This window comes from Nonomuraea sp. B1E8, assembly GCF_039871515.1.
Taxonomy (GTDB): domain Bacteria; phylum Actinomycetota; class Actinomycetes; order Streptosporangiales; family Streptosporangiaceae; genus Nonomuraea.
Genome location: NZ_JBDPLS010000013.1, coordinates 164,320 through 221,108 on the forward strand (window position 1 = coordinate 164,320; position 56,789 = coordinate 221,108).

Below are 56,789 nucleotides of genomic sequence, written 5' to 3' on the forward strand. Positions count from 1 at the left end.
TCCGCTGGCGCTGCTGCTGGGGGCGGCCGCGGCGGTGAAGCACGGCGGGGCCGGCCGGCGGTGGACGCCGGATCAGGACGTGGTGGGCACGTTGCTGGATCAGCTGGTGGGCGAGGTGCCCTCGGCGGCGCATCGGCACGCTCTGGAGGTCTGCGCGCATGCGCGGGTGACGACGGAAGACCTGCTGCGGGCGGCCTTGCCGCAGGACGCCGGGACGTTGTTCGGCTGGTTGCGGCGGTTGCCGTTCGTGGAGTCGTGCGGTCTCGGGCTGTTCCCCCATGACGTGGTGCGCGCGGTGGTGGAGGCGGACCTGCGGTGGCGCGATCCCGAGGGGTACGCGGCGATGCACGACCGGCTGCGTGCGCATCTGGCGGAGAGGGTGCGCGCGGCGAGCGACGTGGACGTGCCCGGCGCGGTGGCGGCTCTGCTCCACCTGCATCGCGGCGACGGGACGCCGGCCGGTTCGCGCCGCTGCCGCGACGAGGACGAGTTCCAGGAGGAGCTGGTGCGGCCGGAGGACGTCGGTACGCTGGTCCGGGTGGCCACGGCCGCGGAGGGCGCGGCGTCGGCCGGCTGCGCCGCCTTCTGGGCCGAACGGCAGCCGCAGGCGTTCCGGCTGTACCGGCGGGCCGGAACCGGCGAGCCCGTGGCGTTCTCCGCCTGGCTGCGCCTGGCGGAACTCGATGAGCGGGAGCTGGCGGCTGATCCCCTCGTGGCCGCGGCGTGGGCGCATGCGCGTGCCACCACACCGTTGCGCGCCGGCGAACACGTGGCGGTCGGCCGGCTGTGGGCGCCGCCGCCGTATCGCGAGCACGCGCCGCTGCCGGAGGCGATCCGGTGGCGGATGATCGCCAACTGCCTGCGGGCCGAGCGCATGGCATGGTCCGCCATCGCGCTACGGCATCCGGACCAGGAGTGGGTGGAGCAGTTCCGGCGTTACGGGATGCGTACCGTCTCCGAGGAGCCGCGGCTGGGCGATGACGCCTACACCCTGTTCGTCCATGACTGGCGCGCGGTGCCGGCGCGGGCATGGCTGGAGCGCATGAACCACCCGCCCCTCGCGGGCCCGGCCGGCGGCCCGAGCGCCGCCCCGGCGGAGCTGGCGGTGTTGTCGCAGGCGCAGTTCGCCGAGGCGGTGCGCAAGGCGTTGCGCCGGCTGTCGCGGCCGGACGCGCTGGCCGCTTCCCCGCTGACGCGCACCCGGGTGATCGCCGAGCGGGCCGGGCAGGATCCTGCCGCGGCGCTGGGCGACGTGCTCCGCCAGGCGATCGACGAGTTGCGTGAGGATCCGCGTGCGGTCAAGTTCCACCGGGCGCTGTCCGTCACGTTCCTCCGCGGGACTCCCACCCAGGAGCTGGCCGCGGAACGGCTCGGCCTGCCTTTCACCACCTACCGCCGCCACCTGGCGGCCGGCATCGAACGCGTCTGCGCCGGCCTGTGGCACCGGGAACTGTACGGCGCCGGCGCGCCGGCGTACCGGTCCATCTGACCCGCCGCATCGTGCCCGCGCCGTACGGGATCAGCCGGCGAGCGCGAAGGCGGCCGCCGCCTCCGCGTGCAGCCGAGCGCTCGGCAGCACCGGGACGGCGCTGTCCTTCTCGCCGACCAGCAGCTCGATCTCCGTGCAGCCGAGGATGACGCCTTCGGCGCCGTCGTCCGCGAGATCCTCGATGATCTGGGCGTACGCGTCCCTGGACGATTCCCGGAGCACCCCGCGCACCAGTTCGTCGAAGATCACGCGATGGACCAGGTCGCGCTGCGCACGCCGCGGGACGACCACGTCGAAGCCGTGGGCGGCCAGCCGGTCACGGTAGGAGGGCTGCTCCATGGTGAACCGGGTGCCCAGCAGGCCGACCTTGCGCATGCCCCTGGCGCGGATCTCGGCGCCCAGCGCGTCGGCGATGTGCAGCACGGGCACGCTCACGGCCCGCTCCACGTCGTCGCTCACCCGGCTGAAGGTGTTGCTGCAGATGAGCAGGAGGTCGGCGCCGAGATGCGCCAGTTTCCCGCCGGCACCGGTCAGCAACGTGCTCACCTCGTCCCAGCGGCCCGCGAAGATGAGGTCCTCGACGGTCGTATAGTCGACCGACCAGATGAGGCTGTTGGCGGAATGGCTGCCGCCGAGTCGCTCGCGTACCCGCTGGTTGATGATCTGGTAGTAGATCACCGTCGATTCCCAGCTCAACCCGCCGATAAGACCGATAGTGCGCATGAAACCCCGTTTCGCCAGCTTGTGCCGGCAGGCTAGACGGGGTGCCTGCTCATTCTGAAGGCCAGAAGGTGTCCAGCCGTCCGGACCCGCGTCGATGCCACCGGGGCGAGCACGCCTCGTGACGTGCGGACGCGCCGGACGGCGTCCACGTCCGCGCCGCGACCGGTCAGGCGCCGGCCAGCGCGCGGGCGCACGCACCGAGCCCGATCTCGCTGGAGGCCTTGACGAGCACCACGTCTCCCGGTTCGAGCAGCGCGGTGGCCAGGCTGAGGGCTCCGGGCACGTCCTCGACGGTGTGGACGGCCATCTCCGGGTTCGACGACTGCGCCGCCTGCGCCATCGCGAGCGGATCCCCTGCTCCGACCGCGATCAGCACGTCGAAGCGGAGGCCGGCGACGAGCCGGCCGATCTCCGCGTGCCGGGTGCGCGAGGCGTGCGCCTGCTGCCCCATCGCGCCGAGCACGGCGACGGTACGACGGGCGCCGGCCAGCGCCTTCACCGCCCGCAGCCCGGCCCGCATGGATTCGGGGCTGGCGTTGTAGGCGTCGTTGACGATGGTGATGCCGTCAGGCCGTTCGGCGATGTCCAACCGGCCCGCCGAGCGCCGCCGTGCGGCGCTCAGCCCGCCGGCGATCTCGTCGGCGCCCAGGCCGAGCACGGTGGCGACGGCTGCTGCGGCCACGGCGTTGCTCACCTGGTGCTCGCCTATGAGGTCGAGCTCGACCGGGGCGCGGCCGGAGGGCGTCACCAGCTCGAACGCGGTCCGCGCCCCGCCGGTCATCCGCACGTTCCCGGCTCGCACCTGCGCCTGCGCCGACCTGCCGTACCACAGGATCCGCGCCCTGGTACGGCCGGCCATCCCCCTGACGTACGGGTCGTCGGCGTTGAGCAGCGCGAACCCGTCCGCCGCAAGCGCCTCGACCAGCTCGCCCTTGGCCTCGGCCACGTCGGCAGGCCCGGCTCCCATGCGCTCCACATGTGCGGTGCCGACGTTGAGCACCAGCCCCACCTGCGGCGGCGCGAGCCCGGTCAGGTACGTCAGGTCGCCCTTCCGGCCCGCGCCCATCTCCAGCACCAGGTACCGGGTGGCGGCATCGGCACGCAGCACGGTGAGCGGCAGCCCGAGCTCGTTGTTGAACGACCTGTCGGTGGCGACCGTCGCGGCGTGCCGTTCGAGCACCTGGGCCAGCAGGTCCTTGGTCGTGGTCTTGCCCACCGAGCCGGTCAGGCCGATCACGGTCGGGCTGATGTGGTCGAGCAGGTGCCTGGCCAGCAGGCCGAGCGCGACCTGGACGTCCTCGACCACGAGGGCGGGCACGCCGACGGGCCTGGAGGCCAGCACGGCGACGGCGCCGCCCGCGATCGCGCCGGCCGCGTAGTCGTGACCGTCGACGTTGGCGCCGGCCGTCGCGGCGAACAGGCCGCCAGGCAGCACCTCGCGGGAATCGACCGCCGAGGGCGCCGTCACCGTCGCCTGCGGGTCGCGCACGTCGTGGACGCTCGCGCCGACGACCCGCGCGATCTCGTTCAGCGTCATGGGGATCACGAGCGGCTCCTGGCGAACGCCAGGTCGATGAGGCGGCGCAGCAGGTCCGGGTACGGGACACCGCTGGCGGCCCAGGCCCTGGCGTAGACGGAACGGGAGGTGAAACCCGGCATGGTGTTGATCTCCAGCACGTACAGGCGTCCCGTGTCCTGCTCGTAGAGGAAGTCGACACGGGACAGGCCGTAGCCGCCGATCGCCCGGAACGCGCGCAGGGCCAGCTCGCGCACGTCCTCGGCCACGCGCTCCGGCAGCGCGGCAGGGATGGTCGCGATCTCGGCCCCGCTGAGGTATTTCGCCTCGTAGTCGAGCCAGTCGCCGGGCACGATCAGCTCGCCGGGCACCGAGGCGTCCGGCGCGTCACGGCCGCCGAGCACGCCGCAGATGATCTCGCGCGCCGTCACTCCCTGCTCGACGACGACCATCCCGTCGTAGGCCAGCGCCAGGTCCACGCCCGCGCGCAGCTCCTCCATGGAGGTGACACGCGAGATGCCGATGGAGGAGCCCATGCCGGCCGGTTTGACGTACATCGGCCAGTCGAGCGACTTCACCAGACCCCAGGGGTCGGTGGTGGTGCGCCACTCATGCTCGGTGAACCACACGTGGGGAGTGACCGGGATGTCCTCCGCCAGGAACGCGCGCCGCATCGCGACCTTGTTCATGCCCACGGCCGAGGCCAGCACGCCGCAGCCCACGTACGGGATGTCCAGCGTCTCCAGGAGGCCCTGGACGACGCCGTCCTCGCCGAACGGCCCGTGCAGCACGGGGAAGACCACGTCCGCCAGATCGGGCCGCACCTCCACCGGCCATCTGCCCTGCCGGTCGATGATGACGGGGACGGGCTCGTACAGATCTTTCGGCAGGGCGTCGAGCACGGCCTGCGCCGACTGCAGCGACACCTCATGCTCGGCCGACGGCCCGCCCGCCAGCACGGCCACGCGCACGCGTTCACTCACGATCGATCAGCCTTCCCAGTGGCAGGACCAGCCCGCCGAGTGTCGGCTTCTCGCCTGACCGGTTACCAGGCCATTCGCTGTCCGCTTCCCGACCGGCCGGGCCGGTTCAGGACGCGCCCGGCCGTCAGGACGAGCGCCGAGGCGCGGGCGCGAGCAGGCGGGCCGGAAGGCGCAGTGCGCCCTTTCGTGGCGGACTCCCGCTGGTCACGGGCTGTTGTGCGGCACTCCCGTCAGCCGGTCACAGCGGTGGACCCGCACGCTGGACAGTGACGTGGTCAGCCGCGGTAGTAGTCGGCCAGCGCGGTGAAGGCGGCCTTGGGTTCCCAGGCCATGTCGGGGTAGGCGTCCCCCGGGCGGCCCTCGAGGATTTTGACGATGCCCGGGCTGGCCAGGTCGAGGTCGTCGCGGGGATCGCCGCCGGGGCGGTGCGGGAAGTTGTCGAGCGCGAAGAGGAAGACAAAGGCGGCGTCGACACCGGCGGCGTCGTAGATCTCCAGCAGTTCGCGCAGGTAGGTGGCCTGGCCGGTCTCGTCGCGGACGTACTCGCTGTCCAGCCGGAGCGGCGTGCCGGTGTCCTCGCTGAACTCGACGACCTCCAGGACGCGGCCGCCCCTGTCGCCCGCGCCGTGGTACGCGGCGGTGCCGAACTCGGTGATCGCGACCGGCTTCCCCTGCGCGACAAGGGTGCGGACGCCCTCGGCGAACCGATCGGCGACCTCGGCCGACCGGTAGAGATCCACGCCGAGGATGTCGAAGGGCGCCCAGTCGACACGCTCGAGCGGTAGGGAGGCGTAGGTGATCCTGCCGCCGAACCGCTCGCGAACAGCTGCCACGGCGTCGCCGAGGAAGTCGTTGACCCGCGCGCTGAGCTCGCCGACCCGCTCGGCCAGCCGATCCCGCTGGTTCAGCAGCAGTCCGAGCCGGTCCTCCTGGGTGTCGCCCGGCAGGAATCCCTTGTTCATCAGGCTCAGCTCGGCGCCGGCGACGAACACGACCTCGGCGCCCCGCTGCCGGAGCCGCTCCGCCCGCTCGGCGCAGTCGGTGAACAGCGGCACCATCTCCTCGATGGTCAGCTCCAGCGGATAGGGCGAGAACCAGACCTCCAGCCCGAGGTCGGCGGCGTAGGTCGCGGCCAGCTCCAGCCGCCCGGGATCGCCGCCGATGACGCGGACCGCGGTGCAGTGCAGGTCGTCCCTGATGACGCTCAGCTCGCGCTTGACCACGTCCGGGTCGAAGCCCGGGCGGGAGAACTCTCCGTCGCGGACGAAGCCGGTGTCGTAGCTGATGCCCTTGGCTCTCATCGTTTCGGTCCTTCCTTGCCGGGGTGGGACGCCAGGCTAGGCAGAAAACTTGCGTGTACGCAAATTTGCGCGCACGCATCAAGGCTGGCATGCTGGGGCCGTGACGACACGGCGGACGGGGTTGCGCGAGCAGAAGAAGCAGGCCACCCGGGAGGCGTTGAGCGCTGCGGCCCTGCGGCTGGCGCTCGAGCGCGGACCGGACAACGTGCGCGTCGACGACATCGCCGAGGCGGCCGGCGTCTCACCGAGGACGTACAACAACTACTTCTCCAGCCGGGACCAGGCGATCGTCGCCGCCGTCGCCGGCGAACGGGAAGCGCGGGTCGCGGCGGCCGTGGCCGGCCGGCCCGCCGGCGTGGGCCTCGCCGACGCCGTCATCGAGGCGATCGTGGATCAGTACACCGACCCGGGCGAGCCCGGCCGGGACGCGCTGCTGCTGATCACCACCCGGCCCGCGCTGCGCGACGCGTTCGTCGCGACCACCACCGCCATCGAACATCCCCTCACCGGCGCGATCGCCGGACGCCTCGCCGAAACCGGCCCGCACACCGCCCGCGTGCTCGCGGCGAGCGTGGCCGCCGCCGTTCGCGTGGCACTCGAGCAGTGGCTGCAGACGGCCGCCGCGCCGGTCACGACCAGCGGGCTCGTCGTGCCGTCCGGCTCGCTCCCCGATCTGCTGCGCGCCGCGCTCGCACCGCTCGTCCCCGCACTCGACGCCGCCGAGCACCGAGCACGCCGCCGCCGGCACCACTGAACTGCCCGCCTGGCCGCCGTCGGGAAGATCGCCGAGGGTACGCGTCGTGCTTCCCGCCGCGCGGCCTCCCGGGCCGTCGATCTTGACTAGGGTGCAGTCGGGTGGGTGCTCAGGTCCGTCGTCCCCTACGGATCCTGTCCGCCCCCTTGCCCGCTCCGGAGGCCGATCCGCAGAGCCGCGCGCCGTCGCGCTCGGCGCGACTGCGCGGCCATGGCGAGAATCGAGGTCGGCACCCAGGTGGAAGCCGCAGTAAAGTGTCCTGACATGTCGCGCGGTGCGCGCCTGACCGCCCACAGTTCCGTCTCCACGGCCCTGGCCCTGCGCAGCGATCGCGCCCTGCGCGAACTCGTGGACACGGCCGTCCCGATCGGATCCGGCATCGGCGGGACGTCGGCCCTGCTGGAGGTCGCCGGAACCCCGGTCTTCGTGAAGCGGGTTCCCCTGACCGATCTGGAGAGGCAGCCCGAGCACGTCCGGTCCACAGCGAATCTCTTCGACCTGCCCCTTTTCAGCCATTACGGCGTCGGCATCATCGGCGGCCCGGGCTGGGGGGCGTGGCGGGAGCTCGCCGTGCACACCATGACGACGAACTGGGTGCTGGCGGCGGAACACGAGGGCTTCCCCCTGATGTACCACTGGCGGGTGCTGCCGGACTCCACGCCCCTGCCCGAACAACTGGCCGACATCGACCGGGCGGTCGCCTACTGGGGCGGCGGACCACAGATACGCCGCCGGATCCAGGCCCGGCGGGAGTCCTCGGCGAGCGTCGCGCTGTTCCTGGAGTACATCCCGCAGAACCTGCACCAGTGGCTGGGCGCCCAGGTCGAGGCAGGAGGCCGAGCCGCCGGCCAGGCCTGCGCCATGGTGGACAGGGAACTGGCGGCCGGCGTCTCGTTCATGAACAGCCGCGGGCTCCTGCACTTCGACGCGCACTTCGAGAACATCCTGACCGACGGCCGGCGCCTCTACTTCGCCGACTACGGCCTGTCCATCGCCTCCGGGTTCGAGCTGTCGCCGGACGAGGCCGGCTTCTTCGACCGGCACCAGACCTACGACCGCTGTTACAGCGCCGCCTACCTGATGAACTGGCTGGTCACCGCTCTGTACGGACTCCGGAGAGAGGACAGCGAGGGACGCTACAGGCTGGTGCGCGCCTACGCGGAGGGCGAGCGCCCCACAGGAATCCCCGAGGAGGCCGCGGCCATCCTCGTCCGGCACGCGCCGGTCGCCAAGGTGATGTCCGACTTCAACCGCGCGTTCCAGCGCCGGAGCAGGCAGACCCCGTACCCGCTGGAGGCGATCCGCCGGCTCGGCGGGATGCGGAACGCATCATCATGCTGACGCGTCGCGGTACAGGTCACGCCTCTCGGGCAACGGCTCGAGGCCGGCCGACTGGTAGGTGGCGACGGCGCCGGTGTTGGAGCTCGGGGTGCACACGTCCACGCTGGACGCGCCCGCCTCCTGGAGCGCGCGCGCCGCGGCGACCGTGATGGCCCGGCCGTAACCGTGACCGCGGTGCGCGCGGTGCACCCCCAGCGGCTCGATCAGCCCCGGCCTGCCCTCGCCCGCCGACCACACCGTCACGGCCGCCACCGCCTCGCCCTGCTCATCGCGTACGGCCAGGCACCGCGCGCCGGCGTACGGCGCGCCTGCCGCCATCGCGTGCCAGCGCTCGCCAGTGAACGTCGACCCGTCGAACGACGCCCGCAGGACCGCGGCCCACTCGTGCGCCTGTTCCGGCCCGATCACCTCGACGCGGACACCGGGATCCGGCACAGGCAGGCCGAGGTCACGCCGGAGCGGCGTCCACGGCTCGCCGCTTTCCCAGCCGTCCCCGGACAGCACGTCACGGACCAGCGCGCCCACCGGCGCCTCGACGTACACCTTGCCCTCGGGCAGCACACCGCGCTCAGGCGCCGACACGTCCTCGGCCACCCGCCGCGCCAGTTCCTCGTCCTGCCACGCCTGCGGCGCGAACGCCAGCCGCACCAGGTCCGCACCGTCGAGCAGCCCGACCGCCAGAATGTCCCCAGCCCGGCTCCAGGTCCGCGTAGCCCGCGCCGTCCGCTCCGCGCCGAACCGCCAGAACCACCCCACATCCCCCGGATGCACCTGCACGGGCTGCCCGTCGTGCTGCCACTCCCCCAGCACCCGCACCACGTCACCGAGCCCGTCGGCCCCCGGCCCGGCCATCTCGATCGTCATCCCCCGATCACACACCACCCCGCCGGCTTTCCGCATCCGGATTTCCGGCCCACGGCCGACCGCGCCCGGCCGCTCCGCGTCAGGCCGGGCCGAGGACGCAGAACTCGTTGCCCTCCGGGTCGGCCAGAACCGTCCACGGGACGTCGCCCTGGCCCACGTCGGCGGGCGTCGCGCCGAGAGCCCGCAGCCTGGCCACCTCCGCCGCCTTGTCGCCGCCGCGGTCCGGCAGGAGGTCGAGATGGACGCGGTTCCACACGGTCACGCGGGGCGTGCGATGGAACGTCAGATACGGGCCGGCACCCTCGGCGGAGCGCAGCAGCGCGTGATCGTCGGTGACCTCGAGCAGGGTCCAGTCCGTCGCCTCGTCCCAGAACCGGGCCATGGCCCGCGGGTCGGCGCAGTCGACCACCACCGCGGCGATCGGCCCGGTGTCCCGGTGGCTCTCCCGGGGTTCCAGCACGCAGAACACGTTGCCCTCCGGGTCGGCCAGGACCGTCCACGGGACGTCGCCCTGGCCCACGTCGGCGGGCGTCGCGCCGAGTTCCGTCAGGCGCGCGACCAGCTCCGCCTGATGGGCCGCAGAGGTGGTGGCGAGGTCGACGTGCACGCGGTACTTCACCGTTTCGGGGTCCGGGACCCTGACGAGATCGATGTAGAAGCCGCCGGGGTCCGGCCAGTCGAAGCCCTTGGGTTCGAGGTTCGTCACGCCGGGTGCCTCGCTGGAAACGCGCCAGCCGAGCGCCCGCGCCCAGAACCGGCCGAGCGCCGAGTCGTCCCGAGCCTTGATGTTCACCTGAACCGGTCGCAATGCCATGCCGCCAACACTATGCCCAGCCGGACGCGGCGCTTTGACACCTCCTATGGATAACCGCTATCTATTAGCCAACCGTTAGGGAGGTGACATGCAGGACGCAGTGCTGGCGATGCTCGCCAAGGAGCCGTCGCACGGATACCACCTGCACGCTCGGCTGCGGCGCAGTCTCGGCCCGCTGGGCGAGTCGATGAACCGCGGCCAGATCTACGTGACGCTGAACCGGCTGGAGCGAGCCGGACTCGTGGTCTGCGAGCGGGCGGACGGCCTGCCGGAGCGGCCGGAGCGCAAGATCTACGCGCTGACGCCGGCCGGGCAGCAGCGGGTGGCCGCCTGGCTGGCCGAGGTGGGCTGGCCGAAACCCGACCTGGCGGAGTTCCATCTCAAGCTCGCCGCCGCCGCGGCGGCCCGGCTCGCCGACCCGGTGGAGCTGGTGGCGGCGCAGCGCCGCGAGCTGCTGCGCCGGCTGCGTGAGGCGCAACAGGCGGCGCTGGCCGAACCGGCGGGGTCGGGCGCCGGCCTGCTGCTGGAAGGGGTCGTGCTGCGCCTGCAGGCCGACCTGCGCTGGCTGGACGCCTGCGAGCGGGCCTGGTCCACGGTCGATGACGAAGTCGAGGACGGATGAACATGTCGAGTGCCGCGGTCCGGGCCTGCGGCCTGGTGAAGACGCACGGTCAGGGGCAGAGCCGGGTCCGCGCGGTGGACGAGGTCGACCTGGAGGTACCTCAGGGACAGACACTCGCGGTGATGGGGCCCAGCGGCTGCGGGAAATCCACACTGCTGCACCTGCTGGGCGGCCTCGAACGGCCAACCGACGGGCAGGTGTGGGTGGCCGGGCGGCGCATCGACACGCTGAGCGAACGAGCACTGGCGCGCATGCGCCGCCGGTCGGTGGGCTTCATCTTCCAGGCCTTCCACCTGGTGGAGGAGCTGTCGGCGGCCGAGAACGTCGAACTGCCCGCGCTGCTCGCCGGACGCTCGCGCCGCCAGGCCAGGCGGCGCGCCGGCCTGCTGCTGGAACGGGTCGGGCTCGCCGCGCGCTCCCGGCACCTGCCCTCGCAGCTGTCGGGCGGGCAACGCCAGCGGATCGCCGTCGCCCGCGCCCTGGTCAACGACCCGCTGGTCGTCCTGGCCGACGAACCGACCGGCAACCTCGACACCGCCGCGACCCTCGACGTGCTGAGGATCTTCCAGGAACTGCGTTCCGCCGGGCAGACCTTCCTCATCGTCACGCACGACGAGCGGGTGGCGGCCACGGCGGACCGGCTCGTCACGATGCGCGACGGGATGTTCGTCGACGACACCCGGCTGGCCGGCTCCCACCCCCGCGGGCTCGGCGGGCTCATCGGGCTGGAGGGCTGAACGTCATGGGTGCCCTCGTGCTCGTCCTGCGCCTGGTGCTCGCCGACCTGCGCAGGCACCGGGCCCAGGCCGCGATGCTCCTGCTCGCCGTAACCGTGGCCACCGCCACGATGGCTCTCGGCCTGTCCATGCGCGGCGTGAGCGACACGCTGTACGAGCAGACCCGCACGGCCACCGCCGGGCCCGACGTCGTGGCCCTCTCCGGCGCCACCGGCCCCGCCGTGACCTCGGCCCTGACCTCGCTCGCGAGCGCTCCCGGCGTGATCGCCCACCACGGCCCCTACCGCATCGTCTACGCCGACCTCACCACGCGCGATGCCACGCCGTCCCGCGTCGTGGTGCACGGCTTCGCCGACAAACCCGGCCCCGTCAACCGGCCCCTGGTGACCTCCGGCCAGTGGGTACGCTCCGGCGGCACAGTCCTCGAACGCGGCTTCGCCACCGCCCTGGGCGCCGGCGTCGGCGACCACGTCACCATCGCCGGCCGGTCCTACCCCGTCGTCGGGATCGCCGTGACCGCGGCCACCTCCATCTACCCCGGAGCAGCGCAGATCGGCCCGGGCGGCGGCGGTAGCGACTACAGCGGCCTGGCCTGGATGACCCGACAAGACGCCCGCACCCTGGCGTCGTCCCGCGACCTCCCGGTCACCACGGCCATGGACCTCAAACTGCGCGACCCCACCGCCACCGAAGCCTTCCGCGACGCCCACCGCGACCCCGCCACACCCATCAACCTCCACTCCTGGCAGTTCACCGCCGCAGCGGACATGGGCCTGCTCAAGAACAGCCAGCCGATCCTCGTCGTCGGAAGCTGGCTGCTCAGCTTCCTGGCCATCACCGGAGTGACCACGCTCGCCACGGGACGCGCCGTCCAGCAGACGCGCCGGGCCGGGCTGCTCAAGGCCGTCGGCGCCGCACCGGCCCTGATCGCCGCCGTCCTGCTCACCGAATACCTCGCACTGGCGCTGGCCGGCGACGCACTGGGGCTGCTGATCGCCCGCCTGGCCGCGCCCGTCATCGCCAGCCCCACCGCCAGCCGGATCGGCGAGGCGGCCGGGCCGAGCGGCGCCACCGTGGCCACGGCGACCGTCCTCGCCGTGGCCGTGGCCGTCCTGTCCACACTGCGCCCCACACTGCGTGCCCTGCGCACGGCGACCGTCACGGCGCTGACCGCCACCGCCCACCAGCCCCGTCACCGGCCCCGGCTCACCTCGCTGTCGGCACTGCTGCCCACGCCGCTCCTGCTCGGGCTGCGGCTGACCGCCCGCCGGCCCGGCCGCGCCGTGCTGCAGGCATGCTCCACCGCCACCACGGTGATCGGGGTCGTCGCCCTGCTGACCCTCCACGCCCAGCCCGAAAGAGGCTACGGCCTCAACGGCTCCGCCGTCCTGCCCAACCTGCGGGGCGAACACGACCGCCTGCTGATGCTCGCCGTCACCATCCTGCTGATCGCCCTCGCCGTCGCGAACACCATCACCTTCACCTGGACCACCGCCATGGAAGCCCGAGCGACCATGGCCGTCGCCCGCACGCTCGGCGCCACCCCGGCACAGATCTCCGCCGGGCTGTCCGCCGCCCAACTCCTGCCCGGCCTGCCCGGCGCCATCATCGGCATCCCCCTGGGCACCGGCCTGCTCTCGCTCTTCGCCGCCAGGAACGCGGTGGACCCTCCCTCCTCCTGGCTGCTCGCCGCCGTACTCGCCACCCTCCTCGCAACGGCGGCACTCACCGCCCTGCCCGCACGCCTGGCGGCGCGCCGCCCCGTGGCCCGGGCACTCAGCGCCGAAACAGCGTGATCCGACCCGCCCGTCAGGAGCGGCGCTCAACGGGCCGAGGCCCGCGCAACCCGGAAAGGAACGTCTGGACCTGCGCGTGCTCGGCAGTCCGCGCGATCTGTCGGGTGCGCTGGTCCGCGCGGGCGTGTCGAAAGCCGCCGCGCCTCACCGCCGTGTGACATCCGTGATCGTGGCGCATGTCACACGGCGGCGCTGTCACGGGGAAAGGGCCGCCGGCGCCTCATGTTTGGTCAGGACGCCGCGCGAACGTTCCGCGCGGCACACATCTCCAGCAGTGATCGCCCGGCCTGGCGCGCGGTGACCGCCGCACGACTACCGCGGCAGGGGCGGGAACGGAAGGACATCATGAGCAAGGTCTGGTTCATCACCGGCTCGTCGCGCGGGCTCGGCCGTAATTTCGTCGAGGCCGCCCTGTCCCGCGGCGACCGGGTCGCCGCGACCGCCCGCATCAGGGCGAGCCTGGACGACCTGGTCACCGCCTACGGCGACGCGCTGCTGCCGCTGGAGCTGGACGTGACCGACAAGCCGGCCGTCTTCGACAGCGTGAAGCAGGCCAAGGAGCACTTCGGCCGCCTGGACGTCATCGTGAACAACGCCGGCTTCACCCAGGTCGGCGCGGTCGAGGAGCTGAGCGAGCAGGAGCTGCGCGACCAGATGGAGACCAACCTGTTCGGCGCGGTGTGGGTGATCCAGGCCGCCCTGCCCCACCTGCGCGAGCAGCGCTCCGGGCACATCATCCAGCTCTCCTCGGTGGCCGGGATCGTCGCCATGCCGCTCGTCGGCGCCTACCACGCCTCCAAGTGGGCGCTGGAGGGCCTCAACGAGGCTCTCGCCGGCGAGGTCGCCGCGTTCGGCGTCAAGGTGACCATCATCGAGCCGGACGCCTTCGCCACCCGGGACGGCAACGACCCTCTCGACTACGGCCACATGGCGCAGATGGACCCGGCCTACGACGAGCTGCGCCGGCGTCTCGGTGCCACCGCGCAGCAGCCCACGGGCGACCCGGCCGCCGCCGCCCAGGCGCTGCTCACCCTCGCCGACACCGACGACCCGCCCCTGCGCGTGCTGTTCGGCCACGACTTCTACCCCATGATCCAGCAGGCGTACGCGGACCGGCTCAAGACCTGGACCGACTGGCAGGACCTGTCGGCGCGGGCGCACGGCCCGCTCGGCGCCTGACCTCCACGGCCTTCCTGCGCCGCCCGCCCGGCAGGCCCAGCTCAGCGCCCCCGCCGGAGGGCCGACTCAACTATTCTCCGAGGATCAACTGGCGCAGCTGCGCTCGACGTCGGAGCCGACGGCCGGAAGGCGGCCGGTCCCGGCCATGCCCGCAGCCAGCGTTCCGAGCAGTACGAAGCCGGCGAGGACGCCATAGGAGGCGACGTAACCGCCCATCACCTCGGTCAGCAACGCTCCCGCCCCCGGCGCCAGCGCGGTCGCAGCGGTGACGGGTGCGGTGAACACACCGTTGATGCGGCCGAACGCCCGGGTTCCCCACCTGTCGGCCACCGCAGTGGCCTGCAGAAGGGTGAACAGTCCGCGGATCGCCCCCGCCAGCACTGAGACCACGATCAGCAGCGCCGTGGGGCCGGGAAGGAGCCCGAGCGCGAGCACGGACACGGCAGCGGCGGCGAGCAGTCCGACCGTACGCGGCCGTGATCCGACCCGGGCCGACAGAGCCCCGTAGCCCAGCCTCCCGAGCAGTTGTCCCGCGCCGCACAGGCCCAGGGTGACGGCGGCCAGATGGGTGTCCATCCCCCGCCATGTCAGGAGTGGCACGAGGTTGACCGTGGCCGCGAACATGCCCAGCGCGGCCGCCGACATGGCCGCGGTGAGCATGATGAAGGCACGGCTGCGCGCAACGGTCGCCGGGTAGGGGTCCTGCCGGTGCGCGACGCGGCTCACCCCGGGCCAAGGCGGCGTCAGTGCCAGCGCGTGCAGCGGAATGGTGACGGCTCCCAGAAGCACGGCGAGCAGCAGGAGAACACCCCGCCAGCTCATGAAGTCCAGCAGGTACGCCGTCAGCGGGGCGAACACCGTGCTGGCCAGACCCCCCACCAGGGTCAGCGTGGTCAGTGCCCGCAACCGGTGCGGGCCGTACCACGAGGTCAGCGCCGCGAACGCCGGAGGGTAGAGCACCGCGGCCTGGGCCACGCCCGACAGCGCCCAGGCGGCGTAGAAGGCCGGCAGGCTCGGAGCCGCCGCGATCGCCAGTACGGATACGACGCCCACCACCGATCCGGCCGTCATGACCTGCCGGGGCCCGCGGACGTCGATGAGCCTCCCGACGACGATCCCGGCCACGGCTGACACGACGGCGCCGAGGGAGAAGGCGCCCATCGAGGCGGCGGCCGACCAGCCGGTGTCGGCGCTCACCGTGCTCACCATCACCGGGAAGGCGTAGTACAGCACGCCCCACCCGGTGATCTGGGTGACGCACAGCGCGATCAGGGCGCGTCGCAGTCCACGCTGCACACCCGTCATGCGACCGGCTCATGTCTCATCGCGGCAAGGCCGCAACGTGCGAGGTGGCGGCCGGCCGGGGGCCCAGATTCGGCGGGCCCCCGGCGAGAGCGCGGGCGCGCTCGCCGAATGCCGCCAGGGGCAGCAGGCCGGCTCTGCGAAGACCTGCCCGGCCTGTTGGACAGGACGGTCGACAGAGCACACATCGCGTACCTTCCATCAGAGTCCGATGGTGCCGGCCGCATCGCGGATGTAGGCGGCGAGCTGACCGGCGACGTAGTCGGCGTCGCGGCTCACCCCGCGCACGGTGTTGGAGGAGAACGAGCGCTGGAACTCCAGCCCCAGGTAGACCAGCCCGACGTGGGTGGTGGAGATCCCGTGAACGTGTGCGGGCAACCCTTCGGCGTCCAGAGCTCCCAGTGAGCGCAGGTAGCCGAGATCGGGCCGGTAGCCGGTGGCGAACAGGGCTACGTCGACCTTCTCCCGCCTCCCATCCGGCCAGACGACCCCGTCGCCGTCGAATGTGGTGAACATCGGCTGCCGGTCGAACCGGCTCGACTCCAAGGCATCGTGGTAGTCGCCGGTGTCGAGCACGAGCGGGCCGGGCAGGAGGTGCCCGAGCCATGAGCCGGACAGCAGGTCGAAGCCGCTGGTCTCGAGCCAGTGATGCAGATCCTGCCCGCCGATCCGCTGCTGCATGAAGGAGATCGGCTGCAGGGTCGCGATGGTCACCGAAGCGACCTCGGCCAGCTCGTAGGCCACCTGGACGCCCGAGTTGCCGCCTCCTACGACGACGACTCTCTGGCCGGCGTACCGCTTGGGGTCGCGGTACTGCGCCACATGCAGGATCTCTCCGGTGAAGTCCTCCTGGCCTGGCAGGACGGGCCGGTACGGCGTGCCGAAGGAGCCGCTGGCGGCAACGATCCCGGCGGCAGGAATGGCCTGGCCGTCGGCGGTCCGGACGACGAACCCCCGGCCACGGGATTCGACGTCGCTGACCCGTGTCCCGGTGCGGATCTCCACGCCGAGGTGGGCGGCGTAGCTCTCCAGGTAGTCGGCGACCTCGTCGCGCGTCGGATAGCGATCGGGATCGCCCGGGAAGGGGAAGCCGGGCATCGCGCTGTAGCGGGCGGGAGAGAACAACGTGAGGCTGTCGTAGTAGCCCGGCCAGGAACCCGAGGGGCGATCGCCGGCCTCCAGGACGAGGGGCCGCATACCCGCATCACGCACGGCACGCGCTGCGGCCAGGCCGGACTGCCCGGCTCCGACGATGACGACTGGATCGGTTGGTGTGGTCATGTCCTGGAATATATATCTGTGATTAGAGATATGTCAAAATATAGATATACTGATTGAATGTCCCGGGAAGGGAGGACCCATGCCGCAAACCTCGACCACGACCGCCGGCCCGGACGCCGGTAGGCGTGCCTGCGCAGCGCCCGACACAACAGCGTCCGACACAACAGCGCCCGACGCGCAGGAAGAGCCGGTCGAGCTCAGCCCTGCCGTGCACGGCTTCCTCAAGGCACTGGCCAGCCCGACCCGGCAGCGCATCATGCTGCTGTTCGCCCGGGGCGCGGAGCTGTCGGTGAACCAGGTGTCCCAGCTCGCCGGAATCGGTCAGCCCCGGGCCTCCGAGCAACTCGCCGAGCTGAAAAGGGGCGGCATCCTCACCTCCCGCAAAGAAGGCAAGGTCGTTCTGTACCGGGCCGATAAGGAGACCGTCGCCTCTGCCCTGTCCAACCTGCAGGCCTATCTCCAGCACTGCTGCTGATCACCGAGCGGACCCGGCCGATTCACCGGCTCGGTTCAAGCCGACGATGTCGCCACGCCGCATGCCGGCGCGTTGGAACGCGGGGCGGCCCGCCCAGCCCTGACGATGGGCTGAGCGGCGGCCGAGCGTTGTGAGGGTGGGCGGCCTTACCCGGCCAGGGCGGCGAGCTTGAGGGCGGCGGCCGGTTCGACGCCCAGTTCGTGGGCTGCGGCCATGACCGCGTCGGCGGGGTTGGTGTGCTGGGCGAGGTGGCGGGTGGTGGCGGCCATGAGCTTGGCGGGGGTGTCGGGCGGCAGGCCGAAGTCGTCGGTGATGGCGCGCACGGCCAGGGTGATCGAGCAGACTCCGGTCTCGGGCAGGTCGAGCTGGACCTCTCGCGCCGCTGCCCAGTCGCCGTCGAGCGCGGCGATGACGGAACGGGCCTGCTCATGACCGGTGGCCAGCAGGAAGGTGGGGGCGCGGCCGTAGCTCTTCATCCCGATGGCGTAGTAGCCGGGCTCGGGGTGGGCCAGCTCGTCCACGCCGTGGGGGCGTACGGTGCCGCAGGAGTGGTCGTTGGGGTCGATCAGCGGGGCGAGCAGGCGGGTGGTGCCGAGGATGGGGTCGAGGTCGAGCCGCAGTTCGGCGGCGATGGAGTGGTCCGGCCGGTAGCCGGTGGCGGCCACGACGTGATCGGCCCTGAGGGTGCGATCGGAGCCTGCGGGCTGTCGGGAGCGGAGCTCGACGGCGCCGTCGGTCAGGACGCGGACGGCGTTGACCTTGAAACCCGCCACCATGTCGACCAGGCCCTTGTCGGCGAGCAGGCGCAGGCCCGAGCCGAGGGAGCCGCGGGCGGGCAGGGCGTCCGCTTCGCCGCCGCCGTAGGCGCGGTCCGGCGCGTCGGAGCGGATGGCCCAGGTGATGCGGGTGCCTGGCGCCTGCTCGGCCAGGTCGGCGAGCGTGAGGAGCGTGGTGGCGGCCGAGTGCCCGGCTCCGACCACGATCGTGTGGCGGCCGGCGAAGCGGTCACGGTCGGCGCCGAGCACGTCGGGCAGGGCATGGCAGATCCAGTCGGCCGCCTGGCGCTCACCGTGGGCGGGCAGCCCGTTGGCGCCGAGCACGTTCGGTGTGGCCCAGGTGCCGGAGGCGTCGATCACCGCCCGCGCCGTGGATCTCGCTGTCGTCCTCCAGCCGTACGACGAACGGCGCGTTCTCGCGGCCCGCCGTACGGAGCCGATCGACGTGTACGCGGCTGATCGCTGACACGCGCGCCCCGTAGCGGACGTGCGGAGCGATCGAGGGGTGGCCGGCCAGCGGCTCGAGGTAGGCGGAGACGAGGTCATGGCCGGTGGGCAGCGTCTCGGGGTCGGGCGGCGTCCAGCCGGAGGCGCGCAGCAGGCGCACCGCGGCGGCGTCGGTGTTGTAACGCCATGGGCTGAACATGCGCACATGCCCCCACTGGCGCACCGAGGAACCGGCGACGGGCCCGGCTTCCAGGACGGCGAAGGGCAGGCCGCGTTCATTCAGGTGGGCTGCGGCGGCCAGGCCCACGGGGCCGGCGCCGATAACGGCCACGGGCAAAGCGGTGTTCATCGGGCGAAGTCCTTTCCAAGGCGAGCGGTCAGCATCGCCACCACCTGTAGGCCAATGGTGAGCATGGTCGCCACCAGCAGCAGGAGGAGTCCCAGCGTGACCAGTGGAGACCCCATGTCACAGGCCGTAGGCTGTCAGGACGCCGCCGGCGTAGGCGGCGATCGGCGCGGCCACGTGTTCGGCGTCGCGGTGGACGCCGCGCAGGGTGTTGGAGGCAAAGGAGCGCTGGAACTCCAGGCCGACGTAGCCGAGCCCGAGGTGGGTGGTGGACAGGCCGCCCGCGTGCAGGGGCAGCCCCGTTTCGTCGAGGGCGCCGAGCGGAGCCAGGTAGTCCAGGTGCGGCAGGTAGCCGGTCGCGTAGATCACCGCATCGACGCGTTCGCGCTCGCCGCCGGCCCACACCACCTGGTCGCCGTCGAAGGCGGTGAACATCGCACGGCGCTGCAGGCGGCCGTCGGCCAGGGCGGCGGCGTAGTCACCGGTGTCCATGACCAGGGTGCCGCTGGCGACGCGGGCCAGCCAGGCGGGCGGGAGCTGGTCGAAGCCGGTGGTGGTGTGCCAGTAGTGCACGTCCTTGCCGCCGACGATCTGCGGCATGAGCTGCAGCGGCTGGCGGGAGGCGATCGTGACGTCGGCCACCTCGGCCAGTTCGTAGGCGACCTGGACGGCGGAGTTGCCGCCGCCGACCACCACGACGCGCTGCCCGGCGTAGAGCTTGGGGCTGCGGTAGCCGGCCACGTGCAGGGCCTGCCCGGTGAAGCCGTCCTGGCCCGGCAGGGCGGGGATGCAGGGGTTGCCGAAGGAGCCGCTGGCCGCGATCACGCCCATGGCGCGCAGCGTCTCCCCGGCGGCGGTGTGCACCAGGAAGCCGCCCGCGCCGTCGGCTTCCACCGCGGTGACGCGGATGCCGGTGCGGATCTCGGCGTCCAGGCTGTCGGCGTAGCGCTGCAGGTAGGCGACAACCTCGTCGCGGGTGGGGTAGTGGTCGCCGTCACCGGGGAAGTCCTGGCCGGGCATGGCGCTGTAGCGGGCGGGCGAGAACAGGGTGAGGCTGTCGTAGTAGCTGCTCCACGAGCCGGTGGGCGTCGGGCCGGCTTCGAGGATGACGGGCGTGCGACCGGCGGCGCGCAGGGCGCGGGCGGCGGCCAGGCCGGACTGGCCGGCGCCGATGACGATGGTGTCCATGCCGCCGAATCATATCCTCATATCCAGAAATGACAATACGGTAGAGTCGTGTCATGCACACGGCAGGCAGCGGCATCCAGCTCACCGACGCGGCGCGCGGCTTCCTCAAGGCGCTGGCCAGCGACACCCGCCAGCAGATCCTGTTCCTGTTCGAGGGCGGGGTGGAGCTGACCGTGAGTCAGGTGGCCGAGCGCCTGTCGCTGGCCCAGTCGGCCACCTCCACGCACCTGGCGACGCTGCGCGAGGGCGGCGTGCTCACCTCCCGGCGCGAGTGGAAGACCGTCTACTACCGCGCCAACCCCGACGGGGCGCGACAGGCGCTGGCCGACCTGCAGGCCGCCTTGGCCGCGTGTTGCCCGCCGGGCGATGACCCCTCCGCCGGCGGTTGCGGCTGACCGGGCCGGAAGCGGCCACACGTCCCAACCTAGAGGCTCATCTAATTTGACAATCCTCTAATCATGGGTTCAGGATCCGAGCCGTTCAGATGCCCCACCGGCGTATGGCGGATGCCATGCATGCAATACAGATGTTCATCCATGCATCCCGAAGGGCGATTGGCGTTTGCTCATAGATATATGTCAATATGGCGTATCGACAGTCGTCTATGCAGGGAGCTTGGCGTGGAACCGCTGCACATCCTGGAGTGCGGCCCGCCGCTGGTGCGCGAGGAGCTCGACGCCGCGCAGAGCGCCGAGATCGCCCGCGTCTTCAAGGCGCTCGGCGACCCGGTACGGCTGCGGATCCTGTCGATCGTGGCCGCCCGGCAGGGCGGTGAGGCCTGCGTGTGCGACATCACCGACGCCTTCGAGTTGACCCAGCCCACGATCAGCCACCACCTGAAGGTGCTCAAAGACGTCGGCCTGCTCACCTCCGAGCGGCGCGGCACCTGGGTCCACTACCGCCTCGTCCCTGACACGCTGTCGCAGCTGTCAGCCCTGCTGAACATCCCCGCCACGGTCTGAACCAAGGAAGGAAACGATGTCCTCACGTGCCGCCCGCACGCAAGGGCCAGCGCAGGAGGAGGCAACCGCGGCCGTCGTCGGCCGGCTGCCGGTCCTGGACCGGTTCCTACCGGTGTGGATCGGGGCGGCAATGACGGCCGGACTCCTGCTCGGCCGCCTGGTGCCAGGCCTGAACACCGCGCTGGAAGCCGTCAAGATCGGCGAGATCTCCCTGCCGATCGCGCTCGGCCTGCTGCTCATGATGTACCCGGTGCTGGCCAAAGTCCGCTACGACCGGCTCGACACCGTCACCGGCGACCGGCGGATGCTCGTGGCGTCCCTGGCGCTCAACTGGATCGCCGGCCCCGCGCTGATGTTCACCCTGGCCTGGACATTCCTGCCCGACCTGCCCGAATACCGCACCGGCCTGATCATCGTGGGGCTGGCCCGGTGCATCGCCATGGTCCTCATCTGGAACGACCTGGCCTGCGGCGACCGCGAATCGGCCGCCGTCCTGGTCGCCCTCAACTCGATCTTCCAAGTCGTCGCGTTCGGCGCCCTCGGCTGGTTCTACCTACAGGTCCTGCCCGGCTGGCTCGGCCTGTCACAGGCCGCCCTCGAGGTGTCGATGTGGGACATCGCCCAGTACGTGCTCATCTTCCTGGGCATCCCGCTGCTGGCCGGCTACCTGTCACGCACCTGGGGCGAGCGGGCCAAGGGCAGAGCCTGGTACGAGGGCACGTTCCTGCCGAAAGCCGGCCCGCTGGCCCTGTACGGGCTGCTGTTCACCATCGTCATCCTGTTCGCCCTCCAAGGCCACACGATCAGCGAACGACCCCTGGACGTGGCCCGCATCGCCCTGCCGCTGCTGGCCTACTTCGTGCTGATGTGGGGCGGCTCGTTCCTCCTGGGCAAAGCCATCGGCCTGCCGTACGAGCGCACCACCACGCTGGCCTTCACCGCAGCCGGCAACAACTTCGAGCTGGCCATCGCCGTGGCGGTCGGCGTCTTCGGCGTCACCTCGGGCCAGGCCCTGGCCGGCGTGGTCGGCCCGCTCATCGAGGTACCCGTCCTGGTCGCCCTGGTCTACGTGAGCCTCGCCGGGCGCCGCCTGTTCACCACCGCGCCCAAGGAGCCGATCCGTGGCTGAGAATCCTTCCGGCAAGCCGAGCGTGCTGTTCGTCTGCGTGCACAACGCCGGACGCTCCCAGATGGCCGCCGGGTGGCTGTCACACCTGGCCGCGGGCCGCATCGAGGTCCGCTCGGCCGGGTCGGCACCCGCCGACCAGATCAACCCGGTCGCCGTCGAGGCAATGCGCGAGGTCGGCATCGACATCACCACCGAGCAGCCCAAGATCCTCACCATTGACGCGGTCGAGGCGTCCGACGTGGTCGTCACCATGGGCTGCGGCGACGCCTGTCCCATCTTCCCCGGCAAACGCTACGAGGACTGGAAGCTCGACGACCCGGCCGGTCAGGGCATCGAGGCGGTCCGCGTGATCCGCGACCAGATCCGCACCCGCATCGACAAGCTCATCGGCGACCTGACCGGCTGACCACCAAAGAACCGGCAAGGGGGCGGGCATACGCCTGCTGATCATCGGCGGCAGTGACGCGGGAATCCTGCCAGGCTGTTCGCGGCGCTGGACACGCTGCGCGTGCGCCGCCTCCCCGACGCGGCGCACGCCCTCGCCCGAACGCAGTGCTCTTCTTCGGTGGAGTACGGGCGAAGCCCGTGCCTTTTGAAGAGCAGAGAATGGACTCCAGCGAGCGCCTTTACATTGTAGATCAGTCGAGGATCTCGACGTAGCCGCCGGTTCCGTGAACGCGGATCCGCTGCCCGTCCCGGATCAGCCGGGTGGCCTGCTCCACACCCACCACGGCCGGCAGGCCGTACTCCCGCGCGATCACCGCCCCGTGCGTCATGAGGCCGCCCACCTCCGTCACCAGGCCGGCGACGGTGACGAACAGCGGGGTCCAGCTGGGGTCGGTGTAGGCGGTGACCAGGATGTCGCCCTCCTCCAGGTCGGCCCGCGCCATGTCCATGACGACACGGGCACGGCCCTCGACGGTCCCGGCCGAGACCGGAAGGCCGGCCAGCGCGCCGGGCGGGGCGTCCTCGCTCCGGTACCGGCCCGTGATGACCTCGCCGTCCGACGTGAAGACCCGGGGCGGGGTGAGCGGCTCGTACGAGCGGAACGCCGCGCGCCTTTCCAGAACGAGCTCGGCGTCCACGTCGTCGGTGCGCACGACTTCCCGCAACTCCTGGAACCTGAGGAAGAAGATGTCCTCCCTCTCGCGCAGAACGCCGGACGCGACGAGGCGATCGGCTTCTTGCAGCAACGCCTGCTTGTAGACGAAATAGCGGCGGATCATGCCGTACTTGGGATATTCCCGGTAGCCGGCGAAGGTACGGATGCGGTCGATCATCCGCTTGGCCTCCTCCGCCTTCTGCTCCCCGTGGGGCAGGGCGCGCAATCTTGTCAGCAGTTCCTGCTCCTTCCGCTGCGCCTCTCGGCGTCCCTGTTCGAAGCGTCGTTTGCCGGCGCCCGGCTCGAAGTTCTTGATGTTGCCGAGAATGGTGCGCACGAGCATGGCGGGATTCTCGCTCCAGCGCGTCCTGGTGATGTCGATCTCGCCCGCGCAGCGCATGCCGTACTCGTCGAGGTAGTCCCGGATGGCGTCATGTGCTTCCTGCCCGCCGGGCAGCCCGGGCAGTTCGTTCAGGAAGCCGTCACCCTCGCGGCCTTCGTCCACGACGCGGTGCAGGAACCTCACGACGTCCGCGTGCGGCCGGATCGTGTCGGCGACGTCGAGGAGCGCCAGCCCCATCTCCGACGTGACGTTGTGGGGGACGGATTGCGTGAGCGTGTCGGCCGCGTTCTTCTCGCCCAGCCACTCCTCCAGGCGGTCGTTGAGCCACCAGGCCGCCTCGAACCCCGTCATGATCACCTGGTGGCTCCGCGGGTCGAACAGGACGCGCTTCAGCTCCGCGATGTCGGCCAGGATGAAGTCGAGCAGCGCGGGCCCGGACAAACCCTGGATCTTGCCCTGCAGGGTGGCGACGGACTCCTGATTGTCCCGGATCAGCTGGGTGACGATGGCCGGATCGGCCTCGATCAGCGCGGGTGAGTCACCGGCGGGCGCGGCACCGGAATCATCGTCCGGAAGCGAGCGCAGGAAGTCGCCGCGGTCGACGACGCTCTGCAACGCCTCCCGGATGAGCGGGTCGGACCTCCCCAGCGCCTCGATGAGGCTCGCGCGACCCGCGGGCCTCGCCAGGAGGGGGGCCACGTCGACGAACAACCGTCCGCCCGCCTCGTGCATCGACCGTGGGGTGGTCAGCTGCCACAGGGAGAGCCCCAGCGGCTTCATCGCGTCGGTCATCATCTGCTGGTGACCGACGGAGACGTAGAGGTGGTTCTCCCGGTCATCGGCCGGAGGAAGGGGGAACAGGGTGGTGATCGGCCGGCTCTGAACGATGTGGAAGTCGTCGCCGGCCAGGCACCACTCGATGTCCTGGGGCCGGCCGAAGTGCTCTTCGACGCGCCGGCCCAACCGCACCAGGCGCACGACCTGCGCCTCCGTCAGAGCCGGCTGCGTCTGCCGCCGCGGATCGGTCGGCGCCTCCTGCGTGCCGCCTCCCGGCGACGCCTCGACGAAGCGCGTCTTGGTGGCGACCTCTGTGGTGACGACCTGATCGTCGCGCACCGTGTAGACGTCACCGGCGACCAGACCGGACACCAGCGCCTCGCCGAGCCCCCAACCGGCTTCCACGGTGGCGGCCTTCCGGTTGGAGGTCACGGGGTCCGCCGTGAAGAGGATCCCGGCCGCGTCAGGGAACACCATCCGCTGGACGACCACCGCCATCCGTACCCTCCGGTGGTCGAAGCCGTTACGGCACCGGTAGGTCACGGCCCGCTCGGTGAACAACGAGGCCCAGCACCTTCGGACGTGCCGCAGGACGGCGTCCAGACCCACGACGTTCAGGTAGGAGTCCTGCTGGCCCGCGAAGGACGCGGTGGGCAGGTCCTCGGCCGTCGCGCTGGAACGCACCGCGCAGGAGGTCTGCTCCCCGAGCCGGGCGAGCGCCTCGCTGATCGCCGCCACGAGATCGTCGGGGACCGCGACGCCTTCGACGACGCGCCGGATATCGGCGCTCAGGGTGCGGATGGCCCCGCGATCGTCCGGGTTCACTCGCGCCAGCAGGTCGAGCTGAGCGTCGATCGAGGCGGCCTCGGCCACCACCCGCTCGAAGGCGTCCGTCGTGACGCAGAAGCCGTCCGGCACGCGGACGCCGTCGATGCGCGAGAGCTCGCCCAGGTGCGCCCCCTTCCCGCCGACCTCTGCGATGTTCGTCGCATCGATGTGCTCGAAGCCCATCACGTAGCCCAATTTTCCGTGCTCCATCGTTCGTCGGGTGGTTCGCAGTGGGCAAGTATGAAGTACTTTCTGAGGTCTCATGAGGCGCCAGGATCTGCTATAAAGTGAAAGTGGCGGGAAGAGCATCGCAGCCCCCGCCAAAGCCATGACCGTCGGGCGTGGCAGCCCCCTCCCTCCAGGACACGATGTCCCGCACGGACAGCGGAATCGTTCAGGGGGAATCGCGCATCCAGAGCATCCGTCAAGGTCATGGCGCTTCGATCCGTACAACCCGGAGCAGCGGCTCACCTTTAACATGTCGCAGGTGACCACCTACGGCGATACCGACCCGTTCGAATATCTCGACTTCTCCGTTCTGCCGCAACGCCAGCAGCGCATCCTTGCCACGATCCGGGACTGGGTGGTCAGGTACGGTTATCCACCGAGCACACGCGAGATCGGCCGTGCGGTCGGGCTCCGATCGTCCTCGTCGGTGGCGAAACACCTCAGGAGCCTGGAGGAGAAGGGTTTCCTCCGCCGGAGCACGTCGATGACCCGGCCGATCGACGTGCGTCTGTTCCTGCGGGCCGCCTCGCCGGAACCGGCCGGCGACGTGGTGACCGTGCCCGTGGTCGGAGACATCGCCGCGGGCATTCCCATCCCGGCCGACGAGCACGTGGACGGCACGCTGCTTCTCCCCCGCGACCTCACCGGACGCGGCGACGTGTTCGCCCTCCGGGTGCGGGGCGAGTCAATGATCGACGCGGCGATCTGCGACGGCGACATCGTCGTCGTACGGCAGCAGCCCGAGGCGCACTCGGGCCAGATCGTCGCCGCGATGATCGACGGTGAGGCCACCGTCAAGGTGTTTCGCCGGCGCAACGGCCACGTCCATCTCGAACCACGCAATCCCGCCTACGACATCATCGACGGCGACGATGCCGTGGTACTGGGCATCGTCGTCTCGGTCGTCCGCAGCGTCTGAGCATCCGTACACGATCCTCACGGCTGCCGTGCCCGTAGCGCGCACGGCCGGGCCCCCGGTCAGCGGACTGTGGACGACGCCGATGGAGACCTTGACGCCCGGCGGCGATGGTGCGGATGGATTCCCCGCACTGCTGGCGTCCGCGCTCGGTGTCAGTCGTCGATGACCTGGTAGAGGGTGGTCCAGAAGTCGTGGAACAGCCGCGCCGGATCCGGGGTGGACATCCCGACCTGGGTGAGCAGGATTCCGGTGAGCTGGTTGGTCGGGTCGGCGTAGACGGTGGTGCCGGTTCCGCCGTCCCAGCCGAACTGGCCGATGGGCGCGTAGTCGCGGCAGTAGGTGCGCACCGCCATTCCGAAGCCCCAGCCGCCGTGCAACCCCAGCCCGGACGACAGATGGGCGATGTTCCTGTACATCGTGTCGCGGGCGGCCTGTTGCGCGGGCGTGAGGCAGTTGGTGGTCATCAACTCGACGGCGGGCCGGGACAGGATCCGCTGATCCTGGTGCATGCCGCTGTTCAGCAGCATCCGGAAGAAGGCGTGGTAGTCGTCGGCAGTGGAGACCAGTGCGCACCCCTGGAACACCGGAGGCCGGCTGACCCGTCCGTCGGCGGCCTCGTCCCACACCAGGAACTCTCCGGTCTGCGGGTCGGGCCCGTACAGGGGTGGTAGCCGGTCGATCTTGTCGGCGGGCACATGGTAACCGGTGTCGGTCATGCCCAGCGGATCGAGGATGCGTTCGCGCAGGAACGTCCCGAACGGCTGACCGGTGACCCTGGCAACGAGCACGCAGAGCACTTCGTGGCTGAGGTCGTACTGCCACCGCTGTCCGGGCTGGTACGACAGCGGGAGCTCGCCGAGGCGACGCATCCATTCGTCCGGCTCAGGCGCCGGTCCGGACGCCACGCCGTAGTCGGTCGCCTCAAACGTCGCAGCGCTGATCGGAGAGTCCAGTAGGTCGAAATCCATTCCGAGCCCGAACGTTGAGGTGAGCAGGTCTCGTACGGTGATCGGCCGGTGGGCCGGCACGGTGTCCTCCAGCGGGCCGCCGGGCCGTTTCAGCACCTTCCGATTGGCCAGTTCGGGCAGCCACTCATCGACCGGGTCGTCCGGCCGTATCCGGCATTCGTCGAGCAGGACCATCGCCGCGGCCATCGTGACCGGCTTGGACACCGAGGCCATCCGAAAGATCGTGTCCCGGCGCATCGGCGCGCCACCGTCATGCCGCATCGTCCCGAGCGCTTCGACGTGCGTCTGGCCTCCCCGGCTGACCAGGGCGACCAGCCCGGGAATGGTTCCGGACCGGACATGGCGTGCCATCACCTCGCGCAGTCTGCGCAGCCCCGCATCGGAGAAGCCGCTGTTGCTCTGCCTCATCATGAATCTTCTTGTCTCCAGCGTTCGATCTCACGGCGGCCTTGGTTGTTACCGGCCCCATCCAGGCGGCCATGCGATCAGCGTGCACCCTGCCCTAAGGTCAAGGTCAACACTGTCGCGATCACGAGCTGATCTGCGCCGATCTCAGGTGTCCCCGGGGCCTGGTCCAGCGGTTGGGCCGCGGTCCGCGCGGTCCGGCGCGGTGATGGACTGGCACAGCTACGCGCTACCCTCGCCCTATGATCGCCCGCCACCCGTACCCCAAGGTGAATGCGACGGTCGCCGGCGACCACGGCTCGATCCCGCGCACGGACTTTCGGGCCGTCGCCGACGCGGCGTGCGACGAGACCGCAGCCACCCGCGACCTGGAGGTGCGCCAAGCCGATGGCAGACGGGCTCACGATCGGTCAGGCGGCGGCGTTCGTCGGCGTCACGATCAAGACCGTGCGGCACTATCACCGGCTCGGCCTGGTCGCCGAGCCGGAACGGGACGGGTCGGGCTACCGGCGTTACCGGTCGGCCGACCTGCTGCGGCTGATCCAGGTCCGGACGCTGGCCGAGGCCGGCGTGCCGCTGGCCGAGATCGGCGACCTGTTCGACTCCGACCCCGAGGAATTCACCGCCTCCCTGGACGACGTCGAGCGGCGGCTCACCGAACGGATCGAGGACCTGATCGCGCGCCGCGACACGCTGCACCGGCTCGCCAACGGTGACCGGACCCTGCTACCCGACCGGGCCCGCGCGGTCTTGGACCGACTCGCCGAATTTGGCTTCAGCCCCGACTACGTGGCCGCCCAACGGGAGGCTCTGGTGCTGGCCCAGGCACTGGTTCCGGAGATCTTCGACACCTTCCTGACCCGGCTCGAAAACTCGCTCGACGATCCCGAACTCGTCGAGCTGACCAAGCGCGGCGCCGATGCGATGTCCTGGGATCCCGACGACCCGCGGATCGAGGAACTGGCGTCCGCGCTGGCCGACAAGCTACTGGCCGACCACGCGCTGCCGGCACCGCCGACCGGATCTCAGAGCCAGTCCGACGCCGCCGCCCGGTACGGGCTGATCAACCACCACCGGGAAGACCAAGCGCCGGCCATCGCCCGGTTGAACGCGCTGGTCGAGGCGAAGCTGCGCGCGGCTGGCATCGACATCCCGCGTCCATGACCGACACCCGGCCACGATCGCCAGTGCGGCCAGCCCCAAGGCGCGGTCCAAGCGTCCGACGAACCGCTCGTCGAACGAACGCTCTCCACGTGGCGTGGTCGATCGCCCTGGGCATGGCCGCCCCGCGGGTCAGCATGGTGTGACGTACGCCGAGCGGCCCGCGGAGCGTGAGGAGTTTCCGATCGTGCGTGCGGTGGGACAGACCTCGCATGGAGCGCATGTGGGACGTGGCGATCGTGGGAGCGGGACCGGCGGGCTCGGCGGCGGCGCTGCGGGCCGTGCAACTGCGCCCCCAGCTGCGGGTGCTGCTGCTCGACAGGGCCGACTTTCCCCGCGACAAGCCGTGCGGCGACGGCATCGCCGCCCACGGGCGCGACGAGCTGGCCCGGCTGGGAGTGCCCGCGCTCATCGACGACTACCGGCCCACGCCCCGCCTGACCGTGGTCTCGCCGGGCGGCGTGCGGGTCTCCGCCGAGGCCGGGCGGCCCAATCACGTGGTGCCGCGCCGGGTGTTCGACGCCCGCCTGGTGGCCGCCGCACGGGCCAGGGGCGTCGAGGTACGCCGGCACCGCGTCAGGGATCTCACCTTCGACGGGTCCGGCGTGGTCATCGACGGAGGGCTGCGGGCCCGTACGGTGGTGGCCGCCGACGGGGCCGCCTCGGTCGTGCGCCGCCTGATCGGCCTGCCCTCCGCCGCCGAGAAGCACACCGCCATCGCCGTGCGCGGCTACGCCGACGTGCCCGAGGAGGACGATGTCCAGCTCATCGCCATGCAGAAGGCGGGCTGGCCGGCCTACGCGTGGTCGTTCCCCATCGGCGACGGCACCGCGAACGTCGGCTTCGGCATGCTGCTGCCGAAGCTGCGCGCGGCGGGAGCGCCGGGGCGGCAGGTGCTGCACGGCAGGCTCGCCGAGTTGCTGCCCGACCGGCACCCCCGCGATCTGCGCGCCCACCACCTGCCGCTCTCGACCGGACGGCCGGTGCCCGGCGCTGGACGGGTCCTGCTCGCCGGCGACGCCGCGGGCCTGATCAACCCGCTCACCGGCGAGGGCATCTACTACGCGCTGCTGTCCGGGCGGCTGGCGGCCGAGGCGGCGGTGGAGTCGCCGGGCGATCCGCTGACGCTGTACCGGAGCAAGCTGCGTGCAGCGCTCGGACGGCACCTGCGCACCACCGACGTGCTGGCCCGCCTGGCCCAGTCCCCCGGTTTCATCGACGCGGCGATCGCGACCGCGGCGCGCCGCAAGGAGGTGTTCGACCTGCTGGTGGAGGTGGGACTCGGGGCCGGTACGGTGCCCGCCCCGCTCGCGCTGGCCGTGGGGATGCGGTGGCTGCGCGGATCCCTGCGCGCTGGGCGGTGAACGGCGTCCCGGCAGCAACGGGAAATATCCAACGAGACACGGCCTGACCTGCGCTAACGGTCGCGTTTGACGGGTTGGTGATCAGCGCCGCTATGTTCGTTCGCGTTCGGCCTCGGCAATGCGGGCGACGAGGTTGCCGCGGATCTCTTCGATGCGGGCGCGTTGGACCGATGTCCAGCCATCGATCCTGGGAAGGCACAGCAGGCGGGCGTGCGACCGTAGCGGGCGGAGACGTCGGTCTCATCGTCGGGCCGCCATAGTGTGAAGGGGTGAACATCGTGCCTGCTGCTCACAGGTCCGCGGCTCTGGCGCCGTTCGTGGCGGCGCTGAGCGCGTACGAGCTTGGCCGGGGCTCGGTCGGCGTTCATCGCGGGTTGCCTTCGTCCACGGTGTCGATCACGATCCCGGAGGCGGACTCGTTGGAGATCGCGTGGCTCGGGCGGCCCGACTCGCGGGGGCGGTTCCGGGCCGTCGTCGCCGGGCTTCACCTGGACGCAGCCGAGCTGAGGCAGGAGGGCGGCACGCGCGGCGTGTGGCTGACGCTCAGCCCGCTGGGTGCCGGGGCGTTGCTGAGGATCCCGGCGTCGGTGCTGACCGGGCAGGTCACCGATCTGGCCGACGTGGCCCCGGCGATGGCGCACCTGCCGGAGCAGTTGGCAGCCTGCCGGTCCTGGGCGCAACGCCGGGCCCTCGTCGAAGGCGCCTTGATCGCCGGATGGGCCCGGCACCAGGAGAACGCCCGTGGCCAGGAACTGCGGGCCACGCTGGCGGCACTGTCCGGGACCGCCCGGGTGCAGGAGGCGGCTCGGCTTCTGGGGTGCTCCCGGCGTCACCTGAGCGGTACCGTTCGGGCGGAGCTGGGGGTGACGCCGAAGGAGTACCAGCGGCTCCTTCGGTTCGAGGCCGCACGTGGCGCACTGGTGGCCGCAGCCCGTGCCGGGACGGTCAGCCTGGCGGCAGTGGCTGCGGCGTCGGGATTCGCCGACCAGGCGCACTTCACCCGCGAATGGCGGGCCATGGCCGGGTGTACGCCGACCGAGTGGCTACGCGCCGAAGGCTTGATCGCGTAGGGTCCATCAGCCGGCGACGGAGCACCAGACCATGCGGTACGTCCAGATGGCGGCGGACGCATGGGGCGTTCCCAAATCTTCAAGACCTCTGCTCCCGTCTGGCCCGACGATGGGTTCATGACGCCTGATATTCATCTTTCTCCCCGTCTCATCGTGCCCGACCCGGACCGTGCGTCGGCGTTCTACCAGGTCACCCTGGGCGCTGAGCGGGTGTTCAGCGCTCCCCGGAGCGACGATGGCCGGCCCAGCGTCGTTGAACACCGCGTCGGCAAGTCGTCCTTCCGGGTCTCACCGGCCGTCTCATCGTGGGGGTGGCTGTCACCCGATGATCTCGGCGGATCCGCGGTCCTGCTCGAGGTCGAGGTCGACGATCCAGATGCAGTCGGCGAACGCATGGTCGCCCACGGCGCCGAGGTGGTTGTGCCGATCGAGAACCGGCCGTACGGCAAGCGCTCGGGCCGCATCCGTGACCCGTTCGGCCACCTGTGGATCATCACCGGCAAGCTACGCTGAGCCGGCTCGGCGACCCGGACCAGTGGCACCTGCTCCTCCAGGTGCGGCTGAAGCAGCCGCCAGCGTTGCATCGCCCGCTGACGGCCGCGTATCGGCCAGCCCGGTGATCATCACGCCCGGATCAACCGGTCTGTTCGGCCTGGCTGAAGCCATACCGCCGGAATCGCCCCTTTGTCGATTCTCCGCTCGCTGTTCCACAACCTCACGCCGGAGCGGCGGCGACCAGGCGAACATCGCCAGCGCCGGCGGCCCCGCGGCGAAGGGCGTGAGCCCTTCGCCGAGCTGGAGGTACTGCGTGCCCTGCGCGTCACGCGGTGAGCGAGGCGCCGCCGGCGACCAGGAGGATCACGTCCACGGCCGCCACGGCGACGGCGGTGACGAACGGCACCCGTGACGACCCGGCCGCCAGCAGCCCCGTGGCCGCGAGGACCGAGGCGGCGGCCACGGCCAGCCAGCCCGCCACGCCGGGCGCGCCTCCGGGGCCGAAGACGAGCAGGCAGGTGGCGGCCAGCAGTGGCACGGGGACCAGAAGCCGTACGCGGGAGGCGCCCATGCGCTGCGGCCAGCCGCGTACGCCGGTGTCCAGGTCACCCGCGATGTCCGGCAGCACGTTGGCCAGGTGTGCGCCCACTCCGAGCAGCGCGGCGGCCAGGACCGCCCACCACGCGGGCCACGGCTCGCCGGGCAGGCCCAGCGTCACGAAGGCCGGCAGCACGCCGAACCCCACGGCGTAGGGCGCCCACGACAGGAGCGTCGCCTTCAGCCCGAGGTCGTACCCCCAGGCCGCCAGCACGCCGAAGAGGTGCAGGGCGCCCGCCCACCAGCCGGAGGCCAGCGACAGCGGCACGCAGCAGGCCAGCGCCACAAGAGCGGCGATCCGGACGGCACGCGCGCTCACCATGCCGCCCGCGACGGGCTTGCCCGAGCGCCCGGTCGCCGCGTCGCGCTCGGCGTCGATCGCGTCGTTGCACCAGCCGATCGAGAGCTGCCCCGTCAGCACGGCCGCGCCCGCCAGCACGCACCCGGCCGCGTCGCGTCCCGTGGCCACGGCCAGCGCCGTGACCAGAGCGGTCACGGCCAGGGTCGGGCCCGGGTGGCACGCGAGCACCAGCCCGACGGCCGGCCGTCCCGGCCCGTCGCGCACGACCGCGGCGGCCGCGGGATCGCGGTCAGTCACAAGGTGATCGTAGTCCGGGCGATGGCCGCCGGGAACTCCCGTGGAGCTCAGCGGCACCCCTGGCGTGCCCGGGTACGCGTTCGGCGCGAACTCCGCCGTCCCCGCGTGGCTTAAACGACCAGCCGGACGGGAAACGTGCGGGAAGCAGGGGTTGTCTGCTGACGAGGGAGAACTGCATGACCCGTATCGCCGCAGTCCGTTGTGCCTTCCCTCCCCACCGCTACCCTCAGTCCGAGCTCACCGACATGGCCGCCCGCATCTGCCTGCCGGAGAACGGCGACCGGCGCCTCCTCGACCGCCTGCACCGCAGCGCCCGGGTGGACTACCGCCACCTCGCGCTGCCCATCGAGCAGTACGAGAAGCTCAACGGCTTCGGCGCCGCCAACGACGCCTTCGTCTCGGTCGCCGTGGACCTGGGGTTCGAAAGCGTGAAGGCCGCCCTGGACGCGGCCGGGCTGGAGCCGGCCGACGTGGACATGATCATGTTCACGTCGGTGACCGGCATCGCCGCGCCGTCCGTCGACGCCCGGCTGGCGGCGGCGCTCGGACTGCGGCCCGACGTCAAGCGGGTGCCCGTCTTCGGCCTGGGCTGCGTGGCCGGAGCGGCGGGCATCGCCAGGGTTCACGACTACCTGCGCGGCTGGCCGGACCACGTGGCCGTGCTGCTGTCGGTGGAGTTGTGCTCGCTCACCGTCCAGCGCGGCGACTCCTCGCCCGCGAACCTGGTCGCCAGCGCATTATTCGGCGACGGCGCGGCCGCGGTGGTGGCCTGCGGCGGCGGGCGCGAGGCGGCCGGTCCCGCTGTGGTGGCCACGCGCAGCCACCTGTATCCGGGCTCAGGGCACGTCATGGGCTGGCAGGTGGGCGACACCGGGTTCCGGGTGATGCTGGACGCGAGCGTCCCGGAGGTCGTGCGGCGATACCTGGCCGACGACGTGCACGGCTTCCTCGCCGAGCACGGCGTGACGGCCGGGGAGGTGACGGCGTGGGTGTGCCATCCCGGCGGGCCGAAGGTGCTCGAAGCCGTGTCGGACGTGCTCGCCCTGCCCGCGGACGCCCTCGACGTGACATGGCGCTCGCTGGCGGCCAACGGCAACCTGTCCTCGTCCTCGGTCCTGCAGGTGCTCGGTGACACCCTCGCCACCCGGCGGCCGGAGCCGGGAGCCTGGGGACTGATCATCGCCATGGGGCCGGGCTTCTGCTCGGAACTCGTCCTGATCCGCTGGTGACCGTGCCCATTCCGTGCCCATTCCGTGCCCATTCGCGCCCATTCGCGCCCATGACCCGATTGCTGGTGCCTGCCTTATGACCTGGTATCTGGTGCTCGTCGTGCTGGTCGGCCTGGAACGTGTGGCCGAGCTGGTCGTCGCCCGGCGCAACGCCGCGTGGAGCATGGCACGCGGCGGCGTCGTCTCCGGTCAGGGTCACTATCCGTGGATGGTGGCCCTGCACACGGGGTTGCTCGTCTGCGCGCCGCTGGAGGTCGTGCTGGCGCAGCGGCCCTTCCTGCCCGCGCTCGGCTGGCCGATGCTCGCCCTCGTCGTGGCCGCCCAGGCGTTGCGGTGGTGGTGCATCACCGCGCTCGGGCCGCGCTGGAACACGCAGGTGATCGTGGTGCCCGGCCTGCCGCTGGTGACGCGCGGCCCCTACCGGTTCCGGTGGCTGCGGCATCCCAATTACGTGGCGGTGGCGGTCGAAGGGCTCGCGCTGCCGCTGGTGCACACGGCCTGGATGACCGCGCTGGCGTTCACGGTGCTCAACGCCGTGCTGATGGTGGTGCGGATCCGCTGCGAGAACGCGGCTCTCACCCTCGCGTCCGAGCGGTGACGGCGTGATCGACGTGCTCGTCGCGGGCGGCGGCCCGGCAGGGCTGGCGACGGCCGTGCACGCGGCGCTGGCCGGGATGGAGGCGGTCGTCGTCGAGCCGCGGGCCGGGCCCGTGGACAAGGCGTGCGGCGAGGGCGTCATGCCGGGCGGGGTGGCGGCGCTGGCGGCGATGGGCGTCGAGGTCGAGGGACACGAGTTCCGCGGCATCCACTACCTCGACGGCCGGCGGGAGGTGCGGGCCGCCTTCGCCGCCGCTCCCGGCCTGGGCGTGCGCCGTACGCACCTGCACTCGGCGCTCGCGCGACGGGCCGCCGAGCTGGGCGTCAGGACGGTCACCGGCAAGATCACCCGCGTCGAGCAGGACCGGGACGGCGTGCGGGCCGCCGGGCTGCGGGCCCGCTGGCTGGTGGCCGCCGACGGGCTGCACTCCCCGCTACGCCGCTCCCTCGGCCTCGGCCTGCCCCCGCGCGGACCCCGCAGGTACGGCCAGCGCAGGCACTACAGGATCGAGCCGTGGACCGACTTCGTCGAGGTCCACTGGTCGCGCGCCGGCGAAGCCTACGTCACGCCCGTCGCCGGCGACCTGATCGGCGTCGCGATCCTCAGCTCGGTGCGGCGCGGCTACGACGAGCACCTGCGCGACTTCCCCGGCCTGAGCCGCCGCCTGCGCGGCCCGGCCGTCACCGTGGTGCGTGGCGCGGGCCCGCTGCGCCAGGCGGTGCGCGCCCGCCGCGCCGGACGCGTCCTGCTGGTCGGGGACGCCGCCGGCTACGTGGACGCGCTCACCGGCGAGGGCGTCTCGCTGGCCGTTCGCTCGGCAGAAGTGCTGGTCAGGTGCCTGGCCGAGGACCGGCCCGAGGACTACGACGGCGCGTGGCTGCGGCTTTCCCGCACGCACCGGCTGTTGACGGGCGCGCTGGTGCAGGCCGCTCGCCGCCCCGGCACGGCCCGGCTGGTGGTGCCCGCCGCCCGCCGCCTGCCCGGCCTGTTCACGGGCATCGTGAGGATGCTCGCCTGACTCCGTACGCGCTCCTCATGCCGAACACAGCGATTTCTTCCGACTTATTGACGTAAATCCATGGACTTCGGCAGACTCTCGGCATGCCGGCCACTGGGCAGTGGCCGACGCGAGAGGACGTGACCGATGACTGATGCCGGAAACGAGCCGCGGGTGAACCGGAGATTCGTGCTGGCCGGGGCCGCAGGAGTGGTGGGGGCGGCGGCGCTGCCCGCGGGCGCGGAGGCCGCCTCCATGCGGAGACACCCCTCCAACTGGCCCGATCCCGAGCCCTACGGCCTCGCCGACACCCGCCTGGACCTGTGGCCGCGCGCGGACAACTCCTTCATCCTCCCGCTGGAGCTGCGTCCCAGGGACGAGGAGCTGGGCCGGGTCTGGATGCGGGACACCTACGTGAACTGCTTCGTGGTCGACGGCCGCCCGGTATACGTCGCCACGGGCACCACCCGGGCGGCCGGCCAGGCCGGGCCGGCCCCGTGGAACGACGGCATCTTCGTCTGGGTGTCCTCGTCCCTGCAGGGGCCGTGGAAGCTGGCGGACACCACGCGCATCCGGCCCGGCGCCGAGAAGGGCAAGGTCTGGTCTCCCGAGTTCGCCGGCGAGAACAAGCCAGGACGGGTGGTGGTCGCCCCGTGGCAGGAGTACTGGCACGACGAGCAGTTCGGCAAGCGGGCCGCGGCCTGGGCCCCGGAGGTGCACCACTTCCGCGGCACGTGGTACATCGTGGCGTGCATGGGCGACCACTCCAGGAAGGTCGGCTCGTTCATGCTCGTGAGCGAGGGCGGGGTCGAAGGGCCGTACCGGCTCGTGGAGGGCAACCACGACAAGCCCTTCGGCGACTCCTTCATCGGCGGGCCCGGCTTCATCGAGCCCGGCGCGTACCACCACATCGACGGCAGCCTCTACACCGAGGGCCGCGACGCGTGGCTGGTGCTGCACAACCACCTGTACGCCAAGTTCAGGGACGACATGGAGGACATCGTCCCGGTGACCGGCCTCCCGGCCTTCCGGCAGACGCCCTACACGCCCGAGCCGTACCTCGAAGGCGCGTACGTGTTCAAGCACGGCGGCAGGTACTACCTCCTGCACGCCGCCTGGAACCGCAGCTCGGCCAACCCCGACGGCAGCACCCGCTACGCCTACGACCCGCCCGGCGAGGGCCGCGTGCAGTACCACTACGACGCGGTCGTCGCCGTCTCCGACCGCTTCGAGGGGCCGTATTCCGAACGGTGGACCATGGGCGTCGGGGCCGGCCACAACAACATCTTCAAGGACCACGACGGCCGGCTCTGGGCGACGTTCTTCCGCAACCCGCGCTTCGGCTACTGGGCCGATCCTTCGCGCCGCGATGAGGCCGCCGTACCCGGCGTCGTCCGGCTGGAATGGACCGGCCCGCAGGGCCGCCGCCTGTACGTCCGCCGCCGCGACCACGGCTGACGATCCGGTTTCCGCCGCTCCGCGGCGGCGTCACCGGGACGTGGGCCCGTGTCAGCGCCGCCGCTGGGAGGCCAGAACCTCAACTTTGGTTGACGTCAAGCCGCCCCTTGTCCGCCCCGCGCCATCCGTGCCATGCTCACTGTTATAGAACTCTCCACAGAGGTATAGAACGAGGTGAGTGCAGGATGCGACACGTGTCGTCAGGGCGGGAGCCCGTCCCATCGATGGGGACGATGGGCGAGCCGCAGGAGCGGGGCCGGTTCGGCGAGTTCGGCGGGCGGTACGCCCCGGAGTCGCTGGTGGAGGCCTGCCGCCAGGTGGAGGAGGCGTTCCGGGAGGCGTGGGCGGACCCCGGGTTCCGCGGCGACCTGGCGGAACTGCTCGCCCTGAACGCCGGACGCCCGACCCCGCTCACACCGGCCCGGCGGCTGTCGCGGGAGCTGGGCGTGCAGCTGTACCTCAAGCGCGAGGACCTCACCCACACCGGATCACACAAGATCAACAACGTGCTGGGCCAGGCCCTGCTCGCCGCGCGGATGGGACGGCGCAGGCTGATCGCCGAGACGGGGGCCGGCCAGCACGGTGTGGCCACCGCGACCGCCGCCGCGCTGCTCGGGCTGGAGGCCACGGTGTTCATGGGCGAGCGCGACATCGAGCGGCAGGCACTGAACGTCTTCCGGATGCGCATGCTGGGCGCCGAGGTGGTCCCGGTGACCACGGGCAGCCGCACCCTCAAGGACGCGACCAGCGAGGCCATGCGGCACTGGGTGGGCGTCACCGGCGACTCCCACTACTGCGTCGGCTCGGTCATCGGGCCGGACCCGTACCCGTGGATGGTCAGGGAGTTCCAGCGGGTCATCGGCGAGGAGGCCCGCGGGCAGTGCGCCGCCGAGCTGCGGACCGGGGCGCCGGATCTCGTGGTCGCGTGCGTGGGCGGCGGCTCCAACGCGGCCGGCACGTTCGCCGGATTCGCCGACACCCCGGCGCGCCTGGTCGGTGTCGAGGCGGAGGGCGGCGCGGGAGCGGCCCGCGGCCGGCCCGGCGTCCTGCACGGCTGCCGCTCGCTGTTCCTGCAGGACGACGACGGGCAGATCGCCCCGGCGCACTCCATCGCCGCCGGGCTCGACTACCCGGGGGTCGGCCCTGAGCACGCCCACCTCCGTGATCTCGGCCGGGCCCGGTACGTCACGGTGACCGACGACGAGGCCGCCGGCGCGGCCGTGCGCCTGGCGCGCACCGAGGGCATCGTCCCGGCACTCGAATCGGCGCACGCCCTGGCCTGGGTGATCCGGGCCGCGGGCGGCGGCGAGCTGCCCGCCGGATCGACGGTGCTGATGACGTTGTCCGGCCGGGGCGACAAGGACATCTCCACGCTGAAGGAGCTGGTATGACGAACCCCACCCTCGCCGCGGGCACGGTCGAACACCACCTGCGTGCCCGCCGGGACGCCGGCCGCGGCCTGCTCATGCCGTACGTCACCGGGGGGATCACCCCCGGCTGGACGGACTACCTGCGGGCGTTCGCCGCCGCCGGCGCGGACGCGATCGAGGTCGGACTGCCCTTCTCCGACCCCACGCTGGACGGCGTCACCATCCAGCAGGCGAACGACGCGGCGCTGGCCAGGGGGGCGAGCACGCGCCGGATCCTCGCCGACCTGGCCGGAGTCCCGGACCTCGGCGTGCCGCTGGTCGCCAGCACCTACTACAACCTGGTGCTGCACGACGGGGGCGAGGCGTTCTGCGCCGCGCTGCGCCGGGCCGGCGTCAGCGGTCTGATCGTGCCCGACCTGCCGGTGCACGAGGCGGACGAGCTGACCGAGGTGGCCGCCGCCGCCGGGATCGAGCTGGTCCTGCTGGCCTCGCCGGCCACGCCCGAGCCGAGGCTGGAGGAGATCTCGCGCCGCAGCCGCGGATTCGTCTACGCGGTGTCGCTGATGGGCACCACCGGCGAGCGGGCCGGACTCGCCGCCTCGGCGGCGGAGCTCACCGCGCGGATCAGGCGGGGCACCGACCGGCCGGTCTTGCTAGGATTTGGCATTTCCACGCCCGACCAGGCGCGGGAGGCCGGCCGGCACGCCGACGGCGTGGTGGTCGGCGCAGCGGTCATGCGGCGGGTGCTCGACGGGGCGGGGCCGGACGATCTGCTGGCCTTCCTCGCGACCCTGCGGCGGGCCCTCGACCAGGAGTGAAGCACCACGATGACCCCCGACGCCGGGCACGAGGCGAGATACCGCGCCATCGCCGCCGACCTCGCCGCGAAGATCCGGTCGGGACACTACGCCCCCGGCGAGGCCCTGCCGCCGCAGCGGGAGCTGAGCGCCTCCTACGGGGTGACCCTCATGACGCTGCGCCAGGCGTTGCGGGAGCTCAGCGACGAGAGGCTGATCGTGCAGCGGCCCGGCAGGGGCACGTACGTGGCCCCACCCCATCTGGCGTACCAGCTCGGCTCGCTCCGCAGCCTGGCCGACGATCTGCGCGAGCAGGGCCACGACGTGCGCACCGTGGTGGCCGGGCGGGCGATGCGCCGGGCCCCGGCCCCGATCGCCGCGGAGCTGCGGCTGCGGCCCGGCGACAGCGCCCTGCGGCTGGAGCGGGTGCGCGAGTTCGCCGGCCGTCCCGCCGTCCACCAGGTGTCCTGGGTCCGCCGGCCGGTGGCCGACCAGATCCGCGACCGCGACTTCACCGCCGTCTCCCTCTACACGGCCCTCGCCGACGCGGGAGTGGCGGTCGCCCGGGCGTCGGAGGTGGTCCGGCCGGACCTGCTCGGCCCCGCCGCCGCCCGCCGCCTCCACGAGCCCGAGGGCAGCCCTGTGCTCGTCAGCACCCGGATCACCTACACGCCCGACGCCGTTCCCCTGGTGTCCGACCATGCCACCATCCTGGGCACCATGATGGAGATCCGCACCGAACGCGCCGCCACCGGCCTGTCCCTGTCCTGGCGCGCCACCAGTTAGCCCGGACCGGCGCGGACTTCTGGTCTCGACCGCGTCGCCGGGAGGCATGGCCTGTAAGGGATGGCCTCGAGTCAGTTGCGTGTGGCGGCGTGATACTGGTGGATGAGCCAGGTGCCATCTGCTTGTCCGGCCACGATGGACAGGCAGATCAGGTGGATGTCACCGTTGGGTGCGGTGAAGGTCACCTCCGCGAATCCATGCACGACCGCGTGGCTCAACCGGGCGGCGGACAGCACCTTGGCCTGTGCCGTCGTGCCGCGGGTGACCCTGCCGTAGTATTCGGAGATTTCCTGCGGGCCGCGTCGCAGCCGCGGACTGATGCCCTGGAAGAGCGCGTCCCGGCTGAACAGCGAGGCGATCTCGGCCGGCTTGTGTTCGTTGAAGGCCCGCTGCCAGCGGTGAAGCAGCCCGGTAAGCACATGTGTGGCCACGGAGCCGGTCATCGCGAGCCGCCGGCGTACAGAGCTTCCCGCTCCCACTGGTGTCGTGGCTGCGTGTGCAGCCGCCAGAAGTGCTCGGCGATGGCACTCGGCATCGGCATCTCCCCACTTTCGTGATCAGCGATGGTTGGGACGGTAAGGCGTCACATCCATGTGAAGGTCAAGCGGAAGCGGAGCGGCGACCTGGCTCACGAGACCAAGAGCGCCTGGTAGGAGCCGGCACACGCCGATAAGGTGCAATCCGTGGGGCGATCGAGGACCGGGCCGGCCGAGGACCTGCTGATCGAGCTCGACCGCGACGCCGGGGTGCCGCTGCACCGGCAGATCGAGGCGTCCATCCGGGCGAGCGTCCGGGCCGGCCGGCTGCGGGCGGGCGCGTCGCTGCCGCCGACCCGCGCCCTCGCGGCCGGCCTCGGGGTTTCACGCGGGGTGGTCGTTGAGGCCTACCAGCAACTCGTGGCCGAGGGCTACCTCGCCAGCCGGCCGGGCGGCTACACCCAGGTCGCCGCGTCCATGCCGCCCACCGCCGGTGCGGGCGCCGCGGCGTCGACGTCGCGGCCGGCCGCGCGCGGTACCGCCACCGGGACCGGGACCGGCATCGGGGCGAACTTCAGGGTCGACTTCGGGTACGGGCGCACCGACGTGTCGCAGTTCCCGCGGGCCGCCTGGCTACGCTCGGTTCGTACCGTGCTCACCACCGCGCCCAACGACCGGTTCGCCTACCTCGACGGGCGTGGCGTGCCCGAACTGCACGAGGCCCTGTGCGACTACCTCAACCGGGTGCGCGGCACATCCGCCGTCCCGGGCAACGTGGTGATCTGCAACGGCTACGGGCAGGGCATCGGGCTGCTGATCCAGGTGCTCGTCCAGCACGGCGCCAAGCGGATCGCCCTGGAGGACCCGTCGTCCAACGACGACGCCCGGCTGCTGGCCGGCGCTGCCGGCCTGGACGTGGTCGGCATCCCGGTGGGTCCGGACGGCGTCCAGGTCGATGCGCTCCACCGGGCCGACGCCGATGCGGTCGTGCTCACGCCGTCGCACCAGTGGCCCACCGGAGGGGTGTTGTCGGCCGCGGCGAGGGCCGCGGTGATCCGCTGGGCGAAGCGGCGCGGCGCGATGGTGGTCGAGGACGACTACGACGCCGAATACCGCTACGACCGGTCGCCGGTGGGCGCCATGCAGGGCCTGGCGCCCGATCATGTCGCCTACTGCGGCACGGCCAGCAAGACGCTCGCGCCGGGGCTGCGGCTCGGCTGGCTGGTGGTGCCTCCCCGGCTGGTCGCCGACGTCACCGCGGCGAAGGTGCTCGCCGACCGCGGTTCGCCGGTCATCGACCAGTTGACGTTCGCCGACTTCCTGGCGCGCGGCGAGTTCGACCGCCACCTGCGCCGGATGCGTCCGGTGTACCGCCGCCGCCGTGACGCGCTGCTGGACGCCCTGCGCACCCACCTGCCCGATCTGGAGCCGGCCGGGGTCGCCGCCGGGCAGCATGTGGTCGCCTGGCTCCCGCCCGGCCTCGACGAGACGGCGGTGGTGACGGCCGCCGCCCGGCACGGGCTCGGCATCCACGGCGTCGGCCCGTACCGGATCTCCGGCGGCGGACCGGGTGGCCTCATCTTCGGCTACGCCATCCTCGGCGAGAGCGCCATCGCCGAGGGGGTCGCGCTGCTGGCGGCGGCCATCCGGGAAGTACGCGGGGCCTGACCCGCCGCGCCGGCGGCCCATCCGGGGCCTGCGCATCAGCGGGCCGGGCGGATGTTCTGGTTCAGGTGGAAAACGTTGGCCGGGTCGTACGCGGTCTTCACCGCGGTCAGCCGGGCCAGTTTCGCGGCCGAGTACGCCCGCCGGATGCCGCGCTGCCCGTCGGCCATCTCGTCGGCGGTCAACGAGTTGACGTACACCCCGCTCGCGTACGGTTCGAGTGCGGCGCCGGCGTCGCGGGCGGCGCCCATCCTGGCGTCGTCCTCGGCGGGGTCGGTCCAGCGGGAGCCGGCTCCGAACTCGAACATCGTGCCGCGGTGGCTGAACGCCGCGTCCGCTTCCGGGACGTCGTCGATCGCGCCGCCGTGCGCCTGCAGGCCGACGCCCGGCAGGTACGGGCTCGCGCTCAGGTCGGTGCGGCCGCGCAGCAGGAACGCCTCGATCGCCGCGGTCGGGAATCGCCGCACGTAGTGGCCCTTGGAGTAGCGGCGGTAGGCGTGCCCGCCGGTGGAGTCGTCACGTCGCTGGAGTTCGAGGTACGACGGCGTGGTGACGCGCGACGCGACGGGACGCCCGAGCGCCCGTATCGCGGGCAGCAGCCGGCGGCCCTCGTCCGGGTCGCCGGCCCACACGAACCCCAGCGTGGCGATCGGGCCGGCGGGACCGCTGCCGACGCCGGCGGTGAACGTCGCCTGCCGGGGCGCGACGGCGTTCAGGTCACGCCAGCCCTCGATGACCGGGACGGCGTCCTCGGCGCGGAAGTCGAACTCGGCGACCAGCGTCCGCGTGCCGGTGCGATGCAGCCGGAACTCGAACTCGGTGACGATGCCGAAGTTGCCGCCGCCGCCGCGCAGGCCCCAGAACAGGTCGGGGTTCTGCTCGCGGCTCGCGGTCACCACGTCCCCCTCGGCGGTGACCATCGTGTAGGAGACGACGTTGTCGCAGGCCAGGCCGTACTGGCGGGCCAGCCAGCCCATGCCGCCGCCGAGCGTGAGCCCGCCGACGCCGGTGTGCGAGACGTTGCCGGCGGTGGTGGCCAGGCCGTACGCCTGGGCCGCCCGGTCCAGCGCGCCGAGCAGCGCGCCGCCCTGAACCCGGGCCCGGCGACGGGCCGGGTCGATCCGCACGCCGCCCATCGGCGCCAGGTCGATCATGAGGCCACCGTCGGGAACGGCGAAGCCGGCGACGTTGTGGCCGCCGCAGCGCACGCCGATCTCCAGGTCCCGTTCCCGGGCCAGCCGCACGGCGGCGACCACGTCGGCCGCGCCGGCCGCGCGGACGATCACGCGTGGACGCCGGTCGACCATGGCGTTCCAGACGGTACGGGCGGTGTCGTAGCCGGCGTCGCCAGGCGTGAGGAGCCGGCCGTCGAAGCGGGTCGCTGTCGTTGTCATGCCCCACAGCCTGGCAGGAATTGGTACACGCGATAAGGGCCGATTCTTGAGGTGATTTCAGGACCAATTCAGCCGGCCACCCGTGACCGCGGGCCGCCCCTCAGGCAGTGCGGAGGGCGCCGGTCCCGTACTCCCAGAGCCGGTCCGCTGACACCGGGTCGAGCGCGTGGGCGGCCACGCCACCGGGCTCGCCGTCCGGGATGCCGGTCGTCACCTACGTGTCGCCTGGCCCTGGGTCAGGTCCTGGAGGCCGACCACGCGCAGCAGTTCCAGCCGCTCGTAGGCGCTGCTGCCCGGACGGGCGGAGTAGATGACCAGCCGCTGATCGTGCTCCGGGTTCGCCAGCACCTCGCAGTCCAGTTCCAGCAGGCCGACGACCGGGTGCAGGAAACGTTTGACGTCGGAGCGGCGCACGGCGACGTGGTGGGTGTCCCACAGTGCCGCGAACTGCTCGCTGCGGGCGCGGAGCCGGCGTACGAGCCCGGCCAGCCGCGCGTCGTCCGGGCGGCGGGCGAGCGTGGCACGCAGGTCCGCCACCGCCGTGCGGGCGGCACGCTCACGGTCCTCGGCCGGGAAGAGCTCCCGCGCGGACGGGTCCGTGAAGAAGCACCACGCGATGTTGCGGTCCGCCGCAGGGCGGGCGGAGGCGTCGCCGTGCAGCGCCTTGGCCAGCGCGTTCTGGGCGAGGATGTCGCCGGCGTCGCTCAGCACCTGGGCGGGAGTGTCGGTCAGCCGGTCGAGGACGAGCAGCAGGCCGGGACGTACGTGCTCCGTGGCCGGCCGGGTGTTGCGGGGTGGCTCCTCGCCGGCCAGGTGGAAGAGGTGGTCGCGTTCGTCGCCGGTCAGCCGCAGCGCGCGGGCGACGGCGGCGAGCATCTGGCGGGACGGACGCGAGCCCCTGGCCTGCTCGAGCCGCGTGAAGTGGTCGGTGGACATGCCCGCCAGCTGCGCCACTTCCTCGCGGCGCAGTCCGGGGGTGCGGCGCCGCGAGCCCTGCGACAGCCCGACGTCGGCGGGGGCGAGACGGGCACGGCAGCGGCGCAGGAAGTCGGCCAGTTCGGTTCTGTCCACCCCTCCACCATGCCCGGTACGCCGGGGCACAGCCAGGGACGGCCCGTCCCCGGATAAGGGCGTCTCTCCCGCCGCCGCCCGTGCCGCCGCACGCTGGAAGCCGGCACGCCCCGGAGGGATGCCGCACGTTCGTTCTCGGAGAAGGGCATATCTCGCCATGCACTACCGCACGCTCGGCCGGACCGGGATCAGGGTCAGCCCTTATGCGCTCGGCGCCTTGATGTTCGCCACGTCCGTCGGCAACCCCGACCCCGGCGACTCGGCCCGCATCATCCACAAGGCGCTGGACGCGGGGATCAACCTCATCGACACCGCCGACGTCTACGGGGACTCCGAAGAGGTCGTCGGCAAGGCGCTCAAGGGGCGTCGGGACGATGTCGTCCTCGCGACCAAGGTGAGCCGCCCGATGGGTGACGACCCCAACCAGCAGGGCGCCTCGCGGCGCTGGATCATGACCGCGGTCGAGAACTCGCTGCGCCGCCTGCAGACCGACCACATCGACCTCTACCAGATTCACCGGCCCGACCCCGCCACCGACATCGAGGAGACGCTTTCCGCGCTCTCCGACCTGATCCGCAGCGGGAAGGTCCGCGCGATCGGCACGTCCTCGATGCCGGCGTCCGACATGGTGGAAGCCCAGTGGGTCGCCGAGCGGCGCGTTCTGGCGCGCTTCCACACCGACCAGCCGCCGTACTCCCTGCTCGACCGCGGCATCGAACGCGAGGTGCTGCCGGTGGCCCAGCGCCACGGGATGGGCACGCTGGTGTGGGCGCCGCTCGGGCAGGGACTGCTCACGGGGCGCGTCCGCAAGGGCCGGCCGAACGAGCTCCGCCGCGCCGGCTTCTTCCGGCACCTCAACGACGAGCGCCGGCTCGACGTCGTCGAACGGTTCGTCTCGCTCGCCGAGGAGGCGGGCCTGCCGCTGACCCACCTCGCCATGGCGTTCGCGATCGCTCATCCCGGGGTGACCAGCGCGATCGTCGGGCCGCGCACGATGAGCCACCTCGACGACCTTCTCGCCGGCGTCGACGTGACACTCACCGACGAGATCCTCGACCGGATCGACGAGATCGTCCCGCCGGGCACCGACGTCGGCGTGCTCGACCAGGTCCACGTGCCGCCGGCTCTCCAGCAGGCGGCTCTCCGCCGCCGGCCCGTCAGCGACCGCGCCGCCGCCTGACATCCCCGGGCGCGCTACCGGCTCCCGGGGTGGGGAGGCGCCTTCGGCGACCGGCGGGCGTGCGCGTCAGGCCTCCTCGGCAGGAGCGCGCCCTGGCCAGCCCAGGTTGACGGCCTGCTTGACGAAGACGATGCCGTCGATCGTGTCGAGCTGGGCCTGGTCGAGCGGGAAATAAGCGAAATCGCGGGAAACGCGCTTGGCAGGCTCGGTGACGGCCCCGGCCAGGCGGCGGGCGTCGATGAGAGCCTGATCCCACGGGAGGGTGGACAGGACGCCCTCGGCGGTGTCCGGGTGCGGGGCGTCGTCGCCGACCACGCCGAAGGCCGAGGCGAGGAAGGCGTACCGGTCGCCAAGGTGCTTCGCGGTGATCGCCCCCGCGCTCCACCACTCCAGCACCTGGTCGCCGAACGGCATGAGGCTCTTGTTCCGCTGCAGGTGGAGGTTGCTGGCGAAGACCAGTGCGGGGCCGCGCCCGGCGACGGCGCTCAGGTTGGCGGCCATCATCGCGTCCCGCAGGGCCGACAGCCGGGTCCACCGTGCCGGGGACGCGTCGGCCAGCCAGTGGTGGTAGCGGAGCAGGCCGGTGGCGGTGCGCCCGTACAGCGCCGCCCGCTCCCAGTCCTCCGCGCCCAGCCGGGGCGCCTGCGTGTCGAGCAGCGCCACCAGGTCGTCGGCGATCAGGCGCAGCCGCTGGGCGTCGGCGGACCGGCCGATCGACTGGGACGGATCCATGGCCGAGGCCTCGTTCGCCCACCGCTCGTCCGGGCCCAGCAGCGCGTCGAGGGTTTCCCTGGTGCAGGGCAGCGGGCCGTCGAGGAGGTCGTACAGGGAGGTGAGCGCCTGGCGCGGGCTCGCCGCCCAGTACTCCAGGGGGCCGTCGAAGCCGTAGAACCGGAGCTTTTCGTCATGCTCCTCGTTGTACGCCCGCATCCAGCGCACGAGCTCGCGGTTGGCCGCGAACGTGCCGAAGTTGTGGCTGAAGCCGCGTTCCATGACGTCGTCGAGCGTGCCCGCGCCCATCGCGACGTACTCGTCGACCACGAGGCCCATGAGGCAGTCGCTCTCGATGGCGAACGACCGGTAGCCCTCGTGCTCGACCAGGTGCCGGAAGATCTCGTTGCGCACCTCGCCCAGCTCCCCCACGAAGTGCCTGGCCTCGCCCAGGCCGAGCAGCAGGGGCTGGGCGGGCAGCGACCGGAGGAGGGCCGAGACGCCCGCGCCGTCGAGCGGCCGGGCAATGTCCTTGATATCCATACATTTAACGGTATCGTTGAACATTCGGTGGAGACTTTTCCGCGAGGTCCCCGTCCTTTCCTCGAAGAACTCTCAATCGGTGGTGCATCCATGAGGCCGGTGGACCTGGCGCGCGAGCACGGCCTGTCCACGCAGGCGGTCAGGAACTACGAGGACGCCGGCATCCTGCCCGCCGCCGGACGCACCGTCCACGGCTACCGCGCCTATACGCCGCTGCACGCCCAGGCCCTGCGCGCTTTCCTCGCCCTCGTGCCCGCGCACGGCCACCAGACGGCCACGTCGATCATGCGGGCGGTCAACCGGGACGCCACCGAGGACGCGCTGCGGCTCATCGACGAGAGCCACGGCCAGCTCCTCGACGACCGGCGCACCCTCCAGGCCGTCGAGGCCGCGCTCCGCGATCTGGCGCCCGTGCCGCAGGAGCGCGGCGACACGTTCATCGGCCCGCTGGCCAGGAGGCTCGGCATCCGCCCTGCCACCCTGCGCAAATGGGAGAACGCCGGGCTGGTCCGGCCGCGCCGCGATCCGCAGACGGGCTACCGGGTCTACGGCGCGGCCGACGTACGGGACGTCCGGCTGGCCCACCAGCTGCGGCGGGGCGGCTACCTGCTGGAGCAGATCGCGCCGCTGATCGCTCAGGTGCGCTCCGCCGGAGGCGTCGCCCCGCTCGAGTCGACCCTGCGCGACTGGCAGGCCCGCCTGTCCGCCCGGGGCCGCGCCATGCTCAAGGGCGCCGCCGACCTGGACGCGTACCTCCGCGCCCGCGAACCCTGAGGCCGGGTCACCAGCAGCTCACCGCACCGGAGTGCTCACGGCGCAGAGGACGTCCTTCCGGCGGCTCATCCGGCAAGTGACATTCCGTGAGCAAATCGAGAATTTCGCGATTATATCTGGATTGAGATGTACATCAAAGAGGCTTTATGGCTTTACATAAACGGTTTCCGTTTCTAACATCACGAATATGGGAGCGCTCCCAAACGCCGATCCGGCGATGAGACCGCAGCTACGCGACGACGTACGGTTCGTCGAATGCCCCGACGGTGCTTACGTGCACAGCGACTACGGTGCGTGCACACTGCGAGGGCGGCAGGCGTACGCCTGGCTGGCCAGGCTGGCACCCGCACTGACCGGCCGCCACACCCTGGCCGAGCTCACGGCGCACCTGGCCGGCGACCGGCGGGCCATGGTCGAGCGGCTGGTGGGCCGGCTCGCCGAGCAACGGTTCGTGGTGGACGCCCGGCAGGCGCGGCCGCACGGGCTGACCGGCGCCGAACTGCGTGCGTACGCCGAGGAGATCGCCTTCATCGGCTACGCGCTCGACTCGCCGGAGTCGCGGTTCGAGCGGATACGGCGCAGCCGCCTCGTGCTGACCGGCGCGGGTCCGCTGCTGGAGGCGCTGGTGCGGGCGTGTGTCGGCTCGGGGTGGCGGCGGGTCACGGTGATCTGTCCCGCTCCCGAGGCGGTCGGCCAGGCCGCGGACGCCGCCCGCCGCGACCCTGGCCAGGAGATCAGGACGCTCTCCTCCCCCGGCGACGCCGACGTGCCCGTCCGGACGATCGCCCGCGACGCCGACGTCGTGCTCCAGGTGAGTGCCGACCTCGACGAGCTGGTGGCGACGGCCCGCGCCTGCGAGGCGGCCGGGGTCGTGCTGGGGCAGGCCCTCGTCGCCTCCGCTGAGGTCTGGCTCAGCCGGGTGGGACGGCCCACGGTGACGGCGGCGGAGTCGGGCTGGCACCGGCTGGCCGGGCTGCCCGCCGCGGTTCCGGTCTCGCCGGAGGAGGACCTGCTGACAGGCCCGGTGCCCACGGTGGTCGCCGCCATGACGGCGCTCGCGTGCTTCGCTCACGCGACCGGGCTCGACACGGGCTCGGAACACCTGCTCACCAGGGTGGACCTGCGCACTCTCGACACGGTCCCGCACCGGTTCCTGCCCCATCCCCGGTCGGGCGCCCGTCCCGGCGCGGGCCCGGAAGCGATCAGAGGGCTGACGGAGGCGCTGGCGGCCCCCGCGCAGGCCGAGGCGCCGGGGACCACCGTACGGATGGACCCCGGACAGGCCGAGGCACCAGGGACCGCCGCACGAGCGAACGCCGGGCAGGCCGAGCCACCGGGGAGCTTCCCGGCGGAGAAGGCGGCATCCGCTGCCGACGCGGAAGGACTGATCGGCCGCACCGCCGAACTGGTCGATTCCCGGCTGGGGCTGCTCGGCATGCTGGACGAGCAGGCACTCACGCAGTCCCCTCTGGCGGTGTGCCAGGCGGTCGTCTCCGATCCGTTCGGCGTGCTGCCCGGCTGGGCGCCCAAACCGCAGGCGTACGGCTGGGGGCCGGACCAGCGCGCGGCCCGGCTGCGCTGCCTGCTCGCCGCCCTCGCCATGTACGGCCTGCTGGCCCTCGACCCCGGCGAGAAGGACGTGGTGTGGGGTGTGGAACTGCCGGGCGGGCGGCCTCGCCGCGTGCCCGGGGCGGACCTCCGGCTCGCCGGCACCGGCACGCTGCACCCGCCGGCCGGCACCGGCGCCGGCTTGAGCTGGCCGGAGGCGCTGGCCGCCGGCCTGCGGGGCCACTGCGAGCACCTGCTGGCCACCCGCCTGCCGGCCGCCCCTGATCACCACACCGACCCGGCTGGGACGATCGCCTCCGCCGGGGAGGTCGCACAGTTGACACCTTCGGGAGACCCGGTCGCCGAGGCGTTGCTGCGCCAGCTCACGCTGGCCGGTGAGACCCCGCGGATCCGCGACCACACGGCCGTCCTCGGGGTACCCGCCGTCGCCCTGACGGTCCCTGGCCGGGAGGCGCTCGTGTCCGTGGCCGCCACCGTCCCGGACGCGCTGCGCGACGGCCTGGAACGGCTGCTGCTGCGCTGGCAGTCCAGGACCACCCGGCAGCACGCGTACGCCGAGGCCCGCCCCCTCTGGCCGCCGGACGGCGACCACTTCCGGGCCGTGCGGACGATGGCCGGGGCGCTGCGCCGCGCGGGCAAGGTGCCGGTGGCGGTGCCGCTCGACGGCGATCCCGAGGCGGCCAGGCTCCTGCCCTTCGTCACCCGAGTCGTCCTGCTCGATGGCTGAGGCCACCATCACCACGGTCCCGTCCGCCCCGGACCCAGACCTGGTGACCGTCCTGGGCGATGGCCGCCTGCACGCGGCCATCCGAGAAACCCTCACCGCCGGACCGGAAGGCGGAGCGATCGTCGTCGCGAGCGACGCCGACGACGTGCGGCCGTACCCCGCGGTGGCGCGACGCGCGGCCGGGCGGGACGTGCCGTGGCTGCCGGTGCGTGTCGAGGCCGGCTGGGTGCTGGTGGGCCCGTCGGTCCGCCCGTCCCGGCCCGGCTGCCCGACCTGTGTGGGACGCAGGCGCGCCGGCAACCGGCCGGACGCGGTGGCACGTGACGCGCTGCGCGCCCTGTGGGCCGCCGACCTCGACTCGCGGCCCAGCGCACTGCTCACCCCACTGGTCTCACGTACGGTCGCCGCGCTGGTCGCCGACGAGGTCCACCGGCTGCGGCACGACCCCGGCTCCGCGCGGACCGTGGGCGCGCTGCTGAAGGTGCACCTGACGACGGCCGCGGTGCGCCGCCATCCGTTCCTGCCGGACCCGCTCTGCCCGGACTGCGGCGCGCGCCCGGACGACGGTCCGCACGCCGGACGGTACGTCCCGCGCCCGGCGCCCAAGCCGGACCGGGGAACCTTCCGGGTCAGCGGGATCAGCGACCGGGAGGCGGAACTGGAGCAGCGGTTCGTCGACGCGGAGACCGGCATCGTGCAGGCCCTGGTCAAGGAGGAGCACGGCGGCGGCCCGATGGCGGTCGCGCGGCTCAGCCCGGCCCGCACCGAGCACGAGAGTCACCACGGCTACGGCCGCAGCGACGACTTCGCCTCCGCGCGGGCCACCGCCGTCGCCGAGGCGTTGGAGCGTATCGCGGGCATCCACCCGCGTAGCCGGCGGACCGCCGTACGCGCCGCGTACGCGGACATCGCCGACCACGCACTCGACCCGCGCACGCTGGGCCTCTATCCCGACGACTGGTACGACCAGCCCGGTTTCCTGTTCACCCGCTTCGCCCCCGAGCGACCCACGACCTGGGTGTGGGCCTACTCCTTCGCCCGCGACGCCCCGGTGCTGGTGCCGGAGAGCTACGCCTTCTTCGGCCCTCGCCCGGCGGACGACCTCGGCTTCGCCTACGAGTGCTCCAACGGCTGCGCCCTGGGCGGCCACCCGGCGGAGGCGATCCTGTACGGCCTGCTGGAGGTGGCGGAGCGGGACGCGGCCCTGGCCACCTGGTACGCCCGGATGCCCATCCCGCGGGTCGACCTCGGCTCGGCCGCCGACCGCCGCATCCCGATGCTCGCCCAGCGGGTACGGGACCGGCTGGGCTACGAGGTGCACGCGTTCGCGGCGCTGCTGGAGCAGCGGGTGCCGGTGTTCTGGGTGATGGCCGTCGACGCGCTGGGCCGGCCGGACCGGCCGCGTGCGCTGTGCGGGTCGGCCTCGCACCTGGACCCGGAACGAGCGCTTCGCCGGGCGCTGGAGGACCTCGTCCCGATGCTGGCCGGCCATGTCGAACGCTACGACCCGGCGACGTCGGCGCGGCTGGCGGCCGACTCCGACGAGGTGCGGCTGCTGGAGCACCATCCGCTGGCCTACGGCCACCCGGACGCGTCCGGCCGGCTGGGCTTCCTGCCGCTCGGAGGGCCCTCGCTGACCGTGGCCGAGGTGGCGGCCCGGGTGGGCTGGCCCGGGCACGACGACCTCTGCGCGGACCTGGCCGAGCTGGCCGGGCGCTACCTGGCGGGCGGGCTCGACGTGATCGCCGTCGACATCACCTCGCCGGAGGCGCGGGCATGCGGCCTGCACGCCGCGAAGGTCTTCGTGCCGGGGACGCTGTCCATGACCTTCGGGCACCGCTACCGGCGCGTGCACGGCCTGCCGCGGCTGCTGAGCCTGCCGCGGCTCCTCGGCTACCGGGACCGCGACCTGCGGCCCGCGGAGCTGAACCCGTACCCCCATCCGTTCCCCTGACCGGTCCCCACGGAGGAAGCGAGGCGGACACCGCGTGCACATGACCACGGCGACGAGCGCGCCCGGCGCGGCCACGCGCCGCTACCTGGCCGCCATGCGGAACCGGGGGGCGCTGTCCATCGACTGGGCCGCCGCGCCGACCCGGCACAAGCGCTATCCCGGCGCCGAACGCGTGCGGCTGCCCTGGACCGCCGGTGACGGCTCGGCCCTCGGCCTGCTCGGCGAGCTGCTGCGGGACCTGCTCGGCATGACCAGGACCGTGTGGTCCCACCACCTCGACGACGGCGGCGAGCCTCTGGGGCGGCCGCCCATGCTGCTCACCGGCCGGCCCGCCCCGTCGGGCGGAGGGTTGTACCCGATCGAGGCGTACGTGGCCGCGGGCGAGCCGCGCCTGCCCGGCCTGCCCGCCGCCCTCCACCACTACGACCCGGTGCACCACGTGCTGGAGCGCGTGCGCGACGACGACCACGTCCCGGCGCTGACCGGCCTGCTCGCGGACGTCCCATCGGGCGGCGCTGCGGACGGTGCCGCGGGCGGCGCTGCGCCGGACCTGGCGATCCTCCTTTCCGCGGTGTTCTGGCGGTCGATGTTCAAGTACGGCGACTTCGGCTACCGCCTGATCTGCCAGGAGACCGGCGTACTCGTGGCCCAGGCGCTGGCCGTGGGCGGGCGGCTGGGGATGGCCGGCCGGGCCCGCCTGCGGTTCCCCGACGGCGAGGTCGACCGGCTGCTCGGTCTCGACGGCGTCCGGGAGGCCACGCTGGCCGTGCTCACCTTCACCCTGCCGTCCAGCGGGGCACGGCCCCCGGACACCGGGCGGCCGCCCGCCTCCTCTCCGTCGTCCGGGAGGCCGCTGCCGCCGCCGGCCTCACCTCCGGCCGGGGAGCTGATGTCGCGGCCGGTCGCCGATGAGAGCAGGCCGCTGCCCAGAACGATGCCCGACGGCCACGCCGCCGCCCTGCACCGGGCCTGCGCGTCCGCCTCTCCCGGCGCACCACGTATCGCGGACGCACCGCACTCCCCCGGCTCGCCGGAGCCGGCCGTCGTGCCGCCGCCGCGGCCGCAGGTGCGCGCGGGCCGGGCACTCCCGGCTCCCGAGCCCGCGACCGGCGCCCACCCGGCCGCGGGGGTGCCGCGCCGTACGTCGCCGGTGGCCGGCTACCGTCCCGTGCCGCTCATGGGCAGGGCACTCGGCGCGGTGCTGGCCGCGGCCGGCGGCGGCTATCCGGCCGACCTGCCCGGCGCCGCGACGGGACCGGCCGCGACGGCGCTGTGCCTGCTGTCCCTGCGGGTGGAGGGCCTGCCCCGCGGCGCCTACTGGTACGACCCGGCACGGCACACGCTCCACGAGCTGGCCGGGGCCGGCGAGGTGGAGGCCGTGGCCACCGGGCGGCTGCTGGCCAACACGCGGGTGGCGCTGCGCGGGGCCGCCGCCGCGCTGGTTCCCGTGGGCGATCCGCTCGCGGGCGCGCGCCTGTTCGGGGACCGCTGGTATCGCATGCAGCAGATGGAGGCGGGCCTGGTCGCGCAGCGGGCCGCGCTGGCCGCCGCGGCGCTCGGCCTGGCCGCGCGCATCCACTCCGACGGCGCGAACGAGACCACCGACGAGGTGCTCGGCCTCGCCGCGACCTCCCTGAGGAGCCTGTCCTTCGTGGCGATGGGCACCCCACCGACCGGCGGGCCCGTGGTGGCCCGCCGCATCCCGGTCCTCGCCGACGAGGAGGTGGTGCCGGCTCCTACGCCATCGTGACCCGTTCGTTCCAAGCATGATCATCAATCGCATGTCAGGAGACACACATGTCGGAGAACCTCAAACTCGACCTGCGCGGCCTGGACGTCGACTCCATCGACGTCGTGTCCGCCGACTCCATCGTGGCGGAGGGGCACGGCGCCATCGAGACCGGCGCCTCCTCCTCCCCCGGCTACTGCTCGTCGTATCTGACGGCGATGAGCTGCTGGGCTCCGGAGCTGTAGAGCCGGCGCCGGCCCTCCGGTGAGCTTCGTACGGCCACCGGTATGACGAGCAGGGCCGAGGGCGCCCGTGCCGTGGGCGCCCTCGGCCCCTGACGAACCCCTTCGAGGAGCGCGTTCCTTTGACCTATGTAGCGCACGCCGTCCCCGTCGCGGAGGACGGCGACTCTGCCGGGCTCGCCGATCCCGATTATGCCCTGTCGCCCGTTCTGGCAGTCCGCGTCGCAGGGCTGCCGGTGGCCGGGCTCGACCGGATGCGCTGCACCCGGACGTGGCGGCTGGTGGACGAGCTGGCGAACGTCTCGGCCAGGCTGCGGCGGGAGGGCGCGCAGTTGTCCGGCCCGCTGCACGATGTGATCGGCGGCGTGGCGCCGGGTCCGCTGAAGTCCGGGCTGGTGGCCCTGCGGCGCGCGGTGTTCGCGGGGCGCCGGCCGGGCGGCCCGGCCGCGTCCGCCGGAGTGCTGGCGGCGCTGCCCGCGGACCTGGCCGCCCGGATCAGCGCGTGGACCGCCCTGCGGCAGCGCGCGGACGGGTTGCGCGCCGCGCTGCCCGCCGTGCTGGCGGAGGAGTCGCGGGAGAAGACGGCGGTGCTGCGCGAGGCGGTGTCCGACGCCGGCTTCCGCCACGGCCTCGCCCAGGGCAGCGCGGTGCTGGCCGGCCGGCTCGAAGCCTGGCTCGCCGGCCCCGCCGACCGCCCGCCGGACCGGCAGGAACTGCTGCGGCTGGCCCGCTACCTCGCCCGGGCGAGCGTGAAGACCAGCCCGTACGCCACCTTCACGCTGAGCGGCCTGGGCCGGTGGGAGGCGGACGGTCCCGCCGTGCGGACCGGCGGCGAGCCGACCTGGCACGTCATGGTGGAGCTGGACCGGGCGGTCCTGCGCCCGCTGTGGGCGGCGCTCACCCGGCACCGGCGGGTGCGGGAGCGGGCGCGCCTGCGCGTCAACCCGTCCGCCGCCGACGACGGCGACCGGATCTGGTTCCTCGGCTTCGGGCACGGCGAGCCGCTGTCCGGGGTGGCCGCGACCCCCGCGGTGCGGGAGGCTCTCGACTGGGTGCGCGGGCGGGACTCCGCCACCCTGGCCGCCGCGCCGGGGATCGAGCCGCTGGTCGACGCGGGGCTGCTCGAACTGGTCCCGCCGTACGACGAGCAGGGCGCCGACCCGGTGGGACGGCTGGCGTCGTGGCTGGCGGAGGACGGTGCGGCGCCGTACGCGCGGGCCGTCGGCCGGGTCGCCGAGGCGCTGCGCGACGGTGTCACCCACCCCGGCGACGGCGCGCGGGCGGCCGGGGTCGTGCGGGCGGCGCTGAGCGAGGTGCTGCCGCCAGGGCCGTCGCTGCCCGGCAAGAACCTGCTCTGGCACAGCGCCGTCATCCCCGGCGTGGCCGGACGGCTGAGCGCGACGGCCTGGCGCGGGGTGTGCGACGACCTCGACGCGCTGCGCGGGCTGCTCGGCCTGTTCGACCCCGACCTGCCCGTCAAGATCGCCGCCACCGCGTTCTTCCTGGACCGGTACGGCCCCGGCGGGCGGGTCGCCGCCCTGGACCTCTACCGCGAGATCCACCGGCAGGCGCCGGGCGAGGGCGGGGCGCTGCTGCGCGGCATGCTGCGCGACCCGGTCGCGGGCACGCGCGCGGTGCCGGGCGCCGAGCACCCGCCCGGCCTGACGCGGCTGACGGAGCTGCGGCGGAGCTTCTGGGAACGGGCCGACGCCGGGCCAGGCGGCGGCGAGCCGGTGGTGGAGCTCACGGTGCCCCGCCTGGCCGCCATGGCGGAGAACTGGCCGCGCTTCGTCCGGCCGCCGGGGTCGATCTGCTGCTACCTGCAGGCCGTGCCGGGTCCCGGCGGCGTGCGCGCGGTCGTCAACTCGGTCTCCGCCGGCTACGGGCGCGGGCTGTCGCGGCTGCACCGGCTGGTCACCCTGGCCGGCGGAGAGCCGCCGCCTGCCGCCGGCCTGCGGGCGGCGCAGGACGACGTCATGGTGGCCGAGTGCCGCGGGCTCGTCGGCGGCGGCCTCAACGTCCGCCCCGCCACCGCCGACCTCGCCCTCGACCATCCCTTCACCGCTCCCGACGCGCACCTCCCGCGGGTCTCGCCGGCGGACCTCGTGGCCGGCTACGACCCCGGGAGCGACCGGCTGACGCTGTTCGACGCCGCGGGCCGCCCGGTCAGGCCGGTCCACCTGGGCATGACGGCCCAGTACTGGCTGCCGCCGTGGTTGCAGTTCCTGGTGCGGGCGTTCGGCGAGCCGTCCACGGCGATGGTGCCCGGCTGGGTGTTCCGCGCCCGGGCCGAGCCGCCGGCCGACGGCGTGGTGGAGCGCTGGCCGCGGATGGACCTCGGGCGGGTGACGGTCGCGCGGGCGGTCTGGCGGCTGCGGGCCGGCGCGTTCCCGGTACCGGCCAAGGGCGAGGGCGAGGCCGCCTACCTGCCCAGGCTGGCCGAGTGGCTGGCGCTGCACGGAGTGCCCCGCCGGTTCTTCGCCCGGGTGGTGGATCTCCGGCGCGGCCTGCTGGCGGGACTGCTGAGCAAGGACCGCAAGCCCATGTACGTGGACGTCACCGACCTGCTGCTGCTGACCGGGTTCGTCCGCACGCTGCGCGACCCCGGCGCGCTGCTGGTGCTCGAAGAGGCGCTGCCC

Annotated in this window: 50 protein-coding genes (2 of these 50 only partly in view); 32 read left to right on the forward strand and 18 right to left on the reverse strand. The window is 72.6% G+C overall.

What is annotated here, in order from left to right:
* On the forward strand, positions 1–1,489 hold the 3' portion of the coding sequence (locus ABGA98_RS35510) for an AAA family ATPase (RefSeq protein ID WP_347622807.1). The gene continues 545 nt to the left of window position 1, outside the view; 1,489 of the gene's 2,034 nt are visible here — the last part of the coding sequence; its start codon lies off the left edge, out of view; it ends in the stop codon at positions 1,487–1,489.
* A 30-nt stretch (positions 1,490–1,519) separates the two neighbouring features.
* Here ABGA98_RS35510 and ABGA98_RS35515 read toward each other — a convergent pair whose 3' ends face one another.
* The 4 genes from ABGA98_RS35515 to ABGA98_RS35530 form a co-directional block, all read right to left on the reverse strand.
* Positions 1,520–2,212, reverse strand: coding sequence for an aspartate/glutamate racemase family protein (locus ABGA98_RS35515; protein WP_347622808.1), 693 nt, complete (start codon positions 2,210–2,212; stop codon positions 1,520–1,522).
* Positions 2,213–2,378: 166 nt separating this feature from the next.
* Positions 2,379–3,749, reverse strand: coding sequence for a UDP-N-acetylmuramoyl-tripeptide--D-alanyl-D-alanine ligase (gene murF / locus ABGA98_RS35520; protein WP_347622885.1), 1,371 nt, complete (start codon positions 3,747–3,749; stop codon positions 2,379–2,381).
* A gap of 5 nt (positions 3,750–3,754) precedes the next feature.
* Positions 3,755–4,711, reverse strand: coding sequence for a D-alanine--D-alanine ligase family protein (locus tag ABGA98_RS35525; RefSeq protein WP_347622809.1), 957 nt, complete (start codon positions 4,709–4,711; stop codon positions 3,755–3,757).
* A gap of 275 nt (positions 4,712–4,986) precedes the next feature.
* Positions 4,987–6,012, reverse strand: coding sequence for a hypothetical protein (locus tag ABGA98_RS35530; RefSeq protein ID WP_347622810.1), 1,026 nt, complete (start codon positions 6,010–6,012; stop codon positions 4,987–4,989).
* Positions 6,013–6,112: 100 nt separating this feature from the next.
* Here ABGA98_RS35530 and ABGA98_RS35535 point away from each other — a divergent pair, with 100 nt between their 5' ends.
* Together ABGA98_RS35535 and ABGA98_RS35540 are read left to right on the forward strand one after the other, a co-directional pair.
* A complete protein-coding gene (locus tag ABGA98_RS35535; protein ID WP_347622811.1) occupies positions 6,113–6,766 on the forward strand; it encodes a TetR/AcrR family transcriptional regulator in 654 nt (217 codons plus the stop codon).
* Between the two features lie 264 nt (positions 6,767–7,030).
* The gene (locus ABGA98_RS35540) at positions 7,031–8,107 is read left to right on the forward strand and encodes a protein kinase family protein (protein WP_347622812.1); all 1,077 of its coding nucleotides are present in this window, start codon (positions 7,031–7,033) and stop codon (positions 8,105–8,107) included.
* On the opposite strand, the gene ABGA98_RS35545 is transcribed toward ABGA98_RS35540, so the two are convergent.
* Both ABGA98_RS35545 and ABGA98_RS35550 read right to left on the reverse strand, forming a co-directional pair.
* The gene (locus tag ABGA98_RS35545) at positions 8,099–8,971 is read right to left on the reverse strand and encodes a GNAT family N-acetyltransferase (RefSeq protein ID WP_347622813.1); all 873 of its coding nucleotides are present in this window, start codon (positions 8,969–8,971) and stop codon (positions 8,099–8,101) included. The two genes, ABGA98_RS35540 and ABGA98_RS35545, sit on opposite strands and share 9 nt — an antisense overlap.
* Before the next feature lie 79 nt (positions 8,972–9,050).
* A complete protein-coding gene (locus ABGA98_RS35550; protein ID WP_347622814.1) occupies positions 9,051–9,785 on the reverse strand; it encodes a VOC family protein in 735 nt (244 codons plus the stop codon).
* A gap of 88 nt (positions 9,786–9,873) precedes the next feature.
* Between ABGA98_RS35550 and ABGA98_RS35555 the strand changes: the two genes are divergently transcribed.
* The 4 genes from ABGA98_RS35555 to ABGA98_RS35570 all read left to right on the forward strand — a co-directional run bounded on the left by ABGA98_RS35555 (position 9,874) and on the right by ABGA98_RS35570 (position 14,119).
* Positions 9,874–10,407 (forward strand): PadR family transcriptional regulator, encoded by a 534-nt coding sequence (locus ABGA98_RS35555; protein ID WP_347622815.1) that lies wholly within the window; start codon positions 9,874–9,876, stop codon positions 10,405–10,407.
* Positions 10,404–11,144, forward strand: coding sequence for an ABC transporter ATP-binding protein (locus ABGA98_RS35560; RefSeq protein WP_347622816.1), 741 nt, complete (start codon positions 10,404–10,406; stop codon positions 11,142–11,144). The genes ABGA98_RS35555 and ABGA98_RS35560 overlap by 4 nt, the downstream gene beginning before the upstream one ends.
* 5 nt (positions 11,145–11,149) lie before the next feature.
* Positions 11,150–12,940, forward strand: a complete 1,791-nt coding sequence (locus ABGA98_RS35565) for an FtsX-like permease family protein (RefSeq protein WP_347622817.1) — start codon at positions 11,150–11,152, stop codon at positions 12,938–12,940.
* A gap of 345 nt (positions 12,941–13,285) precedes the next feature.
* A complete protein-coding gene (locus ABGA98_RS35570; protein WP_347622818.1) occupies positions 13,286–14,119 on the forward strand; it encodes an SDR family NAD(P)-dependent oxidoreductase in 834 nt (277 codons plus the stop codon).
* Positions 14,120–14,203: 84 nt separating this feature from the next.
* On the opposite strand, the gene ABGA98_RS35575 is transcribed toward ABGA98_RS35570, so the two are convergent.
* Together ABGA98_RS35575 and ABGA98_RS35580 are read right to left on the reverse strand one after the other, a co-directional pair.
* Positions 14,204–15,424, reverse strand: coding sequence for an MFS transporter (locus ABGA98_RS35575; RefSeq protein ID WP_347622819.1), 1,221 nt, complete (start codon positions 15,422–15,424; stop codon positions 14,204–14,206).
* 198 nt (positions 15,425–15,622) lie between these two features.
* Positions 15,623–16,702 carry an NAD(P)/FAD-dependent oxidoreductase gene (locus tag ABGA98_RS35580; RefSeq protein ID WP_347622820.1) on the reverse strand — a complete coding sequence of 360 codons (1,080 nt, stop codon included), beginning with the start codon at positions 16,700–16,702 and terminating at the stop codon, positions 15,623–15,625.
* Positions 16,703–16,781: 79 nt separating this feature from the next.
* Between ABGA98_RS35580 and ABGA98_RS35585 the strand changes: the two genes are divergently transcribed.
* Positions 16,782–17,177 carry a metalloregulator ArsR/SmtB family transcription factor gene (locus tag ABGA98_RS35585; protein ID WP_347622821.1) on the forward strand — a complete coding sequence of 132 codons (396 nt, stop codon included), beginning with the start codon at positions 16,782–16,784 and terminating at the stop codon, positions 17,175–17,177.
* A gap of 146 nt (positions 17,178–17,323) precedes the next feature.
* Here ABGA98_RS35585 and ABGA98_RS35590 read toward each other — a convergent pair whose 3' ends face one another.
* The 3 genes from ABGA98_RS35590 to ABGA98_RS35600 form a co-directional block, all read right to left on the reverse strand.
* Positions 17,324–18,313: a hypothetical protein gene (locus ABGA98_RS35590; protein WP_347622822.1), complete on the reverse strand. Its 990-nt coding sequence runs from the start codon at positions 18,311–18,313 to the stop codon at positions 17,324–17,326.
* Positions 18,243–18,749: an FAD-dependent oxidoreductase gene (locus ABGA98_RS35595; RefSeq protein WP_347622823.1), complete on the reverse strand. Its 507-nt coding sequence runs from the start codon at positions 18,747–18,749 to the stop codon at positions 18,243–18,245. The genes ABGA98_RS35590 and ABGA98_RS35595 overlap by 71 nt, the downstream gene beginning before the upstream one ends.
* Before the next feature lie 117 nt (positions 18,750–18,866).
* Positions 18,867–19,934: an NAD(P)/FAD-dependent oxidoreductase gene (locus tag ABGA98_RS35600; protein WP_347622824.1), complete on the reverse strand. Its 1,068-nt coding sequence runs from the start codon at positions 19,932–19,934 to the stop codon at positions 18,867–18,869.
* Positions 19,935–19,987: 53 nt separating this feature from the next.
* On the opposite strand from ABGA98_RS35600, the gene ABGA98_RS35605 reads away from it, so the two are divergent.
* The 4 genes from ABGA98_RS35605 (at position 19,988) to ABGA98_RS35620 (ending at position 22,431) form a co-directional block, all read left to right on the forward strand.
* Complete coding sequence (locus tag ABGA98_RS35605; protein WP_347622825.1) at positions 19,988–20,329, forward strand: metalloregulator ArsR/SmtB family transcription factor; 342 nt, start codon at positions 19,988–19,990, stop codon at positions 20,327–20,329.
* A 225-nt stretch (positions 20,330–20,554) separates the two neighbouring features.
* Positions 20,555–20,896 carry a metalloregulator ArsR/SmtB family transcription factor gene (locus ABGA98_RS35610; protein WP_347622826.1) on the forward strand — a complete coding sequence of 114 codons (342 nt, stop codon included), beginning with the start codon at positions 20,555–20,557 and terminating at the stop codon, positions 20,894–20,896.
* 16 nt (positions 20,897–20,912) lie between these two features.
* On the forward strand, positions 20,913–22,025 hold the full coding sequence (gene arsB / locus ABGA98_RS35615) for an ACR3 family arsenite efflux transporter (protein ID WP_347622827.1): 1,113 nt from the start codon (positions 20,913–20,915) through the stop codon (positions 22,023–22,025).
* Positions 22,018–22,431, forward strand: coding sequence for an arsenate reductase ArsC (locus ABGA98_RS35620; RefSeq protein ID WP_347622828.1), 414 nt, complete (start codon positions 22,018–22,020; stop codon positions 22,429–22,431). The genes arsB and ABGA98_RS35620 overlap by 8 nt, the downstream gene beginning before the upstream one ends.
* A 232-nt stretch (positions 22,432–22,663) precedes the next feature.
* Here the strand turns inward: ABGA98_RS35620 and rph are convergent, their stop codons facing one another.
* A complete protein-coding gene (gene rph, locus ABGA98_RS35625) occupies positions 22,664–25,261 on the reverse strand; it encodes a rifamycin-inactivating phosphotransferase (protein ID WP_347622886.1) in 2,598 nt (865 codons plus the stop codon).
* A gap of 292 nt (positions 25,262–25,553) precedes the next feature.
* On the opposite strand from rph, the gene lexA reads away from it, so the two are divergent.
* Positions 25,554–26,222 (forward strand): transcriptional repressor LexA, encoded by a 669-nt coding sequence (gene lexA / locus ABGA98_RS35630; protein ID WP_347622829.1) that lies wholly within the window; start codon positions 25,554–25,556, stop codon positions 26,220–26,222.
* Positions 26,223–26,374: 152 nt separating this feature from the next.
* Here lexA and ABGA98_RS35635 read toward each other — a convergent pair whose 3' ends face one another.
* Positions 26,375–27,598, reverse strand: a complete 1,224-nt coding sequence (locus ABGA98_RS35635) for a serine hydrolase domain-containing protein (protein WP_347622830.1) — start codon at positions 27,596–27,598, stop codon at positions 26,375–26,377.
* 384 nt (positions 27,599–27,982) lie between these two features.
* Between ABGA98_RS35635 and ABGA98_RS35640 the strand changes: the two genes are divergently transcribed.
* The 4 genes from ABGA98_RS35640 (at position 27,983) to ABGA98_RS35655 (ending at position 31,703) form a co-directional block, all read left to right on the forward strand.
* On the forward strand, positions 27,983–28,759 hold the full coding sequence (locus ABGA98_RS35640) for a MerR family transcriptional regulator (protein ID WP_347622831.1): 777 nt from the start codon (positions 27,983–27,985) through the stop codon (positions 28,757–28,759).
* A gap of 188 nt (positions 28,760–28,947) precedes the next feature.
* On the forward strand, positions 28,948–30,120 hold the full coding sequence (locus ABGA98_RS35645) for an NAD(P)/FAD-dependent oxidoreductase (protein WP_347622832.1): 1,173 nt from the start codon (positions 28,948–28,950) through the stop codon (positions 30,118–30,120).
* A 269-nt stretch (positions 30,121–30,389) separates the two neighbouring features.
* Positions 30,390–31,190, forward strand: a complete 801-nt coding sequence (locus tag ABGA98_RS35650; RefSeq protein WP_347622833.1) for a helix-turn-helix domain-containing protein — start codon at positions 30,390–30,392, stop codon at positions 31,188–31,190.
* A 117-nt stretch (positions 31,191–31,307) separates the two neighbouring features.
* On the forward strand, positions 31,308–31,703 hold the full coding sequence (locus ABGA98_RS35655) for a VOC family protein (protein WP_347622834.1): 396 nt from the start codon (positions 31,308–31,310) through the stop codon (positions 31,701–31,703).
* 307 nt (positions 31,704–32,010) lie between these two features.
* On the opposite strand, the gene ABGA98_RS35660 is transcribed toward ABGA98_RS35655, so the two are convergent.
* Positions 32,011–32,880, reverse strand: coding sequence for a UbiA family prenyltransferase (locus ABGA98_RS35660; RefSeq protein ID WP_347622835.1), 870 nt, complete (start codon positions 32,878–32,880; stop codon positions 32,011–32,013).
* Between the two features lie 176 nt (positions 32,881–33,056).
* On the opposite strand from ABGA98_RS35660, the gene ABGA98_RS35665 reads away from it, so the two are divergent.
* From ABGA98_RS35665 to ABGA98_RS35695, 7 genes are all read left to right on the forward strand, one after another.
* On the forward strand, positions 33,057–34,109 hold the full coding sequence (locus ABGA98_RS35665; RefSeq protein ID WP_347622836.1) for a 3-oxoacyl-[acyl-carrier-protein] synthase III C-terminal domain-containing protein: 1,053 nt from the start codon (positions 33,057–33,059) through the stop codon (positions 34,107–34,109).
* 76 nt (positions 34,110–34,185) lie between these two features.
* Complete coding sequence (locus tag ABGA98_RS35670; RefSeq protein ID WP_347622837.1) at positions 34,186–34,707, forward strand: isoprenylcysteine carboxylmethyltransferase family protein; 522 nt, start codon at positions 34,186–34,188, stop codon at positions 34,705–34,707.
* 4 nt (positions 34,708–34,711) lie between these two features.
* Complete coding sequence (locus tag ABGA98_RS35675; RefSeq protein ID WP_347622838.1) at positions 34,712–35,725, forward strand: NAD(P)/FAD-dependent oxidoreductase; 1,014 nt, start codon at positions 34,712–34,714, stop codon at positions 35,723–35,725.
* A 126-nt stretch (positions 35,726–35,851) separates the two neighbouring features.
* On the forward strand, positions 35,852–37,162 hold the full coding sequence (locus ABGA98_RS35680) for a family 43 glycosylhydrolase (protein ID WP_347622839.1): 1,311 nt from the start codon (positions 35,852–35,854) through the stop codon (positions 37,160–37,162).
* Positions 37,163–37,347: 185 nt separating this feature from the next.
* A complete protein-coding gene (trpB, locus tag ABGA98_RS35685; RefSeq protein ID WP_347622840.1) occupies positions 37,348–38,553 on the forward strand; it encodes a tryptophan synthase subunit beta in 1,206 nt (401 codons plus the stop codon).
* Positions 38,550–39,350 (forward strand): tryptophan synthase subunit alpha, encoded by an 801-nt coding sequence (gene trpA / locus ABGA98_RS35690; protein WP_347622841.1) that lies wholly within the window; start codon positions 38,550–38,552, stop codon positions 39,348–39,350. Before trpB ends, trpA begins: the two co-directional genes overlap by 4 nt.
* Positions 39,351–39,359: 9 nt before the next feature.
* Positions 39,360–40,115 (forward strand): GntR family transcriptional regulator, encoded by a 756-nt coding sequence (locus ABGA98_RS35695; protein ID WP_347622842.1) that lies wholly within the window; start codon positions 39,360–39,362, stop codon positions 40,113–40,115.
* Positions 40,116–40,186: 71 nt separating this feature from the next.
* On the opposite strand, the gene ABGA98_RS35700 is transcribed toward ABGA98_RS35695, so the two are convergent.
* Positions 40,187–40,558 carry an SgcJ/EcaC family oxidoreductase gene (locus tag ABGA98_RS35700; RefSeq protein WP_347622843.1) on the reverse strand — a complete coding sequence of 124 codons (372 nt, stop codon included), beginning with the start codon at positions 40,556–40,558 and terminating at the stop codon, positions 40,187–40,189.
* A 240-nt stretch (positions 40,559–40,798) separates the two neighbouring features.
* Here ABGA98_RS35700 and ABGA98_RS35705 point away from each other — a divergent pair, with 240 nt between their 5' ends.
* Positions 40,799–42,259: a PLP-dependent aminotransferase family protein gene (locus ABGA98_RS35705; RefSeq protein WP_347622844.1), complete on the forward strand. Its 1,461-nt coding sequence runs from the start codon at positions 40,799–40,801 to the stop codon at positions 42,257–42,259.
* A 35-nt stretch (positions 42,260–42,294) separates the two neighbouring features.
* Here ABGA98_RS35705 and ABGA98_RS35710 read toward each other — a convergent pair whose 3' ends face one another.
* Positions 42,295–43,650: an FAD-dependent oxidoreductase gene (locus ABGA98_RS35710; protein WP_347622845.1), complete on the reverse strand. Its 1,356-nt coding sequence runs from the start codon at positions 43,648–43,650 to the stop codon at positions 42,295–42,297.
* A 210-nt stretch (positions 43,651–43,860) separates the two neighbouring features.
* Complete coding sequence (locus ABGA98_RS35715; RefSeq protein ID WP_347622846.1) at positions 43,861–44,721, reverse strand: helix-turn-helix transcriptional regulator; 861 nt, start codon at positions 44,719–44,721, stop codon at positions 43,861–43,863.
* Between the two features lie 157 nt (positions 44,722–44,878).
* On the opposite strand from ABGA98_RS35715, the gene ABGA98_RS35720 reads away from it, so the two are divergent.
* The gene (locus tag ABGA98_RS35720) at positions 44,879–45,901 is read left to right on the forward strand and encodes an aldo/keto reductase (protein WP_347622847.1); all 1,023 of its coding nucleotides are present in this window, start codon (positions 44,879–44,881) and stop codon (positions 45,899–45,901) included.
* A gap of 66 nt (positions 45,902–45,967) precedes the next feature.
* On the opposite strand, the gene ABGA98_RS35725 is transcribed toward ABGA98_RS35720, so the two are convergent.
* A complete protein-coding gene (locus tag ABGA98_RS35725) occupies positions 45,968–47,155 on the reverse strand; it encodes an erythromycin esterase family protein (protein ID WP_347622848.1) in 1,188 nt (395 codons plus the stop codon).
* Between the two features lie 90 nt (positions 47,156–47,245).
* Between ABGA98_RS35725 and ABGA98_RS35730 the strand changes: the two genes are divergently transcribed.
* The 6 genes from ABGA98_RS35730 to ABGA98_RS35755 all read left to right on the forward strand — a co-directional run.
* A complete protein-coding gene (locus ABGA98_RS35730) occupies positions 47,246–47,929 on the forward strand; it encodes a TioE family transcriptional regulator (protein ID WP_347622849.1) in 684 nt (227 codons plus the stop codon).
* A gap of 187 nt (positions 47,930–48,116) precedes the next feature.
* Positions 48,117–50,225 carry a hypothetical protein gene (locus ABGA98_RS35735; RefSeq protein WP_347622850.1) on the forward strand — a complete coding sequence of 703 codons (2,109 nt, stop codon included), beginning with the start codon at positions 48,117–48,119 and terminating at the stop codon, positions 50,223–50,225.
* Entirely contained in the window at positions 50,218–52,179 is a 1,962-nt protein-coding gene (locus ABGA98_RS35740; protein ID WP_347622851.1) for a TOMM precursor leader peptide-binding protein, read from the forward strand. Before ABGA98_RS35735 ends, ABGA98_RS35740 begins: the two co-directional genes overlap by 8 nt.
* Positions 52,180–52,219: 40 nt before the next feature.
* On the forward strand, positions 52,220–53,929 hold the full coding sequence (locus ABGA98_RS35745; RefSeq protein ID WP_347622852.1) for a SagB family peptide dehydrogenase: 1,710 nt from the start codon (positions 52,220–52,222) through the stop codon (positions 53,927–53,929).
* 47 nt (positions 53,930–53,976) lie between these two features.
* Positions 53,977–54,153, forward strand: a complete 177-nt coding sequence (locus ABGA98_RS35750; RefSeq protein ID WP_347622853.1) for a hypothetical protein — start codon at positions 53,977–53,979, stop codon at positions 54,151–54,153.
* A gap of 119 nt (positions 54,154–54,272) precedes the next feature.
* Positions 54,273–56,789, forward strand: partial view of a lantibiotic dehydratase gene (locus ABGA98_RS35755; RefSeq protein ID WP_347622854.1) — the 5' portion only. 84 nt of this gene lie beyond the right edge of the window; 2,517 of the gene's 2,601 nt are visible here — the first part of the coding sequence; its start codon is at positions 54,273–54,275; the stop codon falls past the right edge of the window.

Bases quoted from the DNA above. Each gene is read 5' to 3' on its own strand.
- ABGA98_RS35545 (WP_347622813.1), bottom strand. From the start codon at position 8,971: ATGACGATCGAGATGGCCGGGCCGGGGGCCGACGGGCTCGGTGACGTG.
- ABGA98_RS35725 (WP_347622848.1), bottom strand. From the start codon at position 47,155: ATGGATATCAAGGACATTGCCCGGCCGCTCGACGGCGCGGGCGTCTCG.
- ABGA98_RS35550 (WP_347622814.1), bottom strand. From the start codon at position 9,785: ATGGCATTGCGACCGGTTCAGGTGAACATCAAGGCTCGGGACGACTCG.
- lexA (WP_347622829.1), top strand. From the start codon at position 25,554: ATGTCGCAGGTGACCACCTACGGCGATACCGACCCGTTCGAATATCTC.
- ABGA98_RS35575 (WP_347622819.1), bottom strand. From the start codon at position 15,424: ATGACGGGTGTGCAGCGTGGACTGCGACGCGCCCTGATCGCGCTGTGC.
- ABGA98_RS35565 (WP_347622817.1), top strand. From the start codon at position 11,150: ATGGGTGCCCTCGTGCTCGTCCTGCGCCTGGTGCTCGCCGACCTGCGC.
- ABGA98_RS35680 (WP_347622839.1), top strand. From the start codon at position 35,852: ATGACTGATGCCGGAAACGAGCCGCGGGTGAACCGGAGATTCGTGCTG.
- ABGA98_RS35750 (WP_347622853.1), top strand. From the start codon at position 53,977: ATGTCGGAGAACCTCAAACTCGACCTGCGCGGCCTGGACGTCGACTCC.
- ABGA98_RS35735 (WP_347622850.1), top strand. From the start codon at position 48,117: ATGGGAGCGCTCCCAAACGCCGATCCGGCGATGAGACCGCAGCTACGC.
- ABGA98_RS35595 (WP_347622823.1), bottom strand. From the start codon at position 18,749: ATGAACACCGCTTTGCCCGTGGCCGTTATCGGCGCCGGCCCCGTGGGC.
- ABGA98_RS35635 (WP_347622830.1), bottom strand. From the start codon at position 27,598: ATGAGGCAGAGCAACAGCGGCTTCTCCGATGCGGGGCTGCGCAGACTG.
- ABGA98_RS35560 (WP_347622816.1), top strand. From the start codon at position 10,404: ATGAACATGTCGAGTGCCGCGGTCCGGGCCTGCGGCCTGGTGAAGACG.
- ABGA98_RS35600 (WP_347622824.1), bottom strand. From the start codon at position 19,934: ATGGACACCATCGTCATCGGCGCCGGCCAGTCCGGCCTGGCCGCCGCC.
- ABGA98_RS35720 (WP_347622847.1), top strand. From the start codon at position 44,879: ATGCACTACCGCACGCTCGGCCGGACCGGGATCAGGGTCAGCCCTTAT.
- ABGA98_RS35580 (WP_347622820.1), bottom strand. From the start codon at position 16,702: ATGACCACACCAACCGATCCAGTCGTCATCGTCGGAGCCGGGCAGTCC.
- ABGA98_RS35745 (WP_347622852.1), top strand. From the start codon at position 52,220: ATGACCACGGCGACGAGCGCGCCCGGCGCGGCCACGCGCCGCTACCTG.
- ABGA98_RS35540 (WP_347622812.1), top strand. From the start codon at position 7,031: ATGTCGCGCGGTGCGCGCCTGACCGCCCACAGTTCCGTCTCCACGGCC.
- ABGA98_RS35730 (WP_347622849.1), top strand. From the start codon at position 47,246: ATGAGGCCGGTGGACCTGGCGCGCGAGCACGGCCTGTCCACGCAGGCG.
- ABGA98_RS35710 (WP_347622845.1), bottom strand. From the start codon at position 43,650: ATGACAACGACAGCGACCCGCTTCGACGGCCGGCTCCTCACGCCTGGC.
- ABGA98_RS35570 (WP_347622818.1), top strand. From the start codon at position 13,286: ATGAGCAAGGTCTGGTTCATCACCGGCTCGTCGCGCGGGCTCGGCCGT.
- trpA (WP_347622841.1), top strand. From the start codon at position 38,550: ATGACGAACCCCACCCTCGCCGCGGGCACGGTCGAACACCACCTGCGT.
- ABGA98_RS35665 (WP_347622836.1), top strand. From the start codon at position 33,057: ATGACCCGTATCGCCGCAGTCCGTTGTGCCTTCCCTCCCCACCGCTAC.
- ABGA98_RS35555 (WP_347622815.1), top strand. From the start codon at position 9,874: ATGCAGGACGCAGTGCTGGCGATGCTCGCCAAGGAGCCGTCGCACGGA.
- ABGA98_RS35740 (WP_347622851.1), top strand. From the start codon at position 50,218: ATGGCTGAGGCCACCATCACCACGGTCCCGTCCGCCCCGGACCCAGAC.
- ABGA98_RS35655 (WP_347622834.1), top strand. From the start codon at position 31,308: ATGACGCCTGATATTCATCTTTCTCCCCGTCTCATCGTGCCCGACCCG.
- ABGA98_RS35530 (WP_347622810.1), bottom strand. From the start codon at position 6,012: ATGAGAGCCAAGGGCATCAGCTACGACACCGGCTTCGTCCGCGACGGA.
- ABGA98_RS35670 (WP_347622837.1), top strand. From the start codon at position 34,186: ATGACCTGGTATCTGGTGCTCGTCGTGCTGGTCGGCCTGGAACGTGTG.
- murF (WP_347622885.1), bottom strand. From the start codon at position 3,749: ATGACGCTGAACGAGATCGCGCGGGTCGTCGGCGCGAGCGTCCACGAC.
- ABGA98_RS35640 (WP_347622831.1), top strand. From the start codon at position 27,983: ATGGCAGACGGGCTCACGATCGGTCAGGCGGCGGCGTTCGTCGGCGTC.
- ABGA98_RS35695 (WP_347622842.1), top strand. From the start codon at position 39,360: ATGACCCCCGACGCCGGGCACGAGGCGAGATACCGCGCCATCGCCGCC.
- arsB (WP_347622827.1), top strand. From the start codon at position 20,913: ATGTCCTCACGTGCCGCCCGCACGCAAGGGCCAGCGCAGGAGGAGGCA.
- ABGA98_RS35585 (WP_347622821.1), top strand. From the start codon at position 16,782: ATGCCGCAAACCTCGACCACGACCGCCGGCCCGGACGCCGGTAGGCGT.
- ABGA98_RS35605 (WP_347622825.1), top strand. From the start codon at position 19,988: ATGCACACGGCAGGCAGCGGCATCCAGCTCACCGACGCGGCGCGCGGC.
- ABGA98_RS35515 (WP_347622808.1), bottom strand. From the start codon at position 2,212: ATGCGCACTATCGGTCTTATCGGCGGGTTGAGCTGGGAATCGACGGTG.
- ABGA98_RS35700 (WP_347622843.1), bottom strand. From the start codon at position 40,558: ATGACCGGCTCCGTGGCCACACATGTGCTTACCGGGCTGCTTCACCGC.
- trpB (WP_347622840.1), top strand. From the start codon at position 37,348: ATGCGACACGTGTCGTCAGGGCGGGAGCCCGTCCCATCGATGGGGACG.